Consider the following 57,671-nt stretch of genomic DNA (forward strand, 5'->3'; position numbering starts at 1 on the left):
GTGATAATGCACCAGCTTATCCGGACCATTATGTATAATTTGGAGGATTGCCTTCTCCTGCTTCTCGGTACAGTGGCGATTATTAATAATGTTGCCTGGGCCTCGTTAAAGCATCGAACAGAGATTGAGTTTCCGTTTTATCCATTTGATTTATTGTTTGTAATCATTTTCTTCTCAGCGTTCTGGTTCAAGCGCTATTTTCGTGCTGCAGAACAAACGGTAAAATTATCTGAAGAACTGCAAAAAGCTAATCAGCAAAAGGATGAATTCTTGGCTGCAACATCACATGAACTGCGAAACCCTTTACACAGCATCGTCATGATTGCCGAGCATTTATTGAATTCAGAAAAAAATCTAAGCCCAGATAGTAAGCAGAACGTAAATATCCTGCTTAAAGTGAGCCGGAGAATGACACTCCTTTTGGATGATTTACTGGACTTCACCAGATTAAAGAATAAACAACTTAAGCTCCAATTAAGTCCGGTAGAGGTCGCTCCTGTTGTAACAGGTGTTCTAGATATGCTGCGCATTATCGCTGACGGAAAGACCATTCACTTTGTTTCTCAAATCGATGACCGTTTTCCTCCTGTTAAAGCTGACGAACACCGCCTTGTACAAATTTTGTTTAACCTCGTTCATAATGCGGTGAAATATACCGATCAGGGAACAATTACGATTTCCGCTTCCGTAGTAGGAGATTACGCTTACATTAACGTAAAAGACACAGGTACCGGAATTGATGAGACGGTGCAAACAAAGATGTTCAATCCTTATGAACAGGGAGATGCCAGCTCTGCTTTGGCTGCCGAAGGAATAGGACTTGGCCTGACAATTTGCCAACAATTAGTGGAATTACATGGGGGGGAGCTAACAGTTATTTCAGAGAAAGGACAGGGCTCGCTCTTCACTTTTTCTTTACCGTTAGCAGGGCAACATGAAGCTGACATCAAAAACAGGACTCCCCGACCATCAGCAAGTGACGAAATTAGCGCTACAAAAGTGCAGGCTGAAAGATTAATGAAACCGTCAGCAACAAGTACTGCCCATATTCTAATTGTCGATGATGACCCGGTTAATTTACGAATTATGCAAAATACTCTTTCTTCCAATTCCGTTATAGCAGTGACTGCCCGAAGTGGAGAGGAAGCGCTTTCTTTGTTGGCAGAGCACAATTGGGATCTAATTATTAGTGATGTGATGATGCCACAAATGTCCGGTTATGAATTAACAGCACTGATTCGAAAACGATTTACTGTATCCGAATTACCTGTGCTGCTTTTAACAGCCCGTACCCGCTCGGAAGATATCCATGCAGGCTTCCAAGCAGGGGCAAACGACTATTTGGCAAAGCCAGTCGACTCAGTAGAGCTGAAAGCGCGCGTTGACACTTTAGTTCGGATTAAACAGACAACCGCTGAGCATCTTCGGATGGAAGCTGCCTGGTTACAGGCTCAAATTCAGCCTCATTTTCTTTTTAATACATTGAACACAATTTTGGCATTACTTGAATATGACAAGCCTAAAATGAAAGAGGTTTTCGAAGCTTTTATCCATTATTTACAAGCTGGCTTTGACTTTGAGAATTCAAAGCACGTTATTCCGCTTGAACAAGAGCTTGAAGTCGTCCGCTCATATTTATTTATCGAGCAGGTGCGTTTCGGTCATCGCCTGGAGATCGTTTGGGAGAGGGATGAGACTGTTAACGTTCTTGTGCCGCCACTTGCGATCCAGACACTTGTCGAAAATGCCTTGACTCACGGGATATTAAAGCAAATAAACGGAGGGTCTGTCCGAATTTCGATTATTCGTCAGGAAGATGAAGCCGTGATCACAATCGCCGATAATGGGGTAGGCATCCCTGCCCATATTCTCGAGCAACAGTTAAGCGATAGAAGACCGGATAAAGGCGGAGTGGGCCTATATAATACTGACCGCCGCCTGAAGCAATTGTATGGACAAGGGCTCGCCATTCAAACTCAGCTAGGGGAAGGGACCACCGTCTCATTCCGGCTTCCGCTAGACGACGAGTGAAAGAGAAAGCTTGAGACAAATAAAGGTTGACTTTTCCTTTTGTCTCAAGCCTGTGGCTGCACATCCTGTCAAAAACCGTGGCAAGTTACGCAAAACTGGATGATAACACCAAAAGGATCAGGGATCATTCCATATCCTGAACTTAAAGAATTTGCTGCAAGGGTGAGTTTGTGAAACGAGGCTTGGGCGCCACTCTCAGCGGCACTCAAGCCTTAAAAAGGTCTAGACGCGAGAGCACACTCTCCTCCGCTCACGATTCTCCTTTTGCAACCGGATTGTCTTGATAGGAAATCCAGTCGCTCCAGCTTCCCGCATAAAGCTTTACATTCCTAAAACCGGCTTTTTTCAGGGCGAGCACATTGGGACAAGCGGAAATGCCCGATCCGCAGTAGACAACAATTTCTTTTTCTGACGGCAATCCGGCAAAATGTGCCTTCAGCTCATCCTCTTTTTTCCACGTCCCGTCATCAGCTAATACCTCTTTCCAGAAATAGTTCAAAGCACCCGGGATATGGCCGGCAACCGGATCAATCGGCTCTTCCTCGCCCCGGTATCTTTTCGGCTCGCGCGAATCAATTAGCAAAACATCCTCATTCTCAAGCGCGGCTTTCACATAGTCGACATCGACGATTGGCCAATCTTCCGAATTTTGCTCAGCTTGAAACGGGCGCGCTGCCGGCTCAGAAATGTCTGTTGTCACCTCATAGCCCGCTTCCTTCCACGCGGTAAAGCCGCCATCAAGGATTGCCGCATCCCGATGGCCAAGATGCTTAAGCATCCACCATACTCTCGAAGCCATCATCCCACCCTGATCATCGTAAATGACAACCTTTTTATCAGCGGAAATTCCCGCCCCGCCAAATACTTTTTCCAGCTGTTCACGCTCAGGCATCGGATGACGTCCGCCATGCTCCTTAGCAGGAGCCGCCAGCTCTTTGCCGAGATTAAGAAAAACAGCGCCGGGCAGATGTCCTTTTTCGTAGACACGCTTTCCTGCCTCACTGTCTGCCAAATCATATCGTGCATCAATCAGAACAAATTGATCTGCCTCTTCCTGTAAGCGGTCATTCAACCAGCTTGCCGTTACAATTTCCTCCATCATCTTTCACTCTCCTCTTCAGCTTATATGTGATAGTTCTCTTTTTCCTGCTTAATCTCCTTTTTCATTTCTTGTCATTTCTTATCGATTATAAGCTCATCGCTTCCGCTGCTAAAAAGAAGTTGAAACATTCTCCACATTTGCAGCGTTGTATAAGAGAAGACGATAAATGCTACGGGAGGGGTACCATGACTTACAAAAAAATCGTCGCAGCCGCTATATTAACTTCTACTTTCGCGTTGGCCGGCTGTGCGTCAGACAGTGGGACGGCAAACAGCGCAACGGAGGAAGAGCAGCTTCCAAACGGCAATGAGGCGGATTCCACCACGAACGAGACAGTGGAATCTGACATTGGCCAAACGTTTGACGACATGCTTCTTGCGGAGGCTCCCCCGTCTGAGGTCGCAGCCTACTTGCAGCAGCATCTTTCTGAAATTCCTGTGGAGACTGCTTCCGAGATCGTTTACAAATTCGAGCAGTATCAGCAGAAGTACCTGCCTCACTTAGAAGAGAAATTTCACGACAGTGAGATTCAAGTGAAAATTCAGGAGCAATTTGGCTTTACGCCACCAACGGATGAGCAGATAGAAGAGGTTGAAGACACGGAGCTAGCGGGGCTTCTTACCGAAATGAACGAGAATGGCTACAAGCTGGAAATGGCGGAAGGAATGTATTTTCCGATTATTGATTACCACTTTTACCGTCCGTTTATGGAGGATACCGCCGCAGACGCTCAAGCCTATATCGAGCTGATGATGGCCGAGTCCGATCAAGTACCGGCAAAGGACGCAGCGCTCGTCATCGGCTGGGAGACGATTGTAGAACGGGCTGTTACCCAGGAAAAATTCCTAAAGGACTTTCCCCAGTCGGTCTTTGCGGGAGAGGCAGCCGATTTATATGCGAAATACGTTACGTTTTTGCTATTCGGTTTAAATAACACTCCGCTCTTTGACTACGACGCGAATACGATCGACAGTGAGGCTCACGCCGCCTTCTTGTCCGCTGTTGAAAACGGTGAAGACAGCGAAACGATTACGCTATTAGATCAATACCTCACCATCATTGAAGCGAATGGCGGTCAGTTAACGGAAGAAGTCGAGGAGTTCCGCACGGATTATAGCGAAGCGTTGAAGGAAGGAATTTGAATCAATACGCAGAGCTGTTAGAGGTTTTGTCAGCGAAGATACAGAATTAGTAGCGATGGCTTTTTTCGCTACGCACGCCCGGCGAGGAGAATGTTATGCCTCTCCGGGCTTTATTTAGAGTAGCACATCTACGCCCCATGCTGTATCCGCTTCCAAATTTACGTAGCGGCCCGCCTCTTCGTAATAGCTGAAGTGACCGCGATTCCAATCATGGCAGTAATAAATAAAAAAAGAGGTGCCTGCCAGCCGACAACGACAAAAGCAAAGAGATACGTCACCATATTGAGCAACGTCGTCCCAAGAATATACTTGTTCTTTTTCTGCTGGTCAGATCCCGTGTATTCACAGTAATACCCTTTTACAATAGAGGACACGGCAATGACTGTGAAAAACGGCCAAAACAGGCCTTCATATAAAATAGCAAGCATAAAATTAATCAAGCCTCCTCCTCTCGTGCCTTTTGTTTCTGTATCATCGTAAAAATAATGGCTGTTTACTTTTCAAGTAATTCACGAAGCTTTTCCATTTGTTCACCGAGCTCTTTGTTGCGGTAAACAGGGCAGTGGTGAACGAGCCCTTTATCATATACATAAATATGAAGATCCTCTTCATTTCCGACAAAATGAACTTTGACCCCATCCTGATTGACCAGTTGGAAGGTTTGCAGGCAATGGGTCGGGTTCGTTTCCGCCGTTCGCCGATGGCGGCACAACCCGCTTTTCGCCGTGTGGCTAAAGCCGAGTCCTTCAATATAGGAAAGCACGTTTTCAATCGTTTGATCGGTGACCGTCACATCATGATGATCGATCGGATGGTTAAGCAGGCTGATATCAACCTCGGTTTGAATCGTCACCTTTTGATCCCCGAATGTGACCGGCAAATAGTACGGCAAGTAGACAGTAAATGGAACGACTTTTTCTTCATTGGCCTTTACTGTCAGTTCATCGGTAATTTCTATTTCCAAAATCGGTTCGGTGATGTCCCGGAATTCCGTTGTATCATCTTCATCCTTATGAAATTCTGAATCGATATGAATATATATTTTGGAGATTTTCTGGTCTGTTTTCCCTCCAAATATATGGACTTCCCCTTTCATTTCTTTTCCGCGTTCAATCCGCTCTTCCAACAGCACTGTATTCACTTTTGCAGAACCAACGCCGAAGCTTGACAATAATTTCTCAAACATCTTTACTCCTCTCCCTCGCCTGTGACAAGTCAGCATTTTTTTGTCGCAACTCTCCCCGAATTTGTGACAATAAAAGATCAATCCATTTTTACCCCTTGACTTTTTCGGTGGTTTGGACGTTCCTTCTGAACCATTATACCCCATCTTCCTGATTGGATAAAGCCACTCTCTGACGAATACCCGCACTATTTTTGCATTTTCGAAAAAAGTGACCGAAACATGGCCTTGTCCCCACCTATCTGAGTAAAGTCCGCTCTCACGTCCTTTTGCGACAGCTCTCTTACATACTATGCCGGCTTAGTCCGACCTGTCTGGATGATTGGACCAGCATACAAATGGAGAAATCGGTTCAGGTTTGGCAGTTGATTCATATCTATAAGAATGAGAAAAGAAAGGAGAGATTAGAGCAGTGATTGTCATGAATGGGCAAGCCGTTGACATAAATCAAGTGCAGTTGGCAGGTGTCGATAATCAGCAGCTTAACATTTTAGAACGTTTAGGGGCTTCAAGCAGCGTTTATCGCTATGATTCCTACGACCAGCTTGCGTTCGAATTGCATATGAGGGTAGCTACCGTGCAGGCTGCTCTTCTCCTTCAGGAAAGTAACGCCAGCTTCGCCACGTTTGAAACAGCCAGATGCAACGAGCAATATTGGCAACTGACGCGCCAAGGAGGCTTCCGACTGAAGCCGAATGTCCTGCCGCAAATCGGGATTGACGATATTTTTCTTCAAGGTCATCAGTACGCCTTTGAATGCGCCGTCGCGATTGTCATTATTTTTTATAAGGCGACGTTAGGATCGATTGATAAATCACTATTTAATCTGCTTTTCGCCAACCTTTATTTGTTTTCCTGGCAATATGACGAAGATCTCGATTTGCGCACTCACGAAGGAGACGATTTTATTCCCGGCGACTGTGTGTATTTCCGCAACCCGGATTATGACCCGGCCAGTCCCGAGTGGCAAGGAGAAAATGCGATTGTCATTGATCGCAATCTCTTTTTCGGCCATGGAATCGGCCTTAAGACACAGCAGGGAATGATCGACATTTTAAACACAAAACGGAGAAGGCTCTCCCAACAATCCGCCTATTTGGACCGACATATTACCCGACCGAACTACAACTATTTAAGTCAGTTTCGCTCGCTCGCTGACCGTCCACCTGTCCGCCTGTCCTTCTCGTCATCTGCTTCGCCTTTATCTGAGCTGATTTTCGCCCAGGTTGGCTCGCGCCTGTTTCTTGCGTAAGAAAAGCCGCTGCGCGGTTTTTCTTCTTTCTTATCTTTTATAAAAAAGAAGGTGTCCCGGGGTAATTCGTTTCCCCTTCAAGACACCTTCCCTTACTATTCGACCCGGTTCAAAATTGGCGGCACCTCATCAGGATCGACGATCACCTCAATCACGGTTGTTTCCTTGTTGGAAAGAGCCTGCTTGACGGCCGACTCGACCTCCGCCGCCGTCCGGCAGCATATCGCCGTCGCGCCCATTGATTCGGCGAATCCCGTCACATTCAGCCCGTGCTCGTAAATCGCTCCTACCGACTTGCCGAGCCAATGCTTCATCCCTTTTTCCACCATATCCAGCCGCTGATTATTCAGGACGAAAAAGAGAACCGGAGCCTGTTCGTTGACAGCGGTTGACACCGCTGTGCCGTGCATGAACATGCAACCGTCACCCGTTACACATACGACTCTCCGCTCAGGCAAAGCGAGCTGGGCGCCAACGGCGTAGCCGATCGCATTGCCCATAGCGCCAAAGACATCGTCGAAGTGAAAGGTTCCCGGCTCCAAAATATCAAAATGCTTAATCGCGTAAAAGGAATGACTCCCATCATCGCTAAATAAAATTGCGTCTTGAGGCAATTGACTTCTTAGTGCCTGAAGCGCTTCTGCTGCCGAAAGATAGACGGCGTTCTCCGGCACCGCCCCGCTTTCGATCGTTGCCGCAACAGAGGCTGGAAGCTCATACTCCCGGGCGACCTGTTGACTGGCTGAATCAAGTTCCATTAAAGCCCAAATATTCGTCTTAATATCTCCTACGATTGCCAATGTTGGTACAGGCAATGACTTTCCGATAAAGGTTGGATCGTAATCAAACTGAATGATTTGCTCCGGATACATATGCGGCTTAAAGCCTGCCAATGACATATCGCTCAGCTTCGTCCCGACGACAATCATCAGATCGATGCCCCCTTCAAGATAAGCATGGGCTCTTTCATTGCCGCCAAGGCCAAAGCTTCCGAGCGAGAGCGGATGAGTCGTGACAAACGCTCCTTTGCCGCCCGGCGTTGTCATCACCGGAAGCTGCCATCTTTCAGCGAATGAGCAGATTTCTTCATAGGCCCGGGAGGCATGGACCCCTTTCCCAATGCACAGCACAGGCTTTTTCGCTTTGCCGAGAATCGGCAGGATGGCTTCCAGGTTAGAGGATTGCATATGCGGACTGTCAGCCGGGAGCTCCAGCTCAAATGGGGATATTTCTTCAAGCAGCACTTCAAACGGAAGTGATAAATGGACAGGACCCCGTTTTCCAGTGAAAGCTTTTTCGATCGCATGTCTAAAATAGAGAGGGAATTGTTCGCTTCGCTCCACAGAAGCACTAAATAACGTAACCGGTTCAAACATTTTCACCAGATCCGTACCAAAGAAGCTCGAATCCTGACCTAGCGCCTTTCCACTTCCATTTACGGAAGGGTGACCCGTAATAAAAAGAGTCGGGCTGTTAAAAGCCTTCGCTTGTCCGGCTGCAGTCAGCATATTCGTTCCACCAGGCCCGGAGGTTCCAACCGCTACCCCTAACGTGTTCTTCTTTAAAGCATAGCCACCAGCGCAAAATCCAGCTTCCGCTTCATGACGTGTCAGCACGAACGAGAGTCCTTGTTCTTCCATTTCGATCAACAACGGAACAATCGGTTTACCAGGAATACCAAACGCATGAGTCACGCCCCATTTCTTTAAATGAGCCGCTACTATTGAGGCAACTGTCATCATAGCACTTTCTCCTCTCTGTAATTTGTTGAATTTTGTCCTGCTACATAGATGGTACCACGAAATTGGAAGTAATTAAGAAAAAAACGCCAAAAAATGATAGTATTATGTTATTATTTGCATTATGGATAATTATTTCCATATGGTTTTACAGGAAAAAGTTCTGTTGACGCCCTTTCCGTTTAAATGCGACACTAGATTTACACCATGCTGACGGTGTTTAATGGAATAGATGAAAGGATAGACGACCTTGACTGAAACGTTACTGTTAAATCTCTTATTTTTATTAATGCCTGTGTTTATGTTCTATGTCTTTTTCGAAAATAAAACAACTTTTTTTAATAGAGCCATTCTCGTATTGCTTTCCGCTTCTTCGATGATTCTATGTATGACGTTTCCGATACATTTGCCGATCGGCTTTATTTATGATTTGCGCTACATCCCTTTTATTATCGCCGGATTGTTTGGCGGCTACCGGGTGGTTCTGCCTCTTTATGTCCTGTTAAATTTCTACCGGTTTATTATTGCGGGAGACGGCACCTATCTTTCTCTCATCTTCTCGACCTTTATACTAGCGGTCATTTTACTGTCTCATCACAAATTTATCAAACTCACCCCCCGCAATCGGGTGATCTATGCGAGCGGATTGTCGCTGTTCACATTGATTTTGTATTTAACGATTCTCGGACTGTTCTATTATGAATTGACTCAGGAATTTTTGCTGCTGTGCTTATCTTTTTTACTGACCCAGGTTGGAGGCGTGATGTTTATCATGCTGCTGATCGAACAGTTATTAAAAAATGTAAAAATACGCGAAAAGCTATTCGACACAGAACGCTTAAACACGATCAACCAGCTTTCAGCCAGTGTCGCTCATGAGATTAGAAATCCTTTGACAGTGGCCAAAGGATTTCTGCAACTGCTGCAGCAGTCGCCTTCTTTTTCAGGGGAAGAAAAACGATATTTAACGTTTTCGCTCGATGAAGTGAAACGAGCCGAAAAGATCGTCAGTGATTTTCTCACATTATCTTTGCCTCAATCAGAGAACATGGTGCATTCCACGCTGAAAGAGGAAGCGGAGCAAGTAAAGGAACATATCCTGCCATATGCTTCCTTTCATCAAGTCGAAGTAAAATTGAATTTCACCAATACGCTTGAGACGACCTATGACCGTAATCAGATGGAACAATGTCTCCTGAATTTATGTAAAAACGGGGTTGAAGCGATGACGGAATCCGGCGGCATGTTAACGATTTCGATTTTTGAACAAAAGAAAAATATCGCCGTGCAAATCGAGGATACCGGGGTTGGGATGAGTAAGGATCAATTAAAACGGCTGGGGAAGCCGTATTACTCCACAAAAGAAAAAGGGACGGGCCTCGGCATGCTCATTGTGTACAACACGATGAACAAACTCGGAGGAACGATTGAAGTGAGCAGTCAAAAAGGAAAAGGAACGACCTTTCTCCTTACGATTCCCCCGAATCCCACTGGTTGACCTGATGGAGACATGACTCCACCTGCCGCTTCGGGGGTATGCCCAAAGGCGAAGACCAGCCTTTGGCCTTGGCTTCGCTCGCCACAATCCCGTTGTGAGAAACCCGCTCACAACGGGATTTTAAAAGATCGTGGCGGCTTCGCACTCTAGGGCGGCCGTTCCGTTCTGCACTAACGAAGCAGGGAAGAAGTTCACTTCCCTGCTTCGTTTTAAACCATTGTGCAGACTCCACCTGCCGCTTCGGGGGTATGCCCAAAGGCAAAGACCAGCCTTTGGGCATACCCCCTTCTATTTTTTCGGGATGATTTTGAAGATTTCTTCGCTTTCGAATAAGGCAATGACTTCCTGGAGCCATTCATAATACCGTTGGGCGTGATCGAGCTTTGCGGTATCGGTTTCGATCGTTTTTTGCAATGTTTCGTCCTCGGTACCGCTTAGTTCCTCCAATGTGCTTCTTAATTTATTGACTGCCTTTAAATTGTTATCAACTGATGTTCGCCAGCGCTTCACAAAAACCGTGGAAAACGATTTGTACCAATCATTTTCAGTTTCATATAAATCCTTTCGAACCCCTTTTTGCCAGACTCGTTCAACCATGTTCGCTTCTAATAGCGCTCTTATTCCTGTGCTCATACTCGTTTTGCTCATTTTGAGCTCCTGGCTCATTTGATCAAGGGTCATTGGCGACTCGGCAAAAAGAACAGTTCCGTATAAGCGACCAACCGATTCAGAAATTCCGTATAAATAGATGTTTTTCGAAAGTTCATGAATAAACCGTTCTCTAGCTTCTTCCAGCCTCTGCCACTCATCCTCTTTGTTCTCTAACATCTGCTGTCTGGTTCCTTTCTTTGTTTTCTACATAGAGTTAGTTAAAAGTCTAACAAATGTGAGACCCGAATGGAAGTAGCCTTTTAGCGATGATGCTGGCGCATATCAAAGGAAATATAAGGATCAACCGCATATACTATGTACAGTTTAAACTGTACATAGTATATAAACGAAATAAACAGAATATACGGATTGCCCGAAAATAAATTAAGCCGTATAGTTAGATAGTCAGTCATATTGTTACAGGAATATTACAAAGAGGTGTATGTAGTGTCAAAAATTAAAGTAGAGAATTTGACAAAAATTTTTGGCAAAAAACCAAAGCGCGCTTTAGAACTTCTCGCTCAGAAAAAAAGCAAGGATGAGATTCTAAAAGAAACCGGGATGACTGTCGGAGTCAACCAGGCGAACTTTGACGTTCAAAGCGGTGAAATTTTTGTCATTATGGGACTGTCAGGCAGCGGAAAGTCGACACTCGTCCGTTTATTAAACCGGCTGATTGAGCCTTCGGCGGGAAGCGTCTGGTTTGATGGGGTAGATCTCGCCAAGATGGACGATAAAACATTACGAAATGTCCGCCGGCAAAAAATCGGCATGGTCTTTCAAAAATTCGGCTTATTTCCTTTCCGCTCAGTCGTGTCCAATGTTGAATACGGGCTTGAAGTCCAGGGAATCCCGAAGCAGCAGCGCCACGAGAAAGCGCTTGAGGCATTAAAACTAGTCGGACTCGAGGGCTACGAAGAGAAATATCCGAACGAGCTATCCGGCGGCATGCAGCAACGCGTCGGTCTCGCCCGCGCTCTGGCCAATGATCCCGACGTGCTGTTAATGGATGAAGCCTTTTCCGCACTGGACCCCCTCATCCGCAAGGATATGCAGGACGAACTGCTCGACCTTCAAGTCAAAATGCAAAAAACGATCATCTTTATTACCCATGATCTTGATGAAGCGTTGCGGATCGGCGATCGGATCATGATTATGAGAGACGGGGCGATCGTCCAGATCGGGACACCGGAGGACATCTTAACAAACCCGAAAAATCATTACGTCGAGAAATTTATAGAAGACGTTGACCGGGCCAAAGTGCTCACTGCTGAACATGTAATGATTAAACCCGAAGTGCTTTATCCGGAAAAAGAAGGGCCCCGTGTCGCCCTGCAACGGATGAAGGATCGCGGCTTATCAAGCATCTTCGTTACGAAGCGCAACAAAGAACTGCTCGGGATCATCCATGCCAGTCAAGTGTCTGAGCTAATTAAACAGCAGAAAAACAGCGTCGACAGCATCATTGTCGAAGATATTCCGCGCGTTCAGCTCGATACTCCGTTAAGTGAATTGCTTGATCAGTTAGCGGTAAGCTCTGTCCCCCTTGCCGTAGTGGACGAAGGAAAGCTGAAAGGAATTATTATTAGAGGCGCCGTGCTTGGTGCTCTTGCAGGAAGTGAGGTTGATTTTGATGAGTTCTATTCCACAACTTCCACTAGCTGATTGGATTGACGCGTTTGTTGAATGGCTGAAAAATGCCTCGGTTTTCTTCCAGTCGATCCGGACGACGATTGAAAGCATTGTTGATTTCCTCGTGCTCGTGCTGGAGCTGCCGTCCGCGTGGCTGTTGATCCTGATTATCGGGGTAATCACATTTTTCACGAGCAATCGCAAGGCAGGGTTAACGATTTTTTCGATTATCGGACTATTTCTTATTTATAACCTCGGTTATTGGGACGATATGATTCAAACTCTTTCCCTCGTCTTAACAAGCTCTCTGATTTCTGTCATTGTCGGAATCCCGCTCGGCATTTGGATGGCGAAAAGTGAAATTGTCGCCAGTCTGCTTAAGCCGATTCTCGATTTGATGCAAACGATGCCGGCCTTCGTCTATTTAATCCCTGCTGTCGCCTTCTTTGGGATTGGAATGGTACCTGGTGTTGTCGCTTCCGTTATTTTTGCGATGCCGCCAACTGTGCGGTTAACAAACCTCGGGATACGCCAGGTTTCGACTGAATTGGTAGAAGCCGCTGATGCATTCGGTTCAACCGGCTCCCAGCGTTTGTTCAAAGTTGAGCTGCCAATGGCAAAAGGAACGATCATGGCCGGAGTCAACCAAAGCATTATGCTCGCCCTTTCAATGGTCGTCATTGCCGCAATGATCGGGGCGAAGGGGCTCGGTCAGCAGGTTTATTATGCGGTCGGACAAAATAATGTCGGAAACGGCTTTGAAGCCGGACTGGCGATCGTCATACTCGCGATTATTTTAGACCGGATCACCCAAAGCTTTAACCGCGACAAGCGCAAAAGCGCGTAACGAGCGGAACGCCTGCCGCCATTCGACGGGCGGTAAGGCTTCTAACGTCTTTTTCAGACGGACGCCTTACCGCCCGTTGAAGCAAATAGCGGGAGATAGACTACATTTAAATAAAAAAGGAGAGGTTCATTTATGAAGAAAAACTGGAAACATATCAGCCTGGCAATCGGGGTCGCCTTTTCATTGACATTGGCGGGCTGCGGCTCCTCAAATGAGGATACGACGTCAGACGGAGCGGACGAAAACGGGCAAGACTCCGCTGAAGAAACCGCAGCAGTCGGGGAAGCTTTGAACTACACAATTACCGGAATTGATGCCGGCGCAGGCGTTATGGCTGCAGCTCAAAATGCAATAGAAGAATACGAGCTTGATGAGTACGAATTGCAGGCAAGCTCGGATGCCGCGATGACAAGCGCTCTGAATGAAGCGATCAGCAACGAAGAAGCGATCGTTGTCACAGGCTGGAATCCGCATTGGAAATTTTCTAAGTATGACTTAAAATATTTAGACGATCCAAAGGGTGTGTTCGGTGATGCCGAAAACATTCATACAATGGCACGGCTTGGTTTAGAGGAAGATATGCCGGAAGCTTATCAAGTGCTCGACAACTTCCATTGGACAGAAGACGACATGGGTGAAATCATGGTCGCGATTAACGAAGGACAGGATCCGGAAGAAGCAGCCGCCGAGTGGGTCGAAAACAATCCGGATAAAGTAGCAGAATGGACCGACGGAGTTGATTCTGTTGACGGTGAAACCATTGTCCTTGCTCTCGTAGCCTGGGATTCTGAAATTGCCTCCACGAACATGATCGCAAAAGTATTGGAGGGAATCGGCTATAACGTAGAAATCAGCCCGATGGAAGGCGGTTATATGTGGGCTGCCATCGCCAATGGCGAAGCGGACGCGATGGTTGCCGCCTGGCTGCCGGCGACACACGGCGCTTACTTTGAAGATTACCAGGACGATGTCATCGATCTTGGAACCAACCTGGAAGGCGCGAAAATCGGACTCGTTGTCCCTGCCTACATGGACATTGATTCCATCGAAGATTTAAAAGAATAATCTGCTAACACAGAAGAGCCTGAAGCAGAGGTGTTGTTCACCTTTTGTTTCAGGCTCTCTTTTTTGGTTTACTCCATATACTCCCCCGCATCGGCCTGCTTCTCTACCCGTCGCTGTACGACTCTCAGCCGCAGGAAAAAGCCAAGCGCAGCGCACGTTAAGCCTAATGTGATCCCGATCCAGAAGCCAAACGGCCCGAGCGCTGTCGCGGAGGCTAATAGATAGCCGGACGGAATGCCGATAAGCCAGTAGGAAATGAAGGCCGTCACAAAGGGTAGCTTCACATCCTTATAGCCGCGCAGCACCCCTTGAAGACCAGATTGAGCCGCATCAGAAATTTGATAAAAAATCGCAAAAATAAAAAACTGACTCGCCATGAGAACAACTTCCCGCTCAGTTGTATAAAGATAGGCAATCGGCTCACGCAAAAAGTAAAGAAACAACGCGCTGATGCCCAGTATGCCAATGCCGCTCAATACCCCGAGCTTGCCATACTGTTTGGCAGCCTGCAAATTACCAGCGCCTACCGAGAAGCCGACGACAATCGTCAGCGCCATTGAAATGCTTAGCGGAATCATGAAAATCAACGACGTAAAGTTAAAAGCGATTTGATGTGCCGCCACCGTCACCGTCGCGAACATCCGCCCCATCATCAAGGTCACGACTGAAAAGATGCTCGCTTCAAAAAAGATCGACAGCCCCATCGGCACCCCAATCCGCAGCTGTTCTTTCCAGGCACGCAGCGAGGGCTTCACCCATTGCTGAAACAAGCGGTACTGTCTCAGCACCCTGATCCGGAATGTCATCGTGACACTAATCACAAACATGATCCAATAGGTAATCGCTGTGGCGTATCCCGCGCCGATTCCACCAAGTGCCGGCAGGCCGAAATGACCAAAAATCAAACCGTAATTCAGCACTGCATTACAGGGCAGGGCCAGCACGGTAATAACCATTGTAATGCGCGTATAGCCTTGCGCATCGAAAAAATAACGCAGCACATTCGTGCAAAACAGCGGAATAATCCCGAGCGCCAATCCGGCTAAATAATGATAGGAAATGTAGGCGACATTCGGTTCAAGCTTCATAAACGCAAGCACCGGCTCGAGAACCAGCCTACCTGCGCCGGCGACGGCAATCGCCAGCATAAGCGCGACATAAAGAGCTTGACGGACAGAATTGGCAATCCGGTGGCGCTCGTTGCTGCCAATCAATTGGGCGACAATCGGCGTTACCGCAAGCAAAATTCCATTCATCCCGGTAAAAATCGGCATCCACAGACTGGCACCAATCGCCACCCCGGCCAAATCAACTGTTCCGACACGCCCGGCCATCATCGTGTCGATTAGCTTCATCGCGAAAAAGCTTACTTGTGTAACAACAATCGGCCATAAGATTGTCAAAAACAGGCCGATTTTTTCTCTCCATGTCTCCGCATGGTACATATTCTCTCCCACCTTATATGCTCTATCTTTCTATTCTTCTCTAGTATTCACAACAATAACTGGAAACGCAACCCCGTGAAAAGCGGTGTCTGTGCCACGATCCAAAAAGCCCGGAACAAAAGGTCACTTCCGACCATTTGTCCCGGGCCGCGGCCGCCATTGCTGAATACCGCCCAACAACATTTTATTTTTTAAAAAGCCCTCTTAAGGCAAAGGCGACATTTTGCGGCCGCTCAGCTAACCGTCGCATAAAGTAGCCATACCAGTCTTCCCCATATGGAACATAGACGCGCATCCGGTAGCCCTGAGCGGCAATTTCCCTTTGCAGGCCGGGACGGAAGCCGTACAGCATTTGAAATTCGTATTGCGATCTCGGAATGCGCTGCTCGCGGCAATAGTCCTTTACCTTTTTAATCATCCGATGATCATGACTCGCAATCGCCGTGTAGCTGCCACTATCGAGATGCTGCTTAATGATCCGGAAAAAGTTGTCATCGATCTCGCTTTTCTGCTGATACGCAACCGACTTCGGCTCTTTGTAGGCTCCTTTGACGAGACGGAGCGGCACGCCTTCGAGCTTCCGCAGATCATCAGCGGCGCAATGTAAATAAGCCTGAATCGCCGTTCCGACATTTTCATGCGAGTCCCGCAGCCGGGCAAGAATTTCCAACGTCGCTTCCCGGCGCGAATAATCCTCCATATCAATTTGGACAAAATTCCGCTTTGCCTCGGCGGCACGGACGATCCGCTTCATATGATGCAGGCAGAGCTCCTGGTCAATGTCTAAGCCGAGCTGGGTCAATTTCACGGAAAGCTGACTATCGACGCCGGCGTCATCCAGCGCCTCGAGCGTTTGAATGCACACCTCCGCCGCAGCGCGCGCCTCCTCCTTTGTCGATACGAATTCGCCCAAGTGATCGACCGTACAGACGAGTCCCTGTTCATTCAGTGTTCGCACCGTTTGGACGACACTTTCAATCGTAGTGCCGGCCACGACTTGCGAGGCACCGAGCCGCAGGCCCCATCTCCGCGCACCTTTCGTCAGGAGCTTGTTTTTTGATAACGCGATAAAGAAGTGCCTTGATAGTTTGTCGACGACCATCCGCATCCCCTCCCCGCCTGTTTAATACATTTCGGAAATGGTTTTCGCCTGCATGTGAAGAATGAGATAGTCAGGGCCGCCCGCTTTTGAATCCGTTCCCGACATCTTAAAGCCGCCGAACGGATGATAGCCGACAATCGCCCCGGTGCAATTACGGTTAAAGTAAAGATTGCCGACGTGAAAGTCACGCTTCGCCTGCTCAATCCGCTCGCGATTTGTCGTGATCACCGCGCCTGTTAAGCCGTATTCTGTGTTGTTGGCAATGTCCAGCGCCTCCTCGAAGTCACGCGCTTTGCTGAAGGCAAGCACAGGGCCAAAGATTTCCTCCTGCATAATGCGCGCTTTTGGGTCGGCATCAGCGAACACCGTCGGCTCGATAAAAAAGCCGTCCGCATTATCACCGCTTCCTCCGGCGACAAGACGGGCTTCCTGCTTGCCAATTTCAATATATTCCATAATTTTCGTATATGCCGCCTGATCGATCACCGGTCCCATATAGACGTCGGCCGTAGTTGGCTCTCCGACGGACAGCGCCTTCGTCAATGCGACGACACGCTCAAGAACTTCATCATAAACCGCCTGATCGACAACAGCGCGCGACCCGGCCGAGCATTTCTGACCGGAGAAGCCGAAGGCCGAGGTGACGATCGCCTGCGCCGCCAGCTCTAAATCAGCTTCCTTATCGACAACGACTGTATCCTTGCCGCCCATCTCGACAATCACCCGCTTTAAATGCTGCTGCCCCGGCTGAACAGCGGCGGCGCGTTCATAAAGCCGGACCCCTACATCACGTGAGCCGGTAAACGTAATCAGAGTCGTTTTCGGGTGGTCAACAAGATAGTCGCCGATTTCACTGCCGCTGCCGGGCACGAAGTTCACGACGCCCGGAGGCAGGCCGGCCTCTTCCAGCACTTCGACAAACTTATAGGCGACGACCGGAGTCGCGCTCGCCGGCTTCAACAGGACGGTGTTTCCTGTTACGAGCGGCGCTACCGTTGTCCCGGCCATGATCGCAAAAGCGAAATTCCACGGAGAAATCGTCAGGCAGACCCCCGTTGGTGTATAGAGATAACGGTTATGCTCCCCGGCCCGGCTATTTACCGGCTTCCCGTCCTTTAAGGCAATCATTTGTCGCCCGTAATATTCCATGAAATCAATCGCCTCCGCAGTATCGGCATCGGCTTCCTTCCACGGCTTTCCGGCCTCTTTTACAAGCCAGGCGGAAAATTCATGCTTCCGTCGTCTTACGATCGCCGCCGCCCGGATCAATAGATTGGCCCGCTCTTCCGGGCTGACCTTTCTCCAGCTTTGAAAGGCGGCATCTGCTGCCTCCATCGCCTGTTCTGCTTGCTCCTTGCCTGCTTTGGCGACGACCCCGATCACCTCGGACTTATTCGCCGGATTGCACGATGTGATCGTCTCCGCTGTCATTAGCCGTTTCCCTCCAATCACAAGCGGGTAGTCGGCACCAAGCTGCGCTTCGACCTTTTGTAAGGCAGCGGCAAAGGCGCTGCGGTTTTCCTCAATCGCAAAATCCGTAAATGGTTCATGGCTGTATGCTTGTAGCATGATCATCTCTCCTTTTCATTGTCATACGCATCCGGTTATGCAGAAAGCACCTTTTTAATCCGGGTCATCGCCCAATCAAGCTCTTCCCTCGTAATAATTAGCGGCGGCGCGAAACGAATCACATTGTCATGCGTTTCCTTGCAGAGAATGCCCTCTTCCATCAAACGCTCACAATACGGGCGGGCTGCCCGATCAAGCTCGACGCCGATGAACAGCCCCCGTCCGCGAACCTCCTTAATGAAAGGCTGCTTCAGCTCTTTTAATTGCTGCTGCAAATAGTCCCCCTGTTCAAGAGAGCGCTGGACGAGCTGCTCTGTCTCCATCACATCAAGCGCGGCAACAGCAACAGCGCAGGCCAGCGGATTGCCGCCGAAGGTCGAGCCGTGTGAGCCCGGCTCAAACACCTCTAAAATCGCGCGGTCAGCAGCAACAACTGATATCGGAAAGACCCCGCCGCCGAGCGCCTTGCCGAGAATATACATATCGGGGACGACGTTCTCCCAGTCAGAGGCGAACATTTTCCCGCTGCGGCCAAGCCCTGATTGAATTTCATCAGCGATAAACAGCACATTTTCCTGCCGGCACAAGGCAGCTGCCTCCTTTAGAAAACCGGCCGGTGGCATCCGGATCCCCGCTTCCCCCTGAATCGGTTCAAGTAGAAATGCGGCGGTATGAGCGGTAATCGCCTGCTTTAATGCGTCCAAATCGCCGTAAGGGATCACTTTAATCCCCGGCAGCAGCGGTCCAAAGCCGCGCTGGTAGTCCTCATGAGAGGAAAGCGAGACCGCCGCCATCGTCCGGCCGTGGAAATTGTCTTCACAGACGATGATTTCCGCGCAGTTATCCGGCACTCCTTTCTTGTCATACGCCCAGCGTCGCGCCGCTTTAATCGCTGTCTCGACGGCCTCCGCTCCGGTATTCATCGGCAGCAGCATATTTTTCTTTGTCAGCCGCGAAACCTTTTCATAGAAAGGGGCAAGCTGGTCATGGTGAAAGGCGCGTGACGTCAACGTCACCTTCTCCGCCTGGCGCTTCAAGGCGCCAATAATCGCCGGATGGCAGTGGCCCTGATTGACAGCCGAATAGGCACTCAACATATCTAGGTAGCGGTTTCCTTCCGGATCTTTCACCCAAACCCCCTTCGCTTCTGAAATGACAATCGGCAGCGGATGGTAGTTCCGCGCCCCAAGCTGTTCTGTTCGCTGAATAATCTCTGGTGTTCTCACCCAATCTCCTCCTTTTTCAATCCCACATCATTTATTTGCAAGTCTTATGCCAAACGTTTCTTCAGCATCTCTCACCTCATTCAGTGATAAGTGCCAATTTTTTTGTCGCAAACAATAATTTTTTTGCCTTATCGAAAAATTTTTTGTCTATTTTCTTCTTACTTCCTATTTGCAGCGAAAAGGATATTTGCTATTTTCACATTTTCTTTTTAGACTGGAGGAAAGCAGCAGGAGGGCTTTAAAAATGGATTCTTTAAAAATAGATGATTACTTGAAGCAAATTATGATATATGAGCAGCTGATCAATGAGATTGATGTCGGCATCCACGTCATTAACGAAGCCGGCAAAACGATTATTTATAATGAAAAAATGATGGAGATTGAGTCGCTTTCCAAGGAGGAGGTGTTGGAAAAGGATTTTCTCGATGTCTTTCTGTTCGAGGAAGGCCAGCGAAGCACATTACTTGATGCCCTTCATTCAAAAAAGGAAATTCGCAACGTCAAGCAAACGTATTTCACAAACAAGGGGAAAGAAATTAATACGATCAACCATACATTTCCCGTCTACCGCAACGGTGCTGTGATGGGCGCCGTTGAAATCGCCAAAGACGTGACGAAGCTCGAGCAATTAATCCGCCAGCAGCAAGCCGAAAAAAGTCGCGGAACCCGCTTTACGTTTGACAGCCTGATCGGCAAAAGCCCGGTCATGACGGAGGTCATCGAGAATGCCAAACGGGCGACGCGCACGCTTTCGTCCGTCTTAATCGTCGGCGAGACGGGCACCGGCAAGGAGCTGTTCGCCCAGAGCATTCACAATGGCAGCGACCGCCAGCAGGCTCCTTTTATTTCACAAAATTGTGCGGCAATGCCCGAGACGTTAATAGAAGGACTGCTTTTCGGCACGAAAAAAGGCGCCTTTACCGGGGCGGCCGAACGGCCGGGCCTGTTTGAACAAGCCGAGGGTGGAACATTGCTTCTTGATGAAATTAACTCGCTCAGCCCACTCCTGCAGGCAAAGCTGCTGCGGGCGATTCAGGAGAAATCCATTCGCCGGATCGGCGATACCGTCGATCGAAAGGTCAATGTCCGGATTTTGTCGACGATCAATGAAGACCCTGTTGAAGCGATAGCGGCCAACCGGTTGCGCAAGGATTTATGTCGTTTCTTTGTTTATACCGCCATTACGCGAGCGCCGAGAGGACATTCTGCTGCTGGCTGACCATTTTATTCATAAATACAATGTCATCTTTCAAATGGAGGTCAAAGGATTGGACGAGGACGTTGCCGAACTGTTTCTCCAGTACGACTGGCCAGGGAATGTCCGTGAGCTGGAGCATGTCATTGAAGGCGCGATGAATTTACTCATCGGCGAAGAACAGATCAGCTGGATTCACCTCCCGTATCACTTCCGGCACCGGACCCAGCTCACTCCACCGAATCACCCCCTCCCCGCCCTTCAGGAGGAACACGCTTATCAGGCGCGTCCTCTGAAAGATTACTTGGCTGAGGCCGAAAAGCTCTATATTCAGAAGGCGCTTGAGCGCCATCACGGACACATCACGAACACAGCGCAGGAGCTGGGGCTAAGCCGCCAAACGCTGCAATACCGGATGAAACGGCTGAATGTAGCGGGGAAGAAAGGATAAATAACGAGATGATAAAGAGCCTGAGCAAAAGGTCGGGTTCCCTTCTGTCTCAGGCTTGATAGTTGCGCAGACTTTGTGTTGCCGCGGCCATACCTGACGTTTCAAAAGCCTTACACCGTCCACTTATAATAGATAAACTTTACGCTTTTCCCATTTATGTTAAATTCCTGATTACTTGTCGAGATGTACTCAAATCCGTTTTTCTCGAGCACCCTTTGGGAAGCGATGTTATCAGTCGTCGTCTTCGCGGAAATTTGTGTAATGGATTGCCTGTCAATTATGCTTAGTAACAGCTGGACGGCTCGACTAGCAATTCCTTTTCCTGTATACGCTTCTCCCACCCGATAGCCGATAAAGCCCAATTGACGAGATAAATCGATATCTACTATGTTCATCCGGCCAATAATTAAACCGTTTTTGTCCTTTATTAAATAATAGATAGCCTGTCCTTTTCTTTGCTCTTCCAATAATGCGTTGTGCCTTATTTGATAGGTGTCGAAATGATAGTAATCCTCCCCACGGTCCGGTACCATTTTTTCAAAATACGCTCTGTTTTCAAGCTCAAATTCATATAATTTCTTTGCGTCATCCTGCTTCAATATTTCCAGTATGATGTCCATTTTCCTCTCCACTCTATTTGATTTCCAAAGGGAAAAACCGTATTATTCTAATTCCTGAATGATCTGTTTAAACTCATCAACCGCCATCCCTTTAACGGAGCGGCTTTTTTCCGGATCAAAAGCGTTAAGGCTTACAGAAGATTCTTCAGGAGAAAAGGGATTCTCAACCGAATGAACTTGTTCATTTACCACTGCAAATTTCCCATGATATTCACCGGTTATGGAATAAACATTTTTCTGAGAAGGATGCGGATCGAGAAACAAAATATATCTTTCCTTGCTTTCCATTAGTGGATTGTCACGTAGAACATACACTTCTCCACTGCCTTCATCTTCTTCCATGATTCCAACCTGATTAACCTGGATTTCTTTCGTGGAAAGCTCTCCTTTTAAAACGTCTAGCACTCTTGCATTGTAATAAGTAGTATCTTCAGACTCCACTTCTTTTTCAACACCTGTAATCTCCACTTCCGCTATCACGTTAGTATCAGCATAAAGCTCTGTTAATGAATCATAATACTTTTGCAAACTCATTTGACTCACTCTGACTGTTTCTACTGAATCAGGAAGGTCGTCGGGAATGAAATCTAGCTTTCCAACCTTTTCTCCAGAGCCTTCCATCAATTCCTCCGTTGATTGTTGACTTTCAGCCTGTGTACCACAACCAGTCAATAGAAGACCTAATGCTACTAAGAGATATAGACGGTTCATTCTGTTCCTCCTTTTAAAAATTAATATGTAAGGCCACTTTTGCAGCTTTTGATAAGACTTTCATGGTCAAATCTCCTCAATATGTTTTATTTTATAACCATTTCCTGTATGGGGATAAAAATCTGGTAAATAAACATACTTTTTAGCAATAATTACATATTCCATAAGGCTGAGTTGCTTTAATTTCCATGAGAAAGCCGCATTGCTCCACTGAACAATGCGGCTTTTTGAATTTAGGTTGGCTCCTGGTACAACTGGGATAACGCTCTTATTGATAAAGGATCGTTTGCGCCACACCAATAAAATACTCGGATTCTACAATAATATGGTTTAACACAACTTTCGCTGTCGGATTGGCACTGACGGGTCGACTTTCTTCCATAATTGTCCGGCAGAGATTAATAAATTCATTGCTTTGCTCTAAGCAAAAGGCCGTAAGCTGCATAATATCCTGGTAGAGTGCCTGAGAAACTTGTCCTTTTGAACGGTTGACCGTTTCGATATATCTTATGACACGGTGATGCGTTTCCGCAAAGGCACCCTCCCATTCCTTTAAGGCGTTTACATATTCCTGTTCGAGATTTCCTACAAGCTCCCTAATGACAACCGTATGCTCTTCCTCCTGATGCTTCCAAAACTCCGCCTCATCAAGAACACGCAGCGGCATTTGATTTCCGTAATAAAATTGCATATAACGAACCCCCGTCCTCGTTAATCTCTCGATACTAACACTATTCAAAGGACGTGGAAATAGAACAGTTTATGAGGAAAATCTGACGGCAAAGCCGAATCGGAACGCAGTCAAAATGGCAATGGCTTCGTTCGCTACACGTCCGTTGTGAAAAATCCACTCACACCAGACTTTAAAAGATCGTGGCGGTTACTTCGGATTCTTCCTAGCAGCGACTCCGCCCGGCGCGCGGCCAGAAGGAAAGAAAACCACTTTCCTTCTGACCTTTAAAATATTGCGCCGGCTCCACACGCTGTTCGGAACGCAGTCAAAAAGATTCCAAGGCTGGGCAATGGCTTCACTCGCCACACGTCCGTTGTGAAAAATCCACTCACACCGGACTTTAAAAGATCGTGGCGGTTACTTCGGATTCTTCCTAGCAGCGACTCCGCCCGGCGCGCGGTCAGAAGGAAAGAAAACCACTTTCCTTCTGCCTTTAAAACATTGCGCCGGCTCCACACGCTGTTCGGAACGCAGTCAAAAGGAAAAGCACTTTTGACTGCGTTCCTCCTACAATAGTTTTTTGCCTAGTAGGGAGGTGATGAGGGCGACGGCTACGTCGGCTGTGTGGTTTTTGACATCGAGGATCGGGTTTACTTCGACGAATTCGGCTGAGGTGATCAGCTCTGCTTCGGCCAGCATTTCCAAAGCAAGATGGCTTTCGCGGTAGGTCAGTCCTCCAAGTACAGGGGTCCCGACACCCGGCGCTTCCTGCGGGTCAAGCCCGTCGAGGTCGAGACTGAGATGAACACCGTCTGTTTTTTCCGCCAGGTAGGTAATCGTATCTTCCATTACCCGCTGCATGCCGAGACGGTCGACCTCGTGCATCGTAAAGACTTTTATCCCCAGCCTTTTAATCATTTCACGCTCTCCTTCATCAATATCGCGCGCGCCGATAATGACGACGTTCTCCGGCTTCAGCTTTGGCGCATAGCCGCCAATCGTTGTCAGCTTCGGGTGGCCGACGCCTAAATTGACGGCGAGCGGCATCCCGTGAATGTTGCCGGATGGCGACGTTTCAGCTGTATTCATATCAGGATGAGCATCGTACCAAATGACACCGAGGTTTTTATAGCGCTTACTAATCCCGGCGATCGAGCCGATGCTCATGCTGTGGTCTCCTCCGAGAATGAGCGGAAAACTGTCTTTCTCTTGAATCGCCGTTACCTGCTGCTGCAATTTCTCACTTGCTTCAATGACTTCCTTTATATTTCTTAGTTCCTGCGTATCATCGGAACCCGGTCGGTCAATCGCGATATCGCCATAGTCGCGAACGTTAAAACCGAGTTTCTCCAGTTCCTCAATCAATCCAGCATATCTCATCGCACTTGGCCCCATGTCGACCCCGCGCCTCTTCTGTCCCAAATCCATCGGCATCCCAATCACCGATATCGTTTGCTCTTTTTTCATAGTTGCTTCCCCCTTCGTTCTCTTCACCTTTTATAATGCAATTACCGTGCCAACAATTACTCTCTCTGCTCCGTCCAACCATTTCCATTCTCAGATTGAATCGTTTCTCTATTTGTTATTTATCATATATACTATCGTCCGTTGAAAGGAACAACTTTTTCATGATATAACCTGACATCAAAAAGTTTTATACCAGGCATAAAGATTTTTATTTTTCATTTATTTCATCATTCAATATACTGAAAATTATCATAATTCAGGAGGGACAACGATGAACCTGCATCCGCAAAAAATAGTAATTAAGGAAACAATCGAAGCAACGAAACAAAAATGGATTGATTTATCCTTAAAAATTCATGCTCATCCGGAGCTCAGTTTTGAAGAGTTTCAGGCGAGCCAATGGCTGACCGAACCGCTTGAAGAGGCGGGCTTCACGGTTAAGCGTCAGCTGCTGCCCGAGCTTCCGACTTCCTTCCATGCTGAGTGGACGGGAACAAAAAGCGGGCCGACGATTGTCCTTTTAGCAGAGTATGACGCCCTCGCTGAGCTCGGTCATGCGTGTGGCCATAACATCATCGGTACATCAGCTGTCTGCGCTGCTGTTTCGCTTAAACAGGCGCTGGGCGATATTGCCGGAAAATTGATCGTACTCGGCACTCCGGCTGAAGAAGAAGGTGGCGGGAAAATTTTGCTGGCGGAAAACGGCTGGTTTGACGATGCCGATGCCGCGTTAATGTGCCATCCCCGCGATAAGACAATGATTTTCCGCGGCAGTCTGGCCTGCGTCGATGTTGATATTACGTTTAAAGGGAAGTCTGCTCATGCCGCCGCCAATCCCGATCAAGGAATCAGCGCGCTCGACGCGATGCTGCACAGCTTCGCTGCGATCAAACAGCTGTTGCCTGCCTTGCATAAATCAGCAAACGTCCACGGAATCATTCGCAAAGGCGGAGACGCGACCAATATTATCCCCGATCATTGCGAAGCGAGCTTCCTCTTACGGGCGAAAACACGGGAAGAGCTCGCCCTCGTTAAAAAACGCGTTTATCAAGCGATTACCAGCTCAACCGAAGCCATCGGAGCAACTTGCACGATGGAGGAAGGCCTTACCTATGCAGAACGGATCAACAACCGCGTGCTCAGCCATCTATTTAAGGACAATTTAGAGGCCATCGGCGTTGAAGTCGATGCTTCCGATATTCAATCAGGCATCGGCTCATCGGATATCGGGAATGTCAGCCAGCTCGTGCCGACGATTCATCCTTATATAAAAATTGGCGAGGCGATTACGCACACGCCGGCTTTTACGGAGGCAACAAAGTCAGAAGAAGGCATGCAGGGCTTGCTGCAAGCCGCAACGGCGCTCGCCTTAACAGCCTATGACGTATTTGAGCAGCCGGAATTGGCCAAGCAGGCCAAAGAAGAGCTGGCCGCGACTTTATCCACTAAAGGAGGAATCTAATATGTCCGAACCGAAGCAACCCGGGGCAGGAAGCGGATTGCGAAAGCTTCTCGTGATGCCCCACACGTATGTCTTGCTCGTTATCATCATTTTACTCGCCGCCCTGCTCACTTATGTGATCCCGGCAGGTGAGTTTGAGCGGGCCGAGGACGTCAATTCAGGGCGGACGGTCGTCGTACCAGGGAGCTATGAAGAAACCGAGGCTTCCCCATTTAATCCGCTCCTGTTCCCTGTTTCAATTGTTGAAGGCTTTAATGATTCAAGTGATATTATTTTCTTTATTTTAATTATTGGCGGTACATTCCAGATCATTATGTCGACAGGAGCGATTGACGCAGTCACCGGCCGGACGACCAGGCTGTTTTCGAAACGCTCGGCCTTTGTCATTCCCGCTTTTTTAGCGTTGTTTTCTGTCGGCGGCTTTACAATGGGAATGAGCACGGAATCAATGGTATTCGTGCCGATCGGGATTCTCATCGCCCGGTCGCTCGGTTACGATGCGATCACCGGAACGGCAATGGTCATTTTAGGGAGCAACATCGGCTTTACCGCGGGGCTGCTCAACCCATTCAGCGTCGGTGTCGCCCAGTCGATTGCCGAAGTTCCACTTTTTTCGGGGATGTGGCTGCGCGCCATTATTCTGATCCTGCTGCTGATCATTACGTCGCTTTACATCATTCGTTACGCAAATAAAGTGAAGCAGGATCAACGCAACAGTCTCGTCTATGAGCTGGAAACAGAACAAAATCAAGCTGACATCGAAGGAGTCGCCGTCGATTCAACGATTACAGGAAAACATATGATGGCGATCTCCGTCTTTCTGATTGGAATTATCGTTTTGCTTTGGGGTGTTTCCGTTCATGAATGGTATATTCTTGAGATTTCCTCGCTCTTCTTAGCGATGGGGATTGTGGCAGGACTTGTCTCCGGCTACGGACCAAGCCGAATATCGAAGGAATTTGTAAAAGGAGCAAAAAGTATCGTGATGGGCGCTTTAATGATCGGTCTGGCCAGAGCAGTTATCGTCGTTCTGGAAGATGGCGCCATTATTGATACAATCGTTTTCTATGCTTCCACTGTCGTCGATACAATGCCAAGCTCCTTGCAAGTACTCGGAATGTATCTCTTCCAAGTATTCGTTAATTTATTTATTACATCAGGCTCCGGTCAGGCGGCGATTACGATGCCAATCATGACGCCGCTCGGCGACCTGCTCGGCGTCACGCGCCAAACCGGGGTGCTCGCGTTTCAGCTCGGTGACGGCTTCACTAATTTGATCAATCCGACCTCCTCCACGTTAATGGGAGCACTCGCCGTCTCAGGAATCGCCTTTCAAAAATGGTTCCGCTTCGCCTGGCCGCTTATCGTTATCTGGATCGTGTTCGGCGGCATCATGGTCGTCATTGCCAACTTGATTCATTACCAGTAAGCCCGCGCACCGGTTTTAAAAGGAGAAGTGACGCCCACTGCTTTTTAATGAGAAGAGTGGCCCCCGAGCATTGACGTTTTCGGGCGCCACTCTTCTTTCCTTTCCGCTCTTCGTCTATAATGAGGAAAAGGAGACGAGATTGATGAACGAGAAAGATTGCTTAATGCTGACCTATTTAGAACACGAGCCTAATATTACGCAGGCAGCCAAGCGGCTCTTCACAACGCAGCCGGCCCTCGCCTACCGCATCAAGCAAATTGAGGAAGAGTTCGGGATTGACTTATTTTACCGTGAAGGCAAAACGCCGACTTTGACGCCTGAAGGCCGCTCCTTAATACACTATGCCCATAAGCAGCTCCAGCTGTTGCGCGAAACGAAGGATCAGCTGCGTGAGCTGGCCAACGCCGGAAACCTGCGTATCGGCGTGAACAGCTATGTATGCAATTCGCTGTTCCCTCCTCTGTTAAGTCAATTCCATCGCCAGCATCCAGAGATCCAATATTATATCCATTCCGGGATGAGCTCGGAAATTTTCAAGAAATTGCAGAGCGGGGATATTAACCTGGCGATTGTCCGCGGGGATTTTGCCTGGACTGGCGAGAAGCAGCTGTTGCATGAGGATGAAGTCGGCATTGTCTCAAGCTCGCCTATCACGCTGGCTTCCCTCCCTGACGAACCGAGAATCTGTTTCCAGGAGCCTGACTACCTTTCTCAAATTCCTAATCATACAAAGATCACAATTGAGGATATGATCAAGCGATGGTGGGGAGAGCATTTTACCGATGAGCCGAAAGCATTCATGAAAGTGGACAGCTATGAGACCTGTGTCCGGATGGTCGATGCCGGACTGGGCTACGCTATCGTACCGAAGCTTTTTTTGCTTCAGCACGCCCATCTCCCATTTCAGCCGCTTCACTTTAAGGATGGAACTGTCGCTTCGCGGCGCATGTGGGTCTATTATCGTGCAAACAGCCTGACGCTGAGGGCGGTGAAGACCTTTCTATCCTTTTTGTTAAACTACTTTGCCGAAAACATACCTGGTGAGAAAAGAGAAGAGAACTGATGCTAAGGACAAGATGGATAAAAGGAAGTGGACTGCTTCTGCTCGTCCTGCTTCTCTGGTTTATAATTCATTCCGCCATCATGATCGCCGACGGCTTGCAGGATGATGCCCGGCAAACCGATGTTGCCGTCGTATTAGGAAACAAAGTCGATGATAATGGTCAACCCGCCCATCGCCTGCAGGCGAGATTGGACAAAGCCGCCGACCTTTATCAGCAGGGCTACTTTCCTTTCATTATCGTCAGTGGAGGAGTAGGGAAAGAAGGCTTTGATGAAGCAGAAGTGATGAAAGATTATTTAATGAACCGCGGCATCCCAGCCGAACAAATTCTTACAGATTCAGCTGGAAACAATACGTTTTTAACAGCGAAGCATACAGACGCGATCATGAACGATTCGGGATTTACGTCTGTCACCGTCATCAGCCAGTATTTTCACATTACAAGGACGAAGCTCGCTTTTCACAAAGCCGGCATTGAAAACGTCTCCGGCGCCCATGCCGACCTCTTTGAATGGCGCGACCTTTACTCCATTTTTCGCGAATGGCCGGCTTTTTATAAATATCTTCTGTTCTATTAATACGCTGATTCCACCACTGCTGCTCTCGGTCTCGTTGCGCGATACACCTGGGCGCAGAATAGAAAGATGAGAACAGCGTCGATCAAATCCCCGCCATAATACATCAGCATCGCCCCTGCCTCGGCCTCGGCAGGCGGTACACCGTCAGGGGGATAGGCATACAAATATTTTGCCAGGATGCCATGCGCCGCCAGGGCAAGCAGCAGGACAACTGCCCTGTATCGCACACTCGCCTGATGCGGGGCCGGATCGATCGAAATGATCGCCGCGGTAAACAGATAACCGGCGATAAAGACGTGGAGATGAATAAATAGATGCAACAATAGCGAGTCATGCATCGCGTTAAACAAATTTGTCGTATAGAGCAGCCACAGCCCGCCGATATTGAGCAGAGTCGCCACCACCGGATCACTGACAAATCGGGCCGGGCGGCTTTTTAACACTCTCGATAAAGCGCGGGCCCACGGTACAGACAGCGATCGCAGCGCCAATGTCATCGGGGCAGCCAGCACCATCAGCAGCGGGGCGAGCATCCCTAAAAACAGGTGCCCGGTCATATGCGCGGCAAAATCGTGATGCGACTTCTCCGCCAGTGGACCGATAACCGCTACTAAAGCGCACCCAACTCCGGCGATCCATAATACGGTTCGGTGAAGCGGCCAGCGTCTAAAACGGTGATTCGTAAAGAACACCGCACTGACATAAAAAATGAGCGCGAGCACGAATGGCAAGGCAAGCAGAAGCTGTGCAAGCAGGGTGATCTCCACATGAATTCCGGCCATTTCATGCCCATGATGAAGGGAATGTGCAGCCGGCATCAAAACTGAACCTTCCTTTCTGTGGTGGCCTGCCTTTTTGATCGGCGAAGCAACACGAGGCCGATGGCAATCATTACAAGCGCCAGGACATTCCAGATCAGATCGTAAACGATGACATTGTCGACGTAGCGGATCTGGTGAATCCTCATCAACTTATGCTGGATGACGCCATCATATAATTGGAATCCTCCGCCGCCAACAAGGACGCCGCCCCACCATGTGCCGCGGGATAAGGCATTCCTTCTCCGCAAATCGGCGAACAAAAAAAGGCCGGCGATCGTCGCAAACCAGCTGAAAGCATGAAAGAGACCATCTGAGATTAAGCCAATTTCGGTTGTTGCTCTATCATAGAAGTGATGCCAGTGCAGCAGCTGGTGAAAGACCGCCTCATCAAAAAACGCGACAAGACCAAGACCAAACAAAATCCCTGACCACAGGTTCCGCGCACCATAGCGCGAAGAGGCATTCCCGCCTGCTTCACTTTGATTCACCTTTTTACTCATAGCATTCGCTCACTTTCAACCCAATTGATAAACTCCTTTCTTACTCTACCCAAAAATAGCTGCGCTAAACAACATCATCCAAGCCCGACTTTGTTGCTCCGTCTCTCTAACAGCACTGTATCCCGCCAAATCCCATTAAGCTGGGCAATTCGTTCCCGTCTGCCGATTTCCCGAAAACCATTCTTTTTATGTAGATGAAGACTGGCCTCATTTTCCGGAAAAACAGTTGCCTGTAATGTCCAATAGCCGTTTTCTTCTGTTACATTGATCAGGTCCCGCAGCAAACGAGCACCGATACCGATACCGCGCGCCTCCACTTTGACATAAACACTGACCTCGCCGACGCCTGCGTAAACACGCCGTTCGGAGACAGGAGACGCCTTGCTCCACCCAATAATCGTTTGCTCCTGCACCGCGACAAGACAGCAGGCCGGATTCGTTTGCTTAAGCCAGTTGTCATATTCCTCAGGGACTTTCGTTTCAAAGGTTGCCTTTCCCGTTTCAATTCCTGCCTCGTAGATCGCTCTCACCTGCTCCCAATCATCTCGCTTCATGGTCCGGATCGCAATGGTCACTTGTATCTCTCCTCTCAAAAAACGTTCCATTCTTAAAGTATACAACACTTGCAAAATACAAATAAATAGAGTATAACCATTTATAGGAGGTGCAAGATGGAAAACAAAAGAGAATTATTCCAAACGATGACAAGGCGCTTTGGATTCCTCGACAAAAATTGCTGTTCCATTGGCGACGTCGATCTCTCCCTCGCTCAAAGTCATATCCTGTACGAAATTGATAAACAGCACGAACCATCAATGCAGCAAATTGCCGAAACGCTGGCAATGGACATTACAACCTTCAGCCGGCAAATTCAAACACTTATTAAGCGCAACCTCGTTCTGAAAACACCCTCGGCGCACGACAAACGGGTATCAATCCTCTCGCTTACCGCGGAAGGAACATATGTCGCAACAGTAATCGACGAACGAATGAATGCTTATTTAGAAGAAGTGTTTTCTGATATGAATGAATTTGAAAAAGAAGTCGTCCTCCGTTCGATCAAACGTTTAAACGAAGCGATGGCAAAGGCGACGGTTTGCTGCCAGCCTTTGCTATAGCACAATGAAGACAACGACAAGGCGCACCATTCCGGGCGCCCCTCCCCCTCTCATATATTTGCATTTTACAAATAAATAATAAGGAGTTTATGATGAAAACAAAGCTTGAAATCCCTTTAACAACTAGCTGCTGTGAGCCGATCAGAAAACCGTTCTTCGAGGAACAAACCAGGCAGCCAGACCCGTCCCTCCCTGTAGCAATTATCGGCGCAGGACCAGTTGGGCTAGCCGCGGCCGCTCATTTAGCTGAGCGCGGGCACCCGTTTCTCATGTTTGAAGCGGGCAGCCAAGTCGGACACAACATCCACCAATGGGGACATGTCCGCCTCTTCTCCCCGTGGCGCTACAATATTGATAAAATTTCAGCAAAGCTGCTTTCCAGGCACGGCTGGAGCGTGCCGGACAAAGATGCTCTCCCCCTTGGCAAAGAGCTTGTGGAGCACTATTTGCGACCTCTCGCCGACCTGCCTGAAATCAAGCCATATCTATTCTTGAATACACGGGTAACGGCAATCAGCAAACAAAACAGCGATAAAATGAAAAATGCGAAGCGCCATCAAACCCCTTTTGTAATCTATACCGAAAATAATAAAGGCCAGACAGAACGTCACCACGCAAAGGCCGTCATCGACGCCACCGGCACCTGGGGACAGCCAAATCCCGCTTATGCCGATCAAGTCTGGACGAAGGAGGAACGCAGCCTTTCCGCTCATCTCACTTACGGAATTCCCGATATTTCCGGCAAAAACGAAAAGCGTTACCGCGGCAAACGAATTGCCGTCGTCGGAAGCGGTCATTCTGCCTTAAATACCCTGCTCGACCTCGCCAAATTAAAGGAATCCGCACCAGCGACCGACATCATTTGGCTGATGCGCAAGCAGCAGGTTGAGCAGGCATACGGAGGCGAAGAAAAGGATGCTTTACAGGCCCGGGGCGAGCTCGGCACCCGCATCCATCAGCTTGTTGACTCCGGCCTGATCGACGTCAAAACTTCCTGCTCTATTCAAGAGCTGAAAAAGGAGAATGGGACAGTGACAATCCACGCTCAAATCGACGAGCAGTCGACAACGATTCAATCGATCGATGAAATCATCGTCAATGCCGGCAGCCGGCCTGATTTTTCCTTTCTGCGCGAACTCCGGCTAAGCATTGATTCGGTGACGGAAAGCGTCGAAGCACTCGCTCCGCTCATTGATCCGAACTTGCACAGCTGCGGAACGGTTCGACCTCACGGGGAGCTGGAACTAAAGCAGCCGGAGGAACATTTTTATATCGCCGGCATGAAAAGCTACGGACGTGCCCCGACTTTCTTAATGGCAACCGGCTATGAACAAATCCGCTCGATCACCGCCTACCTTTGCGGTGATACCAGCGCCGCAAGACAGGTCGAGCTTGATTTGCCGGAAACCGGCGTCTGCCGTGTCACCCTCCCGGTAAATGACAGTCAGGCGGATTGCTGCAGCTAGAGACAAGCGCGCTTTTCTTCACTGTAACGTGGGAAGTCGACTTCCTTCTTCATTTTAAAAAACTGTAGTCCGGCGAGGCAGGTAATTAAGCGCCATCCCCTTCTACGTAACACTCTTCGCATCAGAAAACAAGCGCCGTTCCCTGATTACTTCTACTCACACAAAAACTCCCCTACCATCATGTAAGGGAGTTTCTTCAATCCTTCATTTACTCGCGATTGTCTTGACCTTCATTTGGAAATAGGCGAGTTGTCTTTGCTTTGCTTCTTTGTTTTTGCGTTTGATCTTTTCTTCGAGCAACTCGGGCTTTACATATTCCTCATTGACAACCTTCTCCTGCCATTCATCCCAGTTTTGTTTCATCATTTATCACCTCTTTTTTGTCAGAATAATCAGTCTTTTTAATTTAGTATCATGTTCACATTTATGTCGTCGCGAAAGAATCGTGTTCAAAAAGTCGTTCATGACCAATCGCTTTGCTTGTTAGTCACCTGGAGAGAAGAGATTCGCTTCTCTCCAGGCTTTCCCATTGCTTTGATTACGCGTTCTTTACACAACACCCTGCGCTAACATCGCATCGGCTACTTTCACGAAGCCACAGATGTTGGCTCCTAACACAAGATTGCGCGGCTCTCCATACTTCGTCGCCGCAGCCACACTGTTGTGGTAAATATCAATCATAATTTTCTTCAGCTGCTGATCAACCTCTTCAAATGTCCAGGACATCCGGGCGCTATTCTGCGCCATTTCCAAGGCAGAGACAGCCACTCCACCGGCATTGGCTGCTTTTGCCGGAGCAAACAGTACTTGATTCTGATGGAAAACGCTGATTGCTTCAAGAGTGGAAGGCATATTCGCTCCCTCACCGACAGCAATTACACCGTTCGCTACAAGCTGCGTCGCGGCCGCTTCATCAATTTCATTTTGCGTCGCGCATGGCAACGCGATTTCACACGGCAATGTCCAGATTCCTTCACAGCCTTCTGTATAGAAAGCGCCAGGATGACTGTCGACGTATTCCTTGATCCGCTTTCCTTCGACTTCCTTCAGACGTTTAACGGTCTGAAGATCAATACCGTCCGGATCATAAATGTAACCATTTGAGTCGCTGCAGGCGACTACCTTCGCTCCAAGTTCGGTCGCTTTCTCAATCGCGTAAATCGAAACATTGCCCGACCCCGATACCACTACGGTACGTCCTGCAAAATCAAGTCCGTGATGCTTCATCATTTCTTCCACAAAGTAAACCGCGCCATAGCCTGTCGCTTCCGGTCTAGCCAAGCTGCCGCCATAACTGACCGCTTTCCCAGTCAGCACGCCGGCTTCAAAGCCGCCCTGAAGCTTTTTATATTGGCCGAACATAAAGCCGATTTCCCGCGCGCCAACGCCGATATCGCCGGCCGGCACGTCAATATCGGTGCCAATATGTCTGGAAAGCTCAGTCATGAAGCTTTGCGTGAACCGCATAATTTCGCGGTCTGACTTTCCTTTCGGGTCAAAGTCGGATCCCCCTTTTCCTCCCCCGATCGCCTGTCCTGTAAGCGAGTTTTTGAAAATCTGTTCAAACCCTAAAAACTTAATAATACTTAGGTTAACGGAAGGATGAAAACGAAGCCCGCCTTTATAAGGCCCTAATGCGCTATTAAACTGAACGCGGTAGCCGCGGTTGACCTGCACCTGCCCTTGGTCATCCACCCACGGGACGCGAAACATAATAACCCGTTCCGGTTCTACGATCCGCTCTAACACATTTTCCTCGATATAACGCGGTTCGTCAGCAAGAACCGGGACCAGTGAGTCAAATACTTCTTTCACCGCCTGAAGATACTCACTTTCATGGCCATTTTGCCGTTCCACTTTTGAAAATACTTTTTCAACATAATTTTTTGCAAGCTCTACTTGCTTAGTCTCATTCTCTTTCGTCACATTCATCTTAAGGAATCCCCTTCTCTCCGACTTTTTCTTTTTTATCTATATTTAATTTTGATTTCCGAATATTTTTATTTTAATTTCATTTTATACTGTTACAATAATCGTAACAATATAAATAAAAGATGAAATCAATCTCATTATGAGATTAATTGAAGGAGAGGTCGCGGTGGAGTTTAGACAGATTCTTTATTTTATGGAAGTTGCCAAGCTTGAACATATGACAGAGGCAGCTGAAAGTCTGCTTGTCGCTCAGTCGGCGATCAGCCGGCAAATCGCCAATCTGGAAGAGGAACTGGGCGTAAAGCTGTTTGTCCGGCAAGGAAGACGTCTGCGGTTAACGCCGACGGGACGGATGTTTTATGCGCGGATGAGCAATGCGATGAGGCTGATTGAGCAGGCCAAGCGGGAGATTGCCGAAGAGCTCGAGCCGGAAAAAGGGACGGTGCGGATCGCCTTTCCAATCAGCTTGGCTGCCTATATGCTGCCGATGGTGATTTCGGCTTTCCGCAAGCAGTACCCCGATACAAAATTCCAGCTGAAGCAGAGCAGCTATCGCACTGTCATTGAGGAAGTGATGAATGGCGATTTTAATATGGGTTTAGTTGGTCCCGTACCGACTGAAGATACGCGCGTCAACGGCTCAATTTTGTTTACGGAAAACATCGTGGCCCTCGTGCCGATCACTCACCCGCTCGCCGGCCGCTCGGCGATCCGCCTGCCTCAGCTTGAAGGCGAGCCATTAATTTTGCTGTCAAAAGGGCTCGTTTTTCGCGATATGATCGTTTCCGCCTGCGTGAAAGAAGGCTTTGAACCGACCGTCGCCTTTGAAGGAGATGATGTCGATGCGTTAAAGGGACTGGCCTCGGCCGGACTTGGCATTTCGCTCATCCCGGAAGTTACGATGCTCGACAACGTCCCGCGCTCAACCGTAAAAATCCCGATTGTCGATCCCTCAATCCCGCGTACGATCGGCGTCGTGACACCCGTTGACCGCGAGCTGCTGCCAACGGAGACGCTCTTTTACAACTTCATTCATTCGTTCTATAAAGCGGGCTCGTAACAAGAGCAGCCTGATGTTGAATCATGCTGTGATTTATGTTCTACCATAGTCCAGCGATCAAATGGGTCGTTTGACTTGTTTTGCAAGAATTTGTTTCACCTTTACCAAGTCGGGTAACAAAAGAAAGCAGAAGACATGCCGGCTCAGCAACATGTCTTACAGGAGGACAACTGACTGCAGTCAAAACCCTCTTTAACCTGCAAAACCGACAACAGTGAAGGAGGCTTATTCTTATGTTTCGACATCAAAAAGAACTGCAATTTGAAGTGAAAGTGGAAGGTCCGGATCCGATGCTGGCCCGGCAAATTCAGGAGGTGCTCGGCGGTCAGTTCGGTGAAATGACCGTCATGATGCAATATCTTTTCCAAGGCTTTAATTGCCGTGGCGAGGAGAAATACAAGGATATGCTGATGGATATTGGGACTGAAGAAATCGGGCATGTTGAGATGCTCTGTTCTCTTATCAGCCAATTGCTCGACGGCGCTTCTCCGGAAGACCAGGCAGAAGCGGCGAAGGACCCGGCCACTGCAGCGATTATGGGAGGAATAAACCCGCAGCACCTGCTCGTTAGCGGGCTTGGCGCGATGCCGACCAACTCAAACGGCGTTCCTTGGAATGGGGCATATATTGTGGCCAGCGGTAATTTATTGGCAGACATGCGTTCCAACCTGCATGCTGAAAGTCAGGGCAGACTTCAGGTTGCCCGTTTGTATCATATGACAAAAGACGAAGGCGTCAGAAAAACATTCCGCAAAATGCTTGCCCGCGACCGCTATCATCAATACCAATGGCTTGCTGCGATTGAAGAGCTGGAAGAAAAGAAAGGCATTGTCGTCCCGGCTTCCTTTCCGCCGGAAGCCGAACAGGAAGCTCAGCCTGAGGCCTATGAATTCTGGAGTTTATCGGAAGGAGATGCTTCATCCAAGGGCCCATGGGCAACAGGCAGCGCTCCCGATGGAAGCGGGGAATTCGTCTATATTGCAGAGCCGGTGCCAAAGGGACATGCTCCAAACCCTCCTGTTCCGGCAACCGAACTGCATCATGACCTTGATGAGAAAAAAATACAAAAATAATCAACAGTTGCGGAGGCTGGGACAAAAGGTTGTTTTTTCCCAGCCTCTAAGCAGTGAGCGGAACCGCCACGATCCTTTGTGAGTAGGTTTCTCACAACGGGCTTGTGGCGTGTGAAGCCATTGCCAGTAGGTCCAAAGCTAGTTTTGTCTCAAGCTCCTGTTTTTCTCATTTTCACTTGTACGGTTCCTTCACTTTAAAATATCCTCTCAATAATCCGGTAAGGTATCCTAAAGGGGTCGTTTCCACTTGCCCATATTCCTTCTGGGTGTACAAATGAGTTGCATTGGGCAGCTCCCGTTTCAACTGTTTCCGCAAGCTTTCCCCGGCCTCATCGGCATCGACTAATATGTAGACATCCTTGTCTTCAATCGGCAAAATTAAATCCTCAAGCTTTGTGACGCTCAATGTACCATACGTGCAAATCACATCTACCGGCTCATTTAACACCCGCTTTACCCGTTTCCTGTCATTCGTTCCTTCTACGATCAACACTTTCTCCACCATCCGGCTCATCCTTTGCTCGCGTTGTTCATACTTCTAGTATGCCGCAGCCTGCTCATCCTAACAAGCGAAGAAGAGAAAGAGAAGAACATCTGGCTCACCGAAGGTAACGCTTAAACCAGCCGACAACCCGCTTCATCCCATCAATCTGGTGAGCCTCTTCCGTAAGAACGTGTCCTTCCCCTTGATATTTCACATAGTCAACCGGAACGTTCAATGCTTTCAACGCGGCATAAAATTCATCCGCCTGAGCAGCAGGAATTTTCTGATCCTGTTCACCATGCAACAGCAGGCTTGGAGTTTGCACATTTTGAACAAAGTGTATCGGAGAACGCTTGATCAGCCTTTCCGGGTTTTGATAAGCGATCAGCCGATTGCCCCAGTGAATAGATGCCCACTGTCGCGCCATAGCCGACTGTCCTTGCCAGCTAATCCAGTTCACGATGGAAGCGCCGATCACCGCCGCCTTAAAACGTTTTGTTTGCGTAATCGCCCAAGCGGCCAAAAAGCCTCCATAGCTCCAGCCGGCGATTCCCAACTGCTCCGGATCGGCATATCCGCGCGCTATCATATCATCGACACCAGTGAGGACATCCGCTAAATCTGCACCGCCTAAATCACAGCTGTTTGCCCGGACAAATTCCGCTCCCCTGCCGCTGCTGCCCCTCGGGTTCGGTAACAGCACTAGATACCCTTGATTGGCCAGGAGCTGAGCCCAGGAATGGCCGAGATAGCACGTATTCCACCAGGAACGGCGCGGTCCTCCGTGAATTTCAACAACTAATGGATAGCTCCGCCCCTCTACATAATCAACCGGCTTAATCAATAGCCCGTGAATATCGAGACCATCCGGCGCCATCCAGCTTAACTCCTCCACCTCTCCCAGCGTCATGTTTTTGATGTCGCTATTATAATCGGTAATTCGTTGCGGGCTTACATTCCAGCTTCCGGTAACAACATTTCCGGGTTCGGCCGGTCCTGAACAGGTCGTTGCATAGCGCTGTCCATCCTCGCTTACTGAGACGGTAAACTGCGAGAAACTTCCGCTCCCAAGTGAACCGGAATCTAACTGGAAAGGATCCACTAGCGTCTCGACCCTGCCGCCATCGAGCCGAACCGCATAAATCCCTACGCGAAACTGCTTGAGCGCGGCAAAAACGAGCCGGCCATCACGTAAAAAGCCGATCCATTTGATACTGCCTGGAAAATCGGCACAAAACGGCATAGTGATAACCGGGTCTGCTTCGAGCCGGAAGAGTTGGATTTGCCCTATTCCCGCTGTGTGCTCACGGCCACACCAGACAATGGTCTGCCCATCCGGGGACCAAGCAAGCTGGATCGTCACATCAGAAACCGTCGCAAGAAAACGCTGCTGACTTTCATTCATCGTCAGCACATACAACTTCTCTGCGTTCGGCTCAGCAGACGCGACAGCCGTAACGGCGAGCTGCCTGCTGTCGGGGGACCACGTATAGCTAGATATTGAATGGCGGGCGATTGTTTTGCTCACCAAGCGGCCGCTTTGCAGGCAGTAAAGGTGCAACCGCACTTCGGAGACAGCAGAGCCAGCAACATCAATCGTTGAACCTGTTGCTTCTGCAGCCGGCTGACGGGATAAAAAGCTGAGGAATCGTCCGTCAGGGGACCACTCGAGCCGCTGCGCCTCCTGCGGAATGGCGATGTCCGTTCTCTTGTTCGTCAGTTGATTGATGATCGTTAAGGAAACCGCGGGAGTACACGTAATAAACGCTAACAAGTTGCCATCGCGCGACCATCGCGGCTCCTTGGCTGGTCCATCGCCCAAAAGCTGCGGCTGTTTCTGTCCTTCTGCATCAGCGATCATGATGCGGCTTCCAGCCACTCCTTCTCGTTTTGCCATTGTTCCTTCGACGTACGCGACCAGCTTTCCATCCGGTGATAAACAGACGTCGCTGACAGTTGTGAATCTCGCTATTTCCTCAGGCTGTGGCGCCCGCTTTTCGTTGACAGCATACTCCATTTTATTTATCCCTTCCACCGATTATTTTGTCAGCTTTTCGACGGCATCTTCAACGATCAACGAGCTGCCAATCGGACCAAAGCCTTGAAACCACAGCTCATAGTCAACCTGATATACATTCCCTTCCCGCACCGCCGTTAAGTTTTCCCAAATGCTGTTTCCTTCCACTAATTCAAGATTCTCTTCTTGATCACTTAACAGAAAAATATGATCGGGATCAATCTCCGGCAAAATTTCAAGCGAAATAGGAGCAAATGTATCTTCATTACCCGGAAAATCAACAGGTGGCTGCAGAGCTAAATCGCCATAAAGCACATCGAAGTTTTTCTGACCGTAATAACGCAGCTCTTTATCAGTCACTCGTAAAAACATCACCGACTCCTGACCGATAGCCCGTTCAATCTCCTGTTTCGCTTCTTCCACCTGCTGATCATATGAGGCAATGACCTGTTCGGCTTTTTCCTCCTCGCCGATAATCCCCGCTGTTTCGATAAACGTTTGGCGCCAATCCTTGATCCCCTCTTCCGTTTCCACGACATCTAATAAAATCGTTGGCGCAATTTTCTCAAGACTGCTATAAACTTGATCAAGGTTTGGCAGCCCTAAAATTAAATCCGGCTCGGCCTGTAAAAGCGCCTCAAAGTTCGGCTCGGTAAACCAACCGACACTCGTCGTCCCTTCAAGCTGATCGGCATAGTACCACGTAAATTCCTCAGCATCCGGTCCAGCTGTCGATACAGCGATCGGCGTTATCTCAAGCGCGAGCAGGAAATCAGTAAAGCGTGGAAAGAGAGAAGCAATCTGCTTTGGCTCTCCTTCAATGATCGTTTCCCCCATATGATGGACAATCGTTTTCGCTGTTTCGTCAATCTCCGGCTGTTTAGCTCCCTCGCCCACTGTTTCCCCCGGGTCAGTGTTTGGTTGTTTTGCCGTCCCCTCTTGTTGTTCCGTTCCACACGCAGCTACTACCAATAAAAACAAAACAGCCAGTCCAAGCGCCATCATTGTCTTTTTTAGATGTATCATGACTATCCCTCCATGCTTTTAATTGATAATGATAATAATTATCAATTAAAGTGTAACGAAGCGTTTCTCCCACGACAATGGAAAGAATCATCAAATATCATGGACAAATTTATCATCGATCCTTTTTATCGCCGTCATTCGTTCAACAATTTGGTCTAATGCCTCCGAATTGACCAGCGGCGCGTGAGAATTAAAGCGGTCCTCCAATTCATACACCTGAGCTTGCTTAACCGCTGGCAGTTCCCTCCACCAATTGCTTTGGCGCAGCTCAGTCAGCTTTCTTTCCGCCGCCTTATCCTGACCTGCCAGCAAAATGATATGCGCTGCCTGATAATGAGCTAGCTCGTCGCTATTCACTGTAATAAAATGGTCTTCGGGGCTGATTTCGTTCGGCATGGCGAGTCCTAAATCCTTATAGAGTACAGCTCCAAGCTGGCGTTTTCCACCATATACACGAATCTCCTCCTGAATAATGCGGATGAGCAGCACCGACTCCCCCGCGGCTAAAATTGGATGAAGCTTCCTCCGGGCTGCGGCCGCCTGTTGCTCATAGTCAGCCAGCCAGCTTCTCGCTTCTTCCTCCTTGCCGATTAGCATAGCAATCCGCTTCAGCAGCCGCTTCCAATCATCATCCCAAAAGGAAGCAGTAGGGGCAATTTCCGTGTAACGGTCCGTGCAGCCACGATGAATGCGCCGATTATCCGTTAAAATCAAATCAGGCTCCGCTTTTACTATCGCCGTTTTGCTTGGTGTATACAGTGCACCAACAATCTTCGTCCCCTTCAACTGCTCGGCGATATGCGGCGGATAGCCGTTAATATTGTCGGGCTTATCATAGGCCGTCGTCGCGACTGGCTTGACACCAAGCGCAAGCAAATAATCACTGAACGAGACATTCAATGTAGCGATCTTCGTCCGGTGTTTGTGCACATAAACTGTCGGCGTTACTCCGACAATTTTTTTAAAGACACGGCTAAAATAAAGCTCATCCTGATAGCCGACGCTTTTCGCAATTGTTTTTAGACGATGATTGCTTAAAACAAGCAGCTCCTTCGCCCGGTTGATCCGCAGCTTGGTCAAATAATCAATCGGTCTCTGTCCGGCGACCTTCTTAAACTCCCTCGAAAAATTAGATGTACTCAGGCCAGCCATTTGCGCCAATGCGTTCATTTTCAACTCTTCCATATAGTGCTGTTTCATATAGTGCATGACCTGCGTCACGCTATACTCTGTCCTCCCTAAATAAAAGGACTGAAGCTGGTCTTCGGCGATCGTCCATAGTACTTCTTGAAAAAGAATATTTTTGCGCATAGTAGCCAATCGCTTTTTCTTTTGATGCCATTGCTTGATTTGTTCGAGTAGATGGATGATTTGCGGCAAACATTGGATCATCACTTCTTCCTGAAAAGGAAAGGCTTGCTCTTCTTGATCAGCATCACCCAGCGCCTCGTGATCATTGCGCACCTCCTGCATAGCAAAAGGCAGCAAATAATATTCAGCCTGACTGTCAGCCGACCCTTCAGCGGCGACCATCGTTCCTGGCTTGATAAAGTAGACCTTTCCCGGCTCTGCATGGTAGGTCATTTTATTGATATGCAGCAATGCTTTTCCAGCCACCGGACAGCACATCGTCAATCGATGGACAAGGCGGGGCTTAAGCTGCCAATCGTTGATCTCCTTTACATGAAACATTTTGGCCAGCCTGACATACATATGTGGCAAACGGTTCAGGAGGTCGTCCATGTTCATCGTGCGCTCACCTCTTGATTGATTTTGATAATCATTTTCATTTATAGCTTTAGTTTACCATACGCTTCTCTGTCTGTCGTACAGCGGGTTGACAGCGGCCTCAATCTTCTTTAAAGTAAAACCTAACACAAACGAAAGGGTGAGCCTACGACAATGAAGTTTTAATCCTATTTTATCGAAAACAAGGTATTGGGAGACAGGAATAAGTAGTAGGAGCAGTCTGCTTTTTTCCGTCTTCGCAACGCTGTTTTCAGAATAGGATTCGCTTCAGCACATGGGCTCTCAGGCCGAAAACCGGGTATGGATTCATGCTCGTGTTTCGCTGGCTGTACCCGTATACCGCGCTGTCTCCTATTCTGTTCAGCAGATGGGAGACTTTTTTTGTCTCCCGAACCGATAGTAAAGGAGATGAAAATATGCATTTGATCGAGGCGCAAAAGATAAAGCTATACGCGAAGGACCGCCTTTTACTTGACATAGAACGGTTACAGATAGAGGCCGGAGACCGAATCGGCCTTGTCGGACGAAACGGCAGCGGCAAGACAACGTTACTACACGCGCTTGCCGGTGAACGCCGGCCTGATGCCGGGGAGATCAAGGCAAGGGCAACAAGACGACTCCTGCCCCAGCTTAAAAACACGAACACGCATAAAAGCGGCGGCGAAGTCACCCAGGCTTACATCCAGGAAGCGGTGGCCGCCGCACCCGCCCTGCTGTTCGCCGATGAACCAACGACAAATCTCGATACCGCCCATATTGAATGGATTGAATCAATCCTGCGTGAATGGCAGGGAGCCTTCATTCTCGTTTCCCATGACCGTGCCTTTCTCGACGCTCTCTGTACGAAAATATGGGAAATTGAAGATGGCAAACTGGCAGAATACAAAGGCGGCTATTCAGATTACGCTGCGCAGAAGGAGCTTCAGCGCCGCAGCCAGCAGCAGGCTTATGAGCAATATCAGAAAAAGAAGCGGCAGCTGGAAGAAGCGTTGAAGGAGAAAGAACGCAAGGCAGCCCGCGCCACGAAAAAGCCGAAGCGGGTCAGCGCCTCCGAGGCAAGCATCATCGGCGCCAAGCCGTATTTCGCCAAAAAGCAGAAAAAGCTTCAGCAAAACGCCAAAGCGATCGAAACACGGATTGACCAGCTCGAAAAGGTGGAAAAGGTGAAGGATCTGCCGGCAATCCGGATGCAGGCCGCGGATGAACCGGCGCTCAAAAAGCAAATCATCATCCGCGCTGAACAGGTCGAGGGTGTCGTTGGCGGCAAGACTCTTTGGAACAAGACGAGCTTTTACGTCCGTGGCGGCGATAAGCTGGCGATCCTCGGCGCCAACGGAAGCGGCAAAACGACACTCGTCAAAAAAATCATCAACGGGAGCGATGGCATTACGATTTCCCCTGCAATCCGCGTCGGCTATTTCAGTCAAAACTTGTCGACGCTCGACACTGGGCAAACGATCTTAGCCAATGTCAGCGAGAACTCCCCCTATGAGGAGTCGTTCATCAGGACGATGCTCGCCCGCCTCCTCTTCTTTCGCGAGGACGTCCTGAAGCCGGTCTCCGTCTTGAGCGGCGGCGAACGGGTGAAAGTCGCCCTTGCCAAACTGCTGGCAAGCGGCTGTCAGGCACTCATTCTGGATGAGCCGACGAATTTTCTCGATATTGCGTCGGTTGAAGCGCTCGAAAGCCTGTTACAGGAATTCAGCGGGACCGTCATTTTCGTCTCGCACGACCGACAATTTGTCGCCAATATTGCCACCCGCCTGCTCGTTATCGAGAATCGTACGATTACCGCTTTTGATGGGAGCTATCAGGAGTATCGGGAGGCACAGGAGAAACCGCCAGCCACATCCGACGCCGACGACCTGCTCGTCATCGAGCAAAAAATAACCGAGGTGCTCAGCCGCCTCAGCCTCGACCCATCGGAGGAGCTGGAGACGGAATTCCAGCGGCTTTTGCAGAAAAAACGCGCCCTGATTCATGAAAGCTAACAGGCTGTCTGAGTCGCTGCATCATCAATTGCAGCGACTCAGGCCTTTTTTCTGTTTATGAACAGTACCGCAATCGAACTGGGGAAATGTCCAAATCTATTGACATATTTGCCGAAGTTGTTACAATCAACATGTCCAATACTTTAGACAAAGGTGATCTCCATGAAAAATAAACTGAAAGCAATCCGAAAACAGCTTGGGATAACCCAAGAGCAACTTGCAAAGGAATGTGGAGTCGTACGACAAACGATTAATTGTATCGAGAATGATAAATATGATCCTACGTTGGAAGTAGCATTCAAATTAGCGAAAACTTTACATGTAAAGGTAGATGAGTTGTTTATTTATGAATAAATTTCATTCAAATTATATGATCACAATGAAGGATATTGTGCGCGAAGGAACCCCGATTCTCCATCAAGCAACAGAGAATGTAAGGATACCGCCTTCCACAGAGGATAAAGAAACATTAGGCTGCATGATGCGCTTCTTGAAAAACAGTCAAAATCCGCAATTAGCAAAAACATACAAGCTTCGGGCCGGTGTGGGTCTATCAGCGAATCAGATCGGCTTGAATAAACGGATGTTTGTCGCCTATTTAACAGATGAGAAGGGGCAAGAACATGAATATACCTTTCTCAATCCGAAAATAATGAGTCATTCTCTGTCGATGATTTATTTGCCGCAAGGAGAAGGCTGTCTCTCTGTTAATCGCAAGATAAAAGGGTTTGTTCCAAGATATGAGCGGATTAAAGTGAAAGGATTTAATATAGAGGGAGAAGAAATAGAAGCAAAGCTCAGTGGGTATCCCTCGATTGTCATTCAACATGAAATAGACCATCTAAATGGAATTATGTTTTATGATCGTATTCATAAAGAGCATCCATTTAAACTGCCGGAAAATAGCAAGAGTCTATACGAATGACAAAAACATTTCAGTAGAGTTTTCTCCCCTAAAACCGCTTATGAAAAACGCGTAGTATCCTTTCTCGACTGAACCCGAAAGTTTTATCTTTTCTTATCTTTTAAAAAAAGGAGAACTCGCATGATCGATGCCCATATCCACCTCGACCACTATGACTCACACAATCTGTATGATGAGATTGAACGCTGGCACGAGGCTGGCATTACCGGCGTAATTGCCGTCAGCAAAGACCTGCCCTCCTCCTACCAGACTCTCGCCCTGCAGCAGCGCTTCCCGGATTTTGTCCACGCCTGCATCGGCTTCCATCCTGAATATCCGCTGCCCGGTGCCCGTGATTTTGCGGAGTGGCGAAGACTGCTGCAAGCAGAGCGCGCGCGGATCACGGCAATCGGAGAAATTGGCCTGCCACATTATGAACTGGCGAATTTGCCAGACCGGCTTGAGGATCACCTCGCTTTTGTCAGTCAGATCCTTGATGAGGCCGTCGCTCACGGGCTTCCTGTCGCCCTCCATGCTGTTCATGACAAGGCGGCGCTCATGCTCCAGCTACTGCAAACGAAGGGCATCGCCGAAGCGCATTTTCACTGGCTGAAGGCTCCGCCAGCTGTCGTCCGTCAAATAGCCGCTGCCGGCTACTACATTTCACTGACCCCGGAAGTCTGCTACCGCCAGCGTGACCAGCAACTGGCCCGCCTCGTGCCAGCCCGGCAACTACTGATTGAAACGGACGGTCCATGGCGATATGACGGGCCGTTTTCCGGTCAGGAGACGACACCGCTTTTCCTGCAGTCTGTCGTCCAGCAGCTCGCCGCCCTTTTCGGAACAGCGGAAAGCACCATCCGCGTGCAAATCATCCGCAATACGCACAGCTGCTACCGGCTTGAGCCTCGCTTCACCTCATAAGCTGCTCAAGCTCTTCCTTTGTGTATTCGCCGATAATCCCCGGCTTTGTGAGTAAATAATTTATAATGTCAGCATGGCGCAGCCCTTCAACGGTCTTCAATCCTTCGATGATCATTGAGACGTATGGCACAGAAGGCTTCGTGAACGCGACGTTCAGCCCCCAGTCAGCTGTAAACGTGAAAACTGGAATGCCATCATGCTGTCCAAGATGAATAATCGTTCCATACCATGATTCGCGTACTTTTTGATAGCGCCCGCTAATGATCTCATCAAAATTCAGCTCCAGCTCCGCGCCATTATTCTCCTGTTTGACAACATCATGAAATTGTTCTGCTGTAATCAAATAGCGTTTGCTGAACGTCTGGGCATCCTCCTCCTCGTCCAAGCCGATAAAGGCCACTCCCTGCTTCTGCCACCGGCTTGAACGTTTCGCGAAATAGAGCGGGTAATGGATGATATCAACCTCTTCCTTAAGAGGAGGGGTCTTGTCCCGGCAGCCAACCTCGGTCTTCTCAGATCCCTTCGGCCTGCCTCCCTCGATGTAGCACATAAAACGTTCCCTGTTCAAGTTCGAGCCGTAGCTCGCATACCAGATATATGTTTCTTTCATAGTAAGTACATGCTCCTTTCTTTAAGAAAACCGCATAGCGGCTTTTTTTAGAAGCACTGTGCGGAGCCGTTACAACGATCTTTGTTCTCGATGAATGCGGGGTTCTTTCAGCGAGAACGTAACGTGCAGAGCCAGTGCCCCTCCTTGTCATTCCCCTAAATCATTGAACAAAGGGTGTACCAAAAAATTACTTTTCTTTTGGTACACCCTAAAACGGCCAATAGATCTGTGCTTATGCTTCCATTTCATCTATGCTTCCCCCAGTGTCGCTTCCACCCCAACATAGCTTACTTATATACGGTCATAAAATTTAGAGGTTATCTTTAAGCTCCTTATTGGAAAGTTCATCATCAATCGCTTGAACAGCGACCTTCATTGCTTTCAACCTTCTTGCCAAAAGCGTTCTTTGGGGACTGCCCACCCTTGACTTAGCATAATTGTTCTCGATTGACGGGAATAAACCAGTAAGAACCTTACGGGCTTCTGCTAAATCTGTCCCCGTGTATAGATGAGGGTTTTCATACCACCTGTCTTCCAAGACTGCTAATCCGACGGAAACCGCTTTAAATCGTTTCTGTACCAAGGTCGTGTTTGCGCCCTTTTGAGTCATCTGGGACATGGCGTTTTCTAGTTTATTCCTTGTCGATAACAAAGACTTTACCGATTCCAATTTATCTTCATTGAATATATTCTCCATGTAAAAATTGTCCTTTCGTGATCCTCTAATTTTTGGACCTTTGTTGAAGTAAGCTAAACTTTTCTATCTTTTTAGCATAACATCGATCAATCCAATTCCATACATTAAAGCAGACAAATGAGACGATAAAAAAGCCTCGTCTCTGATTTCGAGACAAGGCACTACTGTAAATCACACAAGGCATTTCATCTTTACTCGCTTTTCTCCTTCTCCTGATCATCCCAGCTTTCCAGATTAGAGACACCTTGAATGCTGTCGCGGTAGAAAACAGGATCAATCCCGTTGCGAGCCTGGTCCTGGAAGTGCTTCAGCGCCTTGAAGGCAATCGGCGCGAGCAGGGCAACAGCAATTAAATTGACAACGGCCATCGAACCCATAAAGAGATCGGCCAGCGCCCAGATGATCTCGAGATCACTTGTTGCGCCTACGACAATCATTGCGAGGAAGGCGATGCGGAAAAACAACAGATAAATCGGCTTTTCAGTAATAAACTCAATGTTAGCCTGCCCGTAATAATAGTTTCCAAGCAAGGAGCTGAAAGCGAAGAAAAAGATTGCCACCGTCACAAAAATCGTCGACCATTCGCCTATATGAACAGCCAATGCCGTTTGCGTCAATTGAATTCCTTCCATTTCCCCGACCGTATACACATCCGTCAGCAAAATAATAAAAGCCGTCGCGCTGCAAATCACAATCGTATCGATCAACACACTTAACGACTGAATCAGCCCCTGCTTCACCGGATGACTGACGTAGACCGTCGCAGCAGCATTCGGCGCGCTTCCCATTCCCGCTTCATTGGAAAACAGGCCCCGCTGCACACCGTTCATAATCGCCGCCCCAATTCCACCGCCGATCATTTCTTCCAGCCCGAAAGCATGAGAAAAAATTAGCGCAAACACAGCCGGCACTTGAGAAATGTTCATAAACGTAATGATTAAAGCCGCAATCACATATGTAATAGCAAAAATTGGTACAATCACTTCAGCGACAACCGCAATCCGACGCACTCCGCCAAAAATAATAAACGCCATCAAAACTGCGATCACAATCCCAACGACAGCCGGATTTACATCATAAGCGCCGGCAAAAGCATCGGAAATCGTATGCGTCTGAACTCCATTGAAAATCAACCCAAAACAGAGAATCATTAAAATCGCAAAAAGAATCCCCATTCCCCGCGAGCGAAGTCCTTTTTCCATGTAATAGGCCGGGCCGCCGCGAAAGCCATCCTTATCCCGCACTTTATAAATTTGCGCCAGCGTGCTCTCGACAAACCCGGTCGCCGCTCCAATCAAAGCAACAATCCACATCCAAAATATTGCTCCCGGACCGCCGACCGATATCGCGATCGCCACCCCGGCCAAATTTCCTGTACCGACCCGCGCCGCCGTACTGATCGCAAACGCTTGAAACGGCGTCGTTCCTTTTCTCTGCTTAAATGCTGTCCGGTCCGTTCCTTCAATGAGTTCACGAATCATCGTCGGCAGCAAACGAAACTGAACAAAATTCATCCTAATCGTTAAATAAAACCCCAAAAGCAGAAGAAAGCCTACGAGCACGTATGTCCAAAGAATGTCATTCCCTATGCCTATCCATTCAGCCAGCCACGTATCGGTTGAAAACCACTCTTCCATCCCCTCATCCTTTCAAATTAACGTAAAAAATCCCACTCTATTCCTTCCCTCTTTCGCCGGCTAGTAAACCCTTTCCCATTCGGCGCGTCAAGAAGAGGCCGGGATTGAAAGGTTGCTCTTCCTTTTTCACCAGCCTCTTCTAAGTATGGAATTTAAATCCTGTAACAGTCAAGTTTTTTTACTCGACTTCCAGCCTTGCTGTTATTCTTTTACAAACTCCTTTGTACTGCGCACCGTATCAATCGGCCGGACCATGCGTTCAATTTGCTCCCGTCTCCCTTCCAAAAATGGCGGGAGGGAGAGCTTTTCTCCAAGAGTCTCATATGGCTCGTCGCCCATAAAACCCGGCCCGTCCGTCGCCAGCTCAAACAAGATTTGCGGCGCAACCCGCGCATACAACGATTCAAAGAAGAAACGGTCGACATATCCCGATGTTTGCAGTCCAAAGCGGGGCAGTCTGTTAATCCATTCCTCCAGCACGCCCCGGTCTTCCACCCGAAATGCAACATGGTGAACTGTACCGAAGCCTTGACGCGCCTGGGGAAGTACCGTGTTATGCTCCACGATGATCTGCGCCCCGTTTCCGCCTTCCCCTACCTCAAACAGGTGGAAAGAATCCTCCTGGGCAATCTCTTTAAACAGCATTACCTTTTCGAGCAGCTCTTTAAAAGCATCAAAATTAGCGATTCTGATAAAGATCGGGCCAAGCCCTGTAATCGCATATTCCAATGGAACCGGCCCCTTTTGCCAAGGCGTACCGGATGCTACACCGGAGTTGTTTTCATCTGAAATGAGCTGATAATGCTGATCATCAAAATCAACGAATGACAACGTCTTTTTACCAAACTGCTCCTTAATTCCCGTATGCTTCACTTCCAGCCGGTCAAAACGCTTTACCCAATAATCAAGCGCCGCGTCGCTCGGAACACGGAATGATGTTTTTGAAATCTCATTCGTTCCATGAGAACCTTTTGGAATTCCCGGAAAGTCAAAAAACGTCATATCTGTTCCCGGACTTCCTGTATCATCGGCAAAAAACAAGTGATACGTTCGAATATCATCCTGGTTAACTGTTTTCTTTACGAGGCGCATGCCAAGCACATACGTAAAAAACTGATAATTTTCTTCCGCGCTGCTCGTAATCGCCGTAACATGATGCACCCCTTTTAGCTCGTTCATCTCCATTACCTCCATATCATTTATCTCGAATTTGAAATAATTATATCGCTTTTGTCTTTTTCTGTCAACCTGAAGGACCGGGAACGAGGGGACACTTGATTTTGACCATGAGTTAAAGAAGCGGGCCATCGTGAGGCTGGGACAAAAGGTTGTTTTTTCCCAGCCTCTAAGCAATGAGCGGAACCGCCACGATCTTTTAAAGCCCGTTGTGAGTGGGTTTCTCACAACGGGCTTGTGGCGTGTGAAGCCATTGCCAGTAGGTCCAAAGCTAGTTTTGTCTCAAGCTCAGGCTTTCTTTTAATAAGAGGCTTGTAACGTGTGAACATGCTCCAGCGTTGCCTTAACCTGATCATACTCCGCCCGCAGCTCGGCCGGAATGCGCTCCCGCCCGATTCCCTCACTTGTATTGATGCCGCTTTTCGCCATAATCGTTTGGTGCTTCATCACCGCCTCAATATAGGCATCCATTTCTGCCTCTGTCAGCAATGTTTCCAGCACAGGAAGATCATTCAGACGGTCAAAATAAGGCTGCGCTGCTATTAAAGTCGCTTTTTCTGCTTCATATAGATCAGCTGGCAGCTGGTCGTAATTTATATTTCCATAGGGATCGCCATACTCCATCTTGGCGTTGATAATCGAACGCGCCAGCTCTTTAAATGTTTCATATTCTTCCTGACCGAGCACGCCCTTGGCTTGCGCCAGCTTGGCATCAATCAGCAAATAGCTCTTCATCGTAAAGCCGGCAATATGCTTCTGGACAGTTTCAAATGAGCCGTAAACGTCATCGGCCAGCAACATTTGATACGCGAACGCGCCAGTCGGCAAAACAATGAGCGCCGCCAGCAGCAAACCAGCCACACGCTTTGGAAGCTTCCGGCTTACCCCCGCCCGCCGCAGCACTTTTTCTTTTAACTCCGACGGCGCTTCTATTTCCTCTGCCTTTTTCTTCAGTACGTGACGGATACGCTCCTCTGTATTCATTGAACATTCCTCACTTTCTTAGCATCGTTTTGCCTGATCTCTTCTTTTTGCCGAAGCTTTTTCAAGGCCGCATGAACGCGGGATTTCACCGTTCCAAGCGGGATATCAAGAATACCGGCAACAACCTCCTGAGAATAATCGTTTAAATAGTGGAGAATCACGACCTGCTTCAGCTTAAATGGCAGCTGTTCAATCGAGCGGAACAAGTCATCATTAGCAAGTCTCTCATCCGCCTGATTATAAAGAAGGCTCTCCTTGCCTATTTCCTGTTCCTCCACCCGCCTTATCGTCCGCAGCCTCATCCATTTTTTCCGGCGATACGCATGAACCTGCTTAATCGCAATCCCGAGCAGCCACGGCTTGAACGGCCGCTCCATATCGTACTTGTCCAATGCCTTAAAAGCCTGAATAAAGCTATCCTGCACGATATCATCGACATCCGTTTTATTGTCTGACAGGAAATGAACGGTTTTGTACACATCCTGGACGGTCCGCTCATACAACTCGCTGTAAGCCTCCTGTCTACCCATCCGGATTTGCCTGACGAATACCGCCAACTGCTGCTGCTCATCATCCAAAGCTCTCCCCTCCTTTTTCTTTTTTCACTTCATATTGGTCAGAGCCGGTCGATTTCGTTCGTTTTTCCGAAAAAAAAATTTATGTAATGTGTTCATTTTAGCTGAAAACGGCAACGAGAGCTTGAGACAAAACTAGCTTAGGGGCTGGGCAAAAGGTAAAAAAACAACCTTTTGTCCCAGCCTCGCCAGGTAGCGAAAAGCGTTATATCAATGTTTCAAACTCATTCTCTTCTGTCAGCCAAGTCGTCACTTCAGTGAGCGGACGGCGTTTTCCTTCATGCGGCTCCCGCTTCGGATAGCCAAAATAGAGAAAGCCGGCAATTTCTTCATGATCGCCCAGGCCAAACAGCTTTTTCATCGTCGGGTGATACGCCGGAGCCCCGGTGCGCCAATAACCGGCTACGCCAAGTCCATGCGCGGCAAGCAGCATATTTTGAATCGCCGCGTAGACGGCGCCTGCCTCCTCCAGCTTCAGCGCCTTCGGATTGTCGCTCGGACGGATCGCAACGGTGATGATCACAGGTGCACGAAATGGCTTTTCGGCGACCTTCTCTAGTTTTTTCTGATTTGTTTCGCTCGTTGGATCGTCCATTTCTTCCTTAGCGATCTCAACAAGTGCGTTCCCAAGTGCTTTTCTTGCTTCCCCCTCGATGACGAAAAAATGCCACGGCTCTGTCCGGTAATGACTCGGAGCCCACGTTCCAGCTTCAATAATTTTCTCGATCGTTTCCTTTTCGAGTGGGTTTTCCTTCACAAGTCCGATACTTCTGCGGGAGCGAATTGCTTCCAATACGTCCATCGTGATGCACCTCCTGCGTTTACTTTTTAAACTAAAATGTATAAAAAGCAGGTAGTTAAATTAGACCATAAGAAAGCCGGAAATGCAATTAGTAATACTTGAGCCATCCAGAGCGGCCGCTCTTACTGCTGCTCCCTTTAGACTTTCATTGTCGAGGTTTTAACTCGTCTTCTCATGGTTATCAGTGTAGTAATACGCAAAGAGGAGGACAAATGCCCCTATGTCACCAGAAGTCGTCGGATTCAGTTTTATTATTCTAGGTATCTTGTTGATCATCGGCAAATGGATACGTGTGTTCACGCCGTTTTTGCAGACGATCTTCATCCCAAGCTCGATTATCGCCGGTCTGCTCGGCTTATTGCTCGGTCCGGAAGTGCTCGGCCGCTTCTTTCATCTGTTTGATGAAGGCGGTTTGTTTCCGGAAGCGATGGTTTCCGTTTGGGAAACGCTGCCCGAGCTTTTGATCAGTGTCATTTTTGCTTCCTTGTTTCTCGGCAAAACGATTCCTTCACTTAAAAAAATATGGCGGATTTCCGGTCCACAAATTACGTTCGCCCATATTCTCTCATGGGGGCAATATGTCGTCGGCTCGCTGCTGGCCCTGCTGCTTTTCATTCCTTTGCTCGGGATGAATCCAGCCGTTGGCGCGCTGCTGGAGATCAGCTTTGTCGGCGGGCACGGAACCGCGGCTGGTCTTTCCGGCACATTTTCGGCTGTCGGCTTTGAAGAAGGCCGGGATCTCGCTGTCGGCTTAGCGACAATCGGGGTGCTGTCAGGAGTTGTCCTCGGGATGATTTTGCTTAACTGGGGAGCGCGCAACGGAAAAACAGAAGTGCTGCAAAGTCCCGATGACATCTCCACCGAGCAGAGAAAAGGCCTGATCAAGCAGGAGAACCAGGAAGACGCCCCTGCCGGACACCAGACTACCCGCCCGGAGGTCATTGAATCATTCACCGTTCACTTCGCCTACATCGGCATTGCGATCGCGGTCGGTTACGTCATCCTGCAAGGACTGATTTTCATCGAAGAGCTGCTCTGGGGAGACACGATTGAACTGCTTGTCCATCTGCCTCTCTTTCCACTGGCCATGGTCGGAGCGGTCATTGTCCAGCTGATCGTAAGCAAGTTCGTAAAGAGGAGCATTCTCGACCGCGGTCTGATTAACCGCATTCAAGGCCTGGCTCTTGATCTGTTAATTGTCGCGGCGATTGCGACGCTCTCCCTCTCTGTTTTAGGCGATTACCTCCTGCCGTTTCTCATCATGTCAGTAGCGGCGATCGCCTGGAACGTCGTCGCCTTTCTGTTCATTGCGCCACGCATCATGCCGGATTACTGGTTTGAACGGGCAATTGGCGATCTTGGCCAAGCAATGGGAATGAGCGCCGCCGGATTATTGCTGATCAAACTCGCTGACGCCCATGACGAAACGCCGGCAAAAGAGGGCTTCAGCTACAAGCAGCTGCTGCTTGATATTTTCGTCGGCGGCGGAATTGTCACCGCTGCGTCTGTACCGTTAATCGTCGCCTTTGGCCCTGTCGCTTTCCTCTGCTTTGCCGCCGTCATCATGGCCGGCTGGCTCGCCCTCGGTCTATTTCATTTTAGGAAGATGGAATAGAGAAATGTCCCGCAATGAGCCGAGTCGCTGCAAGGAGCCCGCAAGAAACGGACTTCCTTTGACAGCCCCCGGCTCATTCTCCTCTTTACAAATCTTGTAATCTAAACTACTGTAATAAAAACAAAAAATAATAATGCATCTCTACCCTACATATGATGATACTACCTCCTGCTGACTTCGATGCATTTAATGAAATGAGGGTCCTCTATTGTTTCATAAAGATTTACATGATGTCCGCATTCCACTCATCCTCCTAGCAGTGTTTGTCATTTTTATTTTTTACTATTTAACCTGCTTCCTTCTTTACCGATGGACGAGTCTCGAAAAGGAAGTTAGTCAGGTTATCACCGGAGCCATCCTGCTTTTGGTCATCACCATCATTTCATTTCTTTTGCCGATCGAAAATGGTTTTATCCTACTGGGCTGGTTAGCTCTGTTTCTACTAGGTGTACAAGTCTTTAGAAAGAAGACGCAGCGCTTTAGGGACAAGGATTGATTATTAAAGGAGGGAAAACATGACACGTCCACATTATTGCTTTTGTCTGTTTATGATGCTTGCTTTCGTTGCTCTGTCAGGCTGCCAAAGGGAAAACACGGAAGAAATCGAATCGATTTCCGCACCAGCGATCACGATTTTGCATCATGAGACGGACAGCGGCGAAGGAAAGAAACTCGAACAAATGTTAGAAAAACAGAAAATCGGGGTCGTGTATGCAGAAAGTGTGGAAGAAATAGCTGAAAACAGTATTGTTTTTTCGTTCTTTGATGATGAGCTGGACAGAGAGAAGACGACGACAACTCTAGATGGTCATGAGACGGCAAGAGTTTTATTTACGGTTACTCCGGACAGTGACTACTACCCTTTACTTGAACAAATTGCGATTGAAATCGAAGAACGTTACCCGGGAATCCCCCGTGGCCTGATCCTTAGTGAGGAACAGGGCTTGAGCGATGAGGTAATTTATATCGCTGTCGGGGGACCTGAGAATACGGCCGCGGAAAAGGAGTCGACGATCGCGATCCTGTCTGACTATTTCGTGCATTATTTCGCTGAGTAACCAAAAGAAGAGCCCGGGGAGGTTGCTTTTCACCCCGGACTGACGTCTGCGACTTTCTCGAATTGGAACAGGACTTACAAAATCGGCGAAAGCAGCCGTGAAATCGATTCCTTAAAGCGGATTATCTTCGATCGTTCATTGTATTTGGCCTGCGTCAATTCAGTTGAAAAATGGATATCTTTCTCAAAGTAGGTGACGAGCTTTTGCGCTACGTCCACGTCATATAGAAAAGCATTCACTTCAAAATTCAGCTTGAAGCTCCGCATGTCAATATTGGCAGTTCCGACAGAACTGACTTCGCTGTCGATCACGATCATCTTGGCATGGATGAAGCCTTTTTCATAAATATATACTTTTGCTCCGACCTTCAATAATTCACCGACATGGGAAAGTGTCGCCCAATAAACAAAAGGATGATCGGGACGGTTTGGAATCATCAAGTGAACCTCTTTGCCTGATAAGCAGGCAATCCGCAACGCATCCAGTAAGCTTTGATCAGGAATGAAATATGGCGTTTGAATATAAATCGAGCGCTTCGCCGACATGATCATTTTGATGTACCCGTTTTTGACCTGTTCCCATTCGGCATCCGGACCACTTGATACAATCTGAATCATCGCCCTGCCGTTTGTCCGTTTCTCCGGGAAGTAGCTTGGGTCATAATGAATCAAATGCTGCTTTGATGCCTGATTCCAGTCGAGGATAAATCTCGTTTGGATCGCGTCGACAGCCGGTCCTTTGATCCTAAGATGCGTATCGCGCCAGTAACCGAATTTCTTTTTTAGGCCAAGGTATTCATTACCGACATTAAACCCGCCAATATAGCCGATCTGGCCGTCGATATTGACCAGCTTCCGGTGATTGCGGTAATTCATCCGGAAGTTGATCAACGCCAGACGGGATGGAAAGAACACACCAACCTCCCCGCCATGGGCGACGACCTCCGCGAAATTCTTTCTTCTTAGTTTTCGCGAGCCCAGATCATCATACAATACCCGGACTTTGACCCCTTCCTTCGCCTTTTTTTCAAGAGCGCGAATAATTCGTTTCCCTAACTGATCATTTCTAAAAATATAATATTGTAAATGAATAAAGTGCTCTGCGCTTTCAATGTCCGCTAACAGCGTCTGGAATTTCTCTTCCCCGTCGACGAGGATATCGACCTCGTTTTTTTCGGTCAGCAGGGCATCATTATTAATTAAATGCATATAAATCAAGTCGCGGTACCGTTCCATTTCCGGCTCATCAAATGAAATAGTTGAATCCCGCATTTGCTGCATCTGGCTGGCGATCGCATCTTCAATTCCGATTTTTTGCATATCCTCCCAGTCAAACATTCTTCTCCTCGTTAAGTTCTGCCCGAGAAACAGATACACAATAAAACCGAGAAATGGGATGAACATCAAGATCATCAGCCAGGCCCACGTCGCCCCCGCATCCTTTCGTTCAATAAAGATGATGACGACCGCAAAAAGTAAATTGACAATAAAAAGAATGATCCCCATCATCATCATAAATAACTCCATCGTTTCTCCCTACCTTCCATCATCGCCACTTCTTTTCGCGCACCATTCATTGTCACGATTCGACATACAGACTGATTATACCACGGGTCATACAAACAGTGGACGAAATCAAAAGAAGGCTGGCCGATAAGGATAATGTACCCTAATCGGCCAGCCTCGTATGCTTATATATTTTCCTGCTTCAAAGTATCAATAATATTTTCTTTCCTAATTTTTGCAATGGAATAGAGCATCGCCGCCCCGACAATCGCGAAAACCGCAATCACAACATAGAGCATACTGAGCCATGGCAGGCTGAAATCGTACGCAAACGTATGATTCACGGAGCGGTGAATCAGATACATCACAAGAATGCTGAGCGGCAACCCGTACAACAGCGCCTTCACTCCGTAGAAAATACTTTCATAATTGATCATTTTATTAAATGACTTCGGCGTCATGCCAATTGATTTCAGCATCGCGAATTCCCGCTTGCGCAAGGCAATGCTCGTCGAAATCGTATTGAAAATATTCGCAACGGAGATCAGCGTGATCAGCGTAATGAAGCCGTAGGTGAACACTCTCATGATCAGCACCATCTGCTGCTCCTGCTGCCTCATCTGGTGGACGTTGTAGACGTAGAACGAGGATCCCCCAAGTTCATCGATCTCCTCCTGGGTCGTCGCCGGATCACTTGTTTGCAGATGCAGAGTCGTCGTCATCGGCATATTGGTAAACTCGTCGGTCAGTCCGTCAAACACCTGCTCGGATACGACGATATTCAAGCTGCCGAGTCCATTCATCACTGCCCCCA

The 57,671-nt window shown here is 48.4% G+C and carries 53 protein-coding genes and 1 pseudogene (2 of these 54 cut by a window edge); 23 read left to right on the top strand and 31 right to left on the bottom strand.

The features are described from left to right. On the top strand, nucleotides 1–2,031 hold the 3' portion of the coding sequence (locus M3202_RS11535) for an ATP-binding protein (RefSeq protein ID WP_251223479.1). The gene continues 1,014 nt to the left of window position 1, outside the view; 2,031 of the gene's 3,045 nt are visible here — the last part of the coding sequence; its start codon lies beyond the left edge, outside the window; the stop codon is at nucleotides 2,029–2,031. Between the two features lie 250 nt (nucleotides 2,032–2,281). On the opposite strand, the gene M3202_RS11540 is transcribed toward M3202_RS11535, so the two are convergent. Beyond that, nucleotides 2,282–3,133, bottom strand: a complete 852-nt coding sequence (locus M3202_RS11540; RefSeq protein WP_349775617.1) for a sulfurtransferase — start codon at nucleotides 3,131–3,133, stop codon at nucleotides 2,282–2,284. 185 nt (nucleotides 3,134–3,318) lie between these two features. On the opposite strand from M3202_RS11540, the gene M3202_RS11545 reads away from it, so the two are divergent. Next, on the top strand, nucleotides 3,319–4,275 hold the full coding sequence (locus M3202_RS11545) for a hypothetical protein (protein ID WP_251223480.1): 957 nt from the start codon (nucleotides 3,319–3,321) through the stop codon (nucleotides 4,273–4,275). Between the two features lie 158 nt (nucleotides 4,276–4,433). Here the strand turns inward: M3202_RS11545 and M3202_RS11550 are convergent, their stop codons facing one another. Then, nucleotides 4,434–4,715, bottom strand: a complete 282-nt coding sequence (locus M3202_RS11550; protein ID WP_251223481.1) for a hypothetical protein — start codon at nucleotides 4,713–4,715, stop codon at nucleotides 4,434–4,436. Between the two features lie 53 nt (nucleotides 4,716–4,768). Further along, on the bottom strand, nucleotides 4,769–5,461 hold the full coding sequence (locus M3202_RS11555) for a sporulation protein (RefSeq protein ID WP_251223482.1): 693 nt from the start codon (nucleotides 5,459–5,461) through the stop codon (nucleotides 4,769–4,771). Between the two features lie 418 nt (nucleotides 5,462–5,879). Here M3202_RS11555 and M3202_RS11560 point away from each other — a divergent pair, with 418 nt between their 5' ends. Beyond that, complete coding sequence (locus M3202_RS11560) at nucleotides 5,880–6,710, top strand: protein-glutamine gamma-glutamyltransferase (protein WP_251223559.1); 831 nt, start codon at nucleotides 5,880–5,882, stop codon at nucleotides 6,708–6,710. A gap of 95 nt (nucleotides 6,711–6,805) precedes the next feature. On the opposite strand, the gene M3202_RS11565 is transcribed toward M3202_RS11560, so the two are convergent. After that, nucleotides 6,806–8,452, bottom strand: a complete 1,647-nt coding sequence (locus tag M3202_RS11565; RefSeq protein WP_251223483.1) for a thiamine pyrophosphate-binding protein — start codon at nucleotides 8,450–8,452, stop codon at nucleotides 6,806–6,808. A 247-nt stretch (nucleotides 8,453–8,699) separates the two neighbouring features. Between M3202_RS11565 and M3202_RS11570 the strand changes: the two genes are divergently transcribed. Further along, the gene (locus M3202_RS11570) at nucleotides 8,700–9,947 is read left to right on the top strand and encodes an ATP-binding protein (protein ID WP_251223484.1); all 1,248 of its coding nucleotides are present in this window, start codon (nucleotides 8,700–8,702) and stop codon (nucleotides 9,945–9,947) included. A gap of 288 nt (nucleotides 9,948–10,235) precedes the next feature. Here M3202_RS11570 and M3202_RS11575 read toward each other — a convergent pair whose 3' ends face one another. Then, complete coding sequence (locus M3202_RS11575) at nucleotides 10,236–10,775, bottom strand: GbsR/MarR family transcriptional regulator (RefSeq protein WP_251223485.1); 540 nt, start codon at nucleotides 10,773–10,775, stop codon at nucleotides 10,236–10,238. 270 nt (nucleotides 10,776–11,045) lie between these two features. Here M3202_RS11575 and M3202_RS11580 point away from each other — a divergent pair, with 270 nt between their 5' ends. The 3 genes from M3202_RS11580 (at nucleotide 11,046) to M3202_RS11590 (ending at nucleotide 14,142) form a co-directional block, all read left to right on the top strand. Next, nucleotides 11,046–12,263 (top strand): quaternary amine ABC transporter ATP-binding protein, encoded by a 1,218-nt coding sequence (locus M3202_RS11580; protein WP_251223486.1) that lies wholly within the window; start codon nucleotides 11,046–11,048, stop codon nucleotides 12,261–12,263. Further along, a complete protein-coding gene (locus tag M3202_RS11585; protein ID WP_251223487.1) occupies nucleotides 12,232–13,077 on the top strand; it encodes an ABC transporter permease in 846 nt (281 codons plus the stop codon). Before M3202_RS11580 ends, M3202_RS11585 begins: the two co-directional genes overlap by 32 nt. Before the next feature lie 132 nt (nucleotides 13,078–13,209). Continuing rightward, nucleotides 13,210–14,142, top strand: a complete 933-nt coding sequence (locus tag M3202_RS11590) for a glycine betaine ABC transporter substrate-binding protein (RefSeq protein ID WP_251223488.1) — start codon at nucleotides 13,210–13,212, stop codon at nucleotides 14,140–14,142. Between the two features lie 68 nt (nucleotides 14,143–14,210). On the opposite strand, the gene M3202_RS11595 is transcribed toward M3202_RS11590, so the two are convergent. The 4 genes from M3202_RS11595 to M3202_RS11610 form a co-directional block, all read right to left on the bottom strand. Then, nucleotides 14,211–15,587, bottom strand: coding sequence for an MATE family efflux transporter (locus tag M3202_RS11595; protein ID WP_251223489.1), 1,377 nt, complete (start codon nucleotides 15,585–15,587; stop codon nucleotides 14,211–14,213). 184 nt (nucleotides 15,588–15,771) lie between these two features. Further along, on the bottom strand, nucleotides 15,772–16,689 hold the full coding sequence (locus M3202_RS11600) for a proline dehydrogenase family protein (RefSeq protein ID WP_251223490.1): 918 nt from the start codon (nucleotides 16,687–16,689) through the stop codon (nucleotides 15,772–15,774). A gap of 21 nt (nucleotides 16,690–16,710) precedes the next feature. Next, nucleotides 16,711–18,258, bottom strand: a complete 1,548-nt coding sequence (pruA, locus tag M3202_RS11605; RefSeq protein WP_251223491.1) for an L-glutamate gamma-semialdehyde dehydrogenase — start codon at nucleotides 18,256–18,258, stop codon at nucleotides 16,711–16,713. Nucleotides 18,259–18,293: 35 nt separating this feature from the next. After that, nucleotides 18,294–19,484 (bottom strand): ornithine--oxo-acid transaminase, encoded by a 1,191-nt coding sequence (locus tag M3202_RS11610; protein ID WP_251223492.1) that lies wholly within the window; start codon nucleotides 19,482–19,484, stop codon nucleotides 18,294–18,296. Nucleotides 19,485–19,728: 244 nt separating this feature from the next. Between M3202_RS11610 and M3202_RS11615 the strand changes: the two are divergent. Further along, nucleotides 19,729–21,130, top strand: a pseudogene (locus tag M3202_RS11615) (sigma-54 interaction domain-containing protein). 110 nt (nucleotides 21,131–21,240) lie between these two features. Here the strand turns inward: M3202_RS11615 and M3202_RS11620 are convergent. The 4 genes from M3202_RS11620 to rocF all read right to left on the bottom strand — a co-directional run bounded on the left by M3202_RS11620 (nucleotide 21,241) and on the right by rocF (nucleotide 24,601). Beyond that, nucleotides 21,241–21,750 (bottom strand): GNAT family N-acetyltransferase, encoded by a 510-nt coding sequence (locus M3202_RS11620; protein ID WP_251223493.1) that lies wholly within the window; start codon nucleotides 21,748–21,750, stop codon nucleotides 21,241–21,243. A 42-nt stretch (nucleotides 21,751–21,792) separates the two neighbouring features. Continuing rightward, nucleotides 21,793–22,461 carry a hypothetical protein gene (locus M3202_RS11625; RefSeq protein WP_251223494.1) on the bottom strand — a complete coding sequence of 223 codons (669 nt, stop codon included), beginning with the start codon at nucleotides 22,459–22,461 and terminating at the stop codon, nucleotides 21,793–21,795. 268 nt (nucleotides 22,462–22,729) lie between these two features. Next, the gene (locus tag M3202_RS11630) at nucleotides 22,730–23,152 is read right to left on the bottom strand and encodes a DUF2935 domain-containing protein (RefSeq protein WP_251223495.1); all 423 of its coding nucleotides are present in this window, start codon (nucleotides 23,150–23,152) and stop codon (nucleotides 22,730–22,732) included. 549 nt (nucleotides 23,153–23,701) lie between these two features. After that, nucleotides 23,702–24,601 carry an arginase gene (gene rocF, locus M3202_RS11635; protein ID WP_251223496.1) on the bottom strand — a complete coding sequence of 300 codons (900 nt, stop codon included), beginning with the start codon at nucleotides 24,599–24,601 and terminating at the stop codon, nucleotides 23,702–23,704. Nucleotides 24,602–24,872: 271 nt separating this feature from the next. Between rocF and M3202_RS11640 the strand changes: the two genes are divergently transcribed. The 4 genes from M3202_RS11640 (at nucleotide 24,873) to M3202_RS11655 (ending at nucleotide 29,133) form a co-directional block, all read left to right on the top strand. Beyond that, the gene (locus tag M3202_RS11640; protein WP_251223497.1) at nucleotides 24,873–26,063 is read left to right on the top strand and encodes a M20 family metallopeptidase; all 1,191 of its coding nucleotides are present in this window, start codon (nucleotides 24,873–24,875) and stop codon (nucleotides 26,061–26,063) included. Between the two features lies 1 nt (nucleotide 26,064). Then, a complete protein-coding gene (locus M3202_RS11645) occupies nucleotides 26,065–27,492 on the top strand; it encodes a YfcC family protein (protein ID WP_251223498.1) in 1,428 nt (475 codons plus the stop codon). A 142-nt stretch (nucleotides 27,493–27,634) separates the two neighbouring features. Next, entirely contained in the window at nucleotides 27,635–28,555 is a 921-nt protein-coding gene (locus tag M3202_RS11650) for a LysR family transcriptional regulator (protein ID WP_251223499.1), read from the top strand. Then, nucleotides 28,555–29,133: a YdcF family protein gene (locus tag M3202_RS11655; protein ID WP_251223500.1), complete on the top strand. Its 579-nt coding sequence runs from the start codon at nucleotides 28,555–28,557 to the stop codon at nucleotides 29,131–29,133. The genes M3202_RS11650 and M3202_RS11655 overlap by 1 nt, the downstream gene beginning before the upstream one ends. On the opposite strand, the gene M3202_RS11660 is transcribed toward M3202_RS11655, so the two are convergent. The 3 genes from M3202_RS11660 to M3202_RS11670 all read right to left on the bottom strand — a co-directional run bounded on the left by M3202_RS11660 (nucleotide 29,130) and on the right by M3202_RS11670 (nucleotide 31,029). Continuing rightward, nucleotides 29,130–29,951, bottom strand: a complete 822-nt coding sequence (locus M3202_RS11660) for a cytochrome c oxidase assembly protein (RefSeq protein ID WP_349775618.1) — start codon at nucleotides 29,949–29,951, stop codon at nucleotides 29,130–29,132. The genes M3202_RS11655 and M3202_RS11660 overlap by 4 nt on opposite strands. Beyond that, nucleotides 29,951–30,454, bottom strand: coding sequence for a DUF2243 domain-containing protein (locus tag M3202_RS11665; protein ID WP_251223501.1), 504 nt, complete (start codon nucleotides 30,452–30,454; stop codon nucleotides 29,951–29,953). The genes M3202_RS11660 and M3202_RS11665 overlap by 1 nt, the downstream gene beginning before the upstream one ends. A gap of 74 nt (nucleotides 30,455–30,528) precedes the next feature. Continuing rightward, nucleotides 30,529–31,029 (bottom strand): GNAT family N-acetyltransferase, encoded by a 501-nt coding sequence (locus M3202_RS11670; RefSeq protein ID WP_251223502.1) that lies wholly within the window; start codon nucleotides 31,027–31,029, stop codon nucleotides 30,529–30,531. 96 nt (nucleotides 31,030–31,125) lie between these two features. Between M3202_RS11670 and M3202_RS11675 the strand changes: the two genes are divergently transcribed. Beyond that, nucleotides 31,126–31,572 carry a MarR family winged helix-turn-helix transcriptional regulator gene (locus M3202_RS11675; RefSeq protein ID WP_251223503.1) on the top strand — a complete coding sequence of 149 codons (447 nt, stop codon included), beginning with the start codon at nucleotides 31,126–31,128 and terminating at the stop codon, nucleotides 31,570–31,572. A gap of 92 nt (nucleotides 31,573–31,664) precedes the next feature. Beyond that, nucleotides 31,665–33,038 carry an NAD(P)-binding domain-containing protein gene (locus M3202_RS11680; RefSeq protein ID WP_251223504.1) on the top strand — a complete coding sequence of 458 codons (1,374 nt, stop codon included), beginning with the start codon at nucleotides 31,665–31,667 and terminating at the stop codon, nucleotides 33,036–33,038. A 204-nt stretch (nucleotides 33,039–33,242) separates the two neighbouring features. Here the strand turns inward: M3202_RS11680 and M3202_RS11685 are convergent, their stop codons facing one another. Both M3202_RS11685 and gdhA read right to left on the bottom strand, forming a co-directional pair. Further along, the gene (locus tag M3202_RS11685) at nucleotides 33,243–33,404 is read right to left on the bottom strand and encodes a hypothetical protein (RefSeq protein WP_251223505.1); all 162 of its coding nucleotides are present in this window, start codon (nucleotides 33,402–33,404) and stop codon (nucleotides 33,243–33,245) included. 183 nt (nucleotides 33,405–33,587) lie between these two features. Next, nucleotides 33,588–34,970 carry an NADP-specific glutamate dehydrogenase gene (gene gdhA / locus M3202_RS11690; RefSeq protein ID WP_251223506.1) on the bottom strand — a complete coding sequence of 461 codons (1,383 nt, stop codon included), beginning with the start codon at nucleotides 34,968–34,970 and terminating at the stop codon, nucleotides 33,588–33,590. A gap of 166 nt (nucleotides 34,971–35,136) precedes the next feature. On the opposite strand from gdhA, the gene gltC reads away from it, so the two are divergent. Next, nucleotides 35,137–36,030: a glutamate biosynthesis transcriptional regulator GltC gene (gene gltC, locus M3202_RS11695; RefSeq protein WP_251223507.1), complete on the top strand. Its 894-nt coding sequence runs from the start codon at nucleotides 35,137–35,139 to the stop codon at nucleotides 36,028–36,030. A 233-nt stretch (nucleotides 36,031–36,263) separates the two neighbouring features. Beyond that, nucleotides 36,264–37,103 carry a manganese catalase gene (locus M3202_RS11700; protein WP_251223508.1) on the top strand — a complete coding sequence of 280 codons (840 nt, stop codon included), beginning with the start codon at nucleotides 36,264–36,266 and terminating at the stop codon, nucleotides 37,101–37,103. 172 nt (nucleotides 37,104–37,275) lie between these two features. On the opposite strand, the gene M3202_RS11705 is transcribed toward M3202_RS11700, so the two are convergent. The 4 genes from M3202_RS11705 to M3202_RS11720 all read right to left on the bottom strand — a co-directional run bounded on the left by M3202_RS11705 (nucleotide 37,276) and on the right by M3202_RS11720 (nucleotide 42,379). Then, nucleotides 37,276–37,608, bottom strand: a complete 333-nt coding sequence (locus M3202_RS11705) for a toprim domain-containing protein (RefSeq protein WP_251194464.1) — start codon at nucleotides 37,606–37,608, stop codon at nucleotides 37,276–37,278. Between the two features lie 94 nt (nucleotides 37,609–37,702). After that, the gene (locus M3202_RS11710) at nucleotides 37,703–39,604 is read right to left on the bottom strand and encodes a S9 family peptidase (RefSeq protein WP_251223509.1); all 1,902 of its coding nucleotides are present in this window, start codon (nucleotides 39,602–39,604) and stop codon (nucleotides 37,703–37,705) included. A gap of 21 nt (nucleotides 39,605–39,625) precedes the next feature. Further along, the gene (locus M3202_RS11715) at nucleotides 39,626–40,630 is read right to left on the bottom strand and encodes an ABC transporter substrate-binding protein (protein ID WP_251223510.1); all 1,005 of its coding nucleotides are present in this window, start codon (nucleotides 40,628–40,630) and stop codon (nucleotides 39,626–39,628) included. A 90-nt stretch (nucleotides 40,631–40,720) separates the two neighbouring features. Continuing rightward, entirely contained in the window at nucleotides 40,721–42,379 is a 1,659-nt protein-coding gene (locus M3202_RS11720; RefSeq protein WP_251223511.1) for an AraC family transcriptional regulator, read from the bottom strand. A gap of 416 nt (nucleotides 42,380–42,795) precedes the next feature. On the opposite strand from M3202_RS11720, the gene M3202_RS11725 reads away from it, so the two are divergent. From M3202_RS11725 to M3202_RS11740, 4 genes are all read left to right on the top strand, one after another. Next, nucleotides 42,796–44,370 carry a Vga family ABC-F type ribosomal protection protein gene (locus tag M3202_RS11725; RefSeq protein WP_251223512.1) on the top strand — a complete coding sequence of 525 codons (1,575 nt, stop codon included), beginning with the start codon at nucleotides 42,796–42,798 and terminating at the stop codon, nucleotides 44,368–44,370. 162 nt (nucleotides 44,371–44,532) lie between these two features. Then, complete coding sequence (locus M3202_RS11730) at nucleotides 44,533–44,724, top strand: helix-turn-helix transcriptional regulator (protein WP_251223513.1); 192 nt, start codon at nucleotides 44,533–44,535, stop codon at nucleotides 44,722–44,724. Continuing rightward, complete coding sequence (gene def / locus M3202_RS11735; protein WP_251223514.1) at nucleotides 44,717–45,295, top strand: peptide deformylase; 579 nt, start codon at nucleotides 44,717–44,719, stop codon at nucleotides 45,293–45,295. Before M3202_RS11730 ends, def begins: the two co-directional genes overlap by 8 nt. Before the next feature lie 120 nt (nucleotides 45,296–45,415). Further along, nucleotides 45,416–46,198: a TatD family hydrolase gene (locus M3202_RS11740; RefSeq protein WP_251223515.1), complete on the top strand. Its 783-nt coding sequence runs from the start codon at nucleotides 45,416–45,418 to the stop codon at nucleotides 46,196–46,198. Here M3202_RS11740 and M3202_RS11745 read toward each other — a convergent pair. The 7 genes from M3202_RS11745 to M3202_RS11775 all read right to left on the bottom strand — a co-directional run bounded on the left by M3202_RS11745 (nucleotide 46,188) and on the right by M3202_RS11775 (nucleotide 52,679). Continuing rightward, the gene (locus M3202_RS11745) at nucleotides 46,188–46,808 is read right to left on the bottom strand and encodes a hypothetical protein (RefSeq protein WP_251223516.1); all 621 of its coding nucleotides are present in this window, start codon (nucleotides 46,806–46,808) and stop codon (nucleotides 46,188–46,190) included. The two genes, M3202_RS11740 and M3202_RS11745, sit on opposite strands and share 11 nt — an antisense overlap. A gap of 310 nt (nucleotides 46,809–47,118) precedes the next feature. Then, nucleotides 47,119–47,505: a hypothetical protein gene (locus M3202_RS11750; protein ID WP_251223517.1), complete on the bottom strand. Its 387-nt coding sequence runs from the start codon at nucleotides 47,503–47,505 to the stop codon at nucleotides 47,119–47,121. Between the two features lie 191 nt (nucleotides 47,506–47,696). After that, nucleotides 47,697–49,142 (bottom strand): alanine/glycine:cation symporter family protein, encoded by a 1,446-nt coding sequence (locus M3202_RS11755; protein ID WP_251223518.1) that lies wholly within the window; start codon nucleotides 49,140–49,142, stop codon nucleotides 47,697–47,699. 201 nt (nucleotides 49,143–49,343) lie between these two features. Continuing rightward, a complete protein-coding gene (locus tag M3202_RS11760) occupies nucleotides 49,344–50,321 on the bottom strand; it encodes a ring-cleaving dioxygenase (RefSeq protein ID WP_251223519.1) in 978 nt (325 codons plus the stop codon). Nucleotides 50,322–50,618: 297 nt separating this feature from the next. Beyond that, on the bottom strand, nucleotides 50,619–51,302 hold the full coding sequence (locus M3202_RS11765) for a DUF3600 domain-containing protein (RefSeq protein WP_251223520.1): 684 nt from the start codon (nucleotides 51,300–51,302) through the stop codon (nucleotides 50,619–50,621). Then, entirely contained in the window at nucleotides 51,299–51,880 is a 582-nt protein-coding gene (locus tag M3202_RS11770) for a sigma-70 family RNA polymerase sigma factor (protein ID WP_432805972.1), read from the bottom strand. The genes M3202_RS11765 and M3202_RS11770 overlap by 4 nt, the downstream gene beginning before the upstream one ends. Before the next feature lie 202 nt (nucleotides 51,881–52,082). After that, on the bottom strand, nucleotides 52,083–52,679 hold the full coding sequence (locus tag M3202_RS11775) for a nitroreductase family protein (protein ID WP_251223521.1): 597 nt from the start codon (nucleotides 52,677–52,679) through the stop codon (nucleotides 52,083–52,085). Nucleotides 52,680–52,899: 220 nt separating this feature from the next. On the opposite strand from M3202_RS11775, the gene M3202_RS11780 reads away from it, so the two are divergent. From M3202_RS11780 to M3202_RS11790, 3 genes are all read left to right on the top strand, one after another. Continuing rightward, the gene (locus tag M3202_RS11780; RefSeq protein ID WP_251223522.1) at nucleotides 52,900–54,294 is read left to right on the top strand and encodes a sodium/glutamate symporter; all 1,395 of its coding nucleotides are present in this window, start codon (nucleotides 52,900–52,902) and stop codon (nucleotides 54,292–54,294) included. A gap of 208 nt (nucleotides 54,295–54,502) precedes the next feature. Continuing rightward, nucleotides 54,503–54,790: a hypothetical protein gene (locus M3202_RS11785; RefSeq protein WP_251223523.1), complete on the top strand. Its 288-nt coding sequence runs from the start codon at nucleotides 54,503–54,505 to the stop codon at nucleotides 54,788–54,790. A gap of 19 nt (nucleotides 54,791–54,809) precedes the next feature. Further along, nucleotides 54,810–55,352: a stage II sporulation protein P gene (locus tag M3202_RS11790; RefSeq protein ID WP_251223524.1), complete on the top strand. Its 543-nt coding sequence runs from the start codon at nucleotides 54,810–54,812 to the stop codon at nucleotides 55,350–55,352. 74 nt (nucleotides 55,353–55,426) lie between these two features. Here M3202_RS11790 and cls read toward each other — a convergent pair whose 3' ends face one another. Continuing rightward, on the bottom strand, nucleotides 55,427–56,878 hold the full coding sequence (cls, locus tag M3202_RS11795) for a cardiolipin synthase (protein ID WP_251223525.1): 1,452 nt from the start codon (nucleotides 56,876–56,878) through the stop codon (nucleotides 55,427–55,429). A 164-nt stretch (nucleotides 56,879–57,042) separates the two neighbouring features. Continuing rightward, a protein-coding gene (locus M3202_RS11800; RefSeq protein ID WP_251223526.1) for an ABC transporter permease crosses the window boundary here: on the bottom strand, nucleotides 57,043–57,671 show its 3' end. Its footprint extends 1,969 nt past the window's final position; the window shows 629 of its 2,598 coding nt (coding positions 1,970–2,598); the start codon falls outside the window, past its right edge; it ends in the stop codon at nucleotides 57,043–57,045.

This window comes from Halalkalibacter oceani, assembly GCF_023715605.1.
GTDB lineage: Bacteria > Bacillota > Bacilli > Bacillales > Bacillaceae_D > Halalkalibacter > Halalkalibacter oceani.

Coding starts and splice junctions, on each gene's coding strand:
- M3202_RS11540 (WP_349775617.1), bottom strand. CDS start 3,133: ATGATGGAGGAAATTGTAACGGCAAGCTGGTTGAATGACCGCTTACAG.
- M3202_RS11545 (WP_251223480.1), top strand. CDS start 3,319: ATGACTTACAAAAAAATCGTCGCAGCCGCTATATTAACTTCTACTTTC.
- M3202_RS11555 (WP_251223482.1), bottom strand. CDS start 5,461: ATGTTTGAGAAATTATTGTCAAGCTTCGGCGTTGGTTCTGCAAAAGTG.
- M3202_RS11560 (WP_251223559.1), top strand. CDS start 5,880: ATGAATGGGCAAGCCGTTGACATAAATCAAGTGCAGTTGGCAGGTGTC.
- M3202_RS11565 (WP_251223483.1), bottom strand. CDS start 8,452: ATGATGACAGTTGCCTCAATAGTAGCGGCTCATTTAAAGAAATGGGGC.
- M3202_RS11575 (WP_251223485.1), bottom strand. CDS start 10,775: ATGTTAGAGAACAAAGAGGATGAGTGGCAGAGGCTGGAAGAAGCTAGA.
- M3202_RS11585 (WP_251223487.1), top strand. CDS start 12,232: ATGAGTTCTATTCCACAACTTCCACTAGCTGATTGGATTGACGCGTTT.
- M3202_RS11590 (WP_251223488.1), top strand. CDS start 13,210: ATGAAGAAAAACTGGAAACATATCAGCCTGGCAATCGGGGTCGCCTTT.
- M3202_RS11595 (WP_251223489.1), bottom strand. CDS start 15,587: ATGTACCATGCGGAGACATGGAGAGAAAAAATCGGCCTGTTTTTGACA.
- M3202_RS11600 (WP_251223490.1), bottom strand. CDS start 16,689: ATGGTCGTCGACAAACTATCAAGGCACTTCTTTATCGCGTTATCAAAA.
- pruA (WP_251223491.1), bottom strand. CDS start 18,258: ATGCTACAAGCATACAGCCATGAACCATTTACGGATTTTGCGATTGAG.
- M3202_RS11620 (WP_251223493.1), bottom strand. CDS start 21,750: ATGGACATCATACTGGAAATATTGAAGCAGGATGACGCAAAGAAATTA.
- M3202_RS11625 (WP_251223494.1), bottom strand. CDS start 22,461: ATGAACCGTCTATATCTCTTAGTAGCATTAGGTCTTCTATTGACTGGT.
- M3202_RS11630 (WP_251223495.1), bottom strand. CDS start 23,152: ATGCAATTTTATTACGGAAATCAAATGCCGCTGCGTGTTCTTGATGAG.
- rocF (WP_251223496.1), bottom strand. CDS start 24,601: ATGAAAAAAGAGCAAACGATATCGGTGATTGGGATGCCGATGGATTTG.
- M3202_RS11640 (WP_251223497.1), top strand. CDS start 24,873: ATGAACCTGCATCCGCAAAAAATAGTAATTAAGGAAACAATCGAAGCA.
- M3202_RS11645 (WP_251223498.1), top strand. CDS start 26,065: ATGTCCGAACCGAAGCAACCCGGGGCAGGAAGCGGATTGCGAAAGCTT.
- M3202_RS11650 (WP_251223499.1), top strand. CDS start 27,635: ATGAACGAGAAAGATTGCTTAATGCTGACCTATTTAGAACACGAGCCT.
- M3202_RS11655 (WP_251223500.1), top strand. CDS start 28,555: ATGCTAAGGACAAGATGGATAAAAGGAAGTGGACTGCTTCTGCTCGTC.
- M3202_RS11660 (WP_349775618.1), bottom strand. CDS start 29,951: ATGCCGGCTGCACATTCCCTTCATCATGGGCATGAAATGGCCGGAATT.
- M3202_RS11665 (WP_251223501.1), bottom strand. CDS start 30,454: ATGAGTAAAAAGGTGAATCAAAGTGAAGCAGGCGGGAATGCCTCTTCG.
- M3202_RS11675 (WP_251223503.1), top strand. CDS start 31,126: ATGGAAAACAAAAGAGAATTATTCCAAACGATGACAAGGCGCTTTGGA.
- M3202_RS11680 (WP_251223504.1), top strand. CDS start 31,665: ATGAAAACAAAGCTTGAAATCCCTTTAACAACTAGCTGCTGTGAGCCG.
- M3202_RS11685 (WP_251223505.1), bottom strand. CDS start 33,404: ATGATGAAACAAAACTGGGATGAATGGCAGGAGAAGGTTGTCAATGAG.
- gdhA (WP_251223506.1), bottom strand. CDS start 34,970: ATGAATGTGACGAAAGAGAATGAGACTAAGCAAGTAGAGCTTGCAAAA.
- M3202_RS11700 (WP_251223508.1), top strand. CDS start 36,264: ATGTTTCGACATCAAAAAGAACTGCAATTTGAAGTGAAAGTGGAAGGT.
- M3202_RS11705 (WP_251194464.1), bottom strand. CDS start 37,608: ATGGTGGAGAAAGTGTTGATCGTAGAAGGAACGAATGACAGGAAACGG.
- M3202_RS11710 (WP_251223509.1), bottom strand. CDS start 39,604: ATGGAGTATGCTGTCAACGAAAAGCGGGCGCCACAGCCTGAGGAAATA.
- M3202_RS11715 (WP_251223510.1), bottom strand. CDS start 40,630: ATGATACATCTAAAAAAGACAATGATGGCGCTTGGACTGGCTGTTTTG.
- M3202_RS11720 (WP_251223511.1), bottom strand. CDS start 42,379: ATGAACATGGACGACCTCCTGAACCGTTTGCCACATATGTATGTCAGG.
- M3202_RS11725 (WP_251223512.1), top strand. CDS start 42,796: ATGCATTTGATCGAGGCGCAAAAGATAAAGCTATACGCGAAGGACCGC.
- M3202_RS11730 (WP_251223513.1), top strand. CDS start 44,533: ATGAAAAATAAACTGAAAGCAATCCGAAAACAGCTTGGGATAACCCAA.
- def (WP_251223514.1), top strand. CDS start 44,717: ATGAATAAATTTCATTCAAATTATATGATCACAATGAAGGATATTGTG.
- M3202_RS11740 (WP_251223515.1), top strand. CDS start 45,416: ATGATCGATGCCCATATCCACCTCGACCACTATGACTCACACAATCTG.
- M3202_RS11745 (WP_251223516.1), bottom strand. CDS start 46,808: ATGAAAGAAACATATATCTGGTATGCGAGCTACGGCTCGAACTTGAAC.
- M3202_RS11750 (WP_251223517.1), bottom strand. CDS start 47,505: ATGGAGAATATATTCAATGAAGATAAATTGGAATCGGTAAAGTCTTTG.
- M3202_RS11755 (WP_251223518.1), bottom strand. CDS start 49,142: ATGGAAGAGTGGTTTTCAACCGATACGTGGCTGGCTGAATGGATAGGC.
- M3202_RS11760 (WP_251223519.1), bottom strand. CDS start 50,321: ATGAACGAGCTAAAAGGGGTGCATCATGTTACGGCGATTACGAGCAGC.
- M3202_RS11765 (WP_251223520.1), bottom strand. CDS start 51,302: ATGAATACAGAGGAGCGTATCCGTCACGTACTGAAGAAAAAGGCAGAG.
- M3202_RS11775 (WP_251223521.1), bottom strand. CDS start 52,679: ATGGACGTATTGGAAGCAATTCGCTCCCGCAGAAGTATCGGACTTGTG.
- M3202_RS11780 (WP_251223522.1), top strand. CDS start 52,900: ATGTCACCAGAAGTCGTCGGATTCAGTTTTATTATTCTAGGTATCTTG.
- M3202_RS11790 (WP_251223524.1), top strand. CDS start 54,810: ATGACACGTCCACATTATTGCTTTTGTCTGTTTATGATGCTTGCTTTC.
- cls (WP_251223525.1), bottom strand. CDS start 56,878: ATGGAGTTATTTATGATGATGATGGGGATCATTCTTTTTATTGTCAAT.